This window comes from Pseudomonas sp. FG-3G, assembly GCF_901007645.1.
In the GTDB taxonomy this organism is placed as follows: Bacteria; Pseudomonadota; Gammaproteobacteria; order Pseudomonadales; family Pseudomonadaceae; genus Aquipseudomonas; species Aquipseudomonas rhizophila.
In genome coordinates this window covers 334,284-391,954 of record NZ_CAAKGZ010000045.1, presented here as the reverse complement: position 1 = coordinate 391,954, position 57,671 = coordinate 334,284, and the positions used below count along the sequence as shown (strand labels likewise).

General features: G+C 60.5%; 50 protein-coding genes and 1 tRNA gene (2 of these 51 cut by a window edge). 30 read left to right on the top strand and 21 right to left on the bottom strand.

Annotation, left to right across the window (positions count from 1 at the left end):
• From PSEUDOMOFG3G_RS27675 to PSEUDOMOFG3G_RS27650, 6 genes are all read left to right on the top strand, one after another.
• Window positions 1-3,147: the 3' portion of a bifunctional diguanylate cyclase/phosphodiesterase gene (locus PSEUDOMOFG3G_RS27675; RefSeq protein ID WP_047228084.1), read on the top strand. The gene continues 597 nt to the left of window position 1, outside the view; only the last 3,147 of its 3,744 coding nucleotides appear in the window; its start codon lies off the left edge, out of view; the stop codon is at window positions 3,145-3,147.
• A gap of 15 nt (window positions 3,148-3,162) precedes the next feature.
• Window positions 3,163-3,239: transfer RNA gene (locus PSEUDOMOFG3G_RS27670), tRNA-Ile, on the top strand.
• Between the two features lie 477 nt (window positions 3,240-3,716).
• Entirely contained in the window at window positions 3,717-4,217 is a 501-nt protein-coding gene (locus PSEUDOMOFG3G_RS27665) for a hypothetical protein (RefSeq protein WP_171061306.1), read from the top strand.
• 10 nt (window positions 4,218-4,227) lie between these two features.
• On the top strand, window positions 4,228-4,470 hold the full coding sequence (locus PSEUDOMOFG3G_RS27660; RefSeq protein WP_139049023.1) for a hypothetical protein: 243 nt from the start codon (window positions 4,228-4,230) through the stop codon (window positions 4,468-4,470).
• Between the two features lie 1,149 nt (window positions 4,471-5,619).
• Window positions 5,620-7,050 carry a sodium:alanine symporter family protein gene (locus PSEUDOMOFG3G_RS27655; protein ID WP_139049022.1) on the top strand — a complete coding sequence of 477 codons (1,431 nt, stop codon included), beginning with the start codon at window positions 5,620-5,622 and terminating at the stop codon, window positions 7,048-7,050.
• Window positions 7,051-7,249: 199 nt separating this feature from the next.
• Window positions 7,250-7,711 carry an Lrp/AsnC family transcriptional regulator gene (locus PSEUDOMOFG3G_RS27650; protein ID WP_024779396.1) on the top strand — a complete coding sequence of 154 codons (462 nt, stop codon included), beginning with the start codon at window positions 7,250-7,252 and terminating at the stop codon, window positions 7,709-7,711.
• 101 nt (window positions 7,712-7,812) lie between these two features.
• On the opposite strand, the gene PSEUDOMOFG3G_RS27645 is transcribed toward PSEUDOMOFG3G_RS27650, so the two are convergent.
• From PSEUDOMOFG3G_RS27645 to PSEUDOMOFG3G_RS27635, 3 genes are read right to left on the bottom strand one after another with little or no spacing between them, the layout of a single operon-like run.
• Window positions 7,813-8,127, bottom strand: a complete 315-nt coding sequence (locus PSEUDOMOFG3G_RS27645; protein ID WP_139049021.1) for an XRE family transcriptional regulator — start codon at window positions 8,125-8,127, stop codon at window positions 7,813-7,815.
• Entirely contained in the window at window positions 8,120-8,485 is a 366-nt protein-coding gene (locus PSEUDOMOFG3G_RS27640) for a type II toxin-antitoxin system RelE/ParE family toxin (RefSeq protein ID WP_139049020.1), read from the bottom strand. Before PSEUDOMOFG3G_RS27640 ends, PSEUDOMOFG3G_RS27645 begins: the two co-directional genes overlap by 8 nt.
• Before the next feature lie 28 nt (window positions 8,486-8,513).
• Complete coding sequence (locus tag PSEUDOMOFG3G_RS27635) at window positions 8,514-8,801, bottom strand: hypothetical protein (RefSeq protein ID WP_139049019.1); 288 nt, start codon at window positions 8,799-8,801, stop codon at window positions 8,514-8,516.
• A 100-nt stretch (window positions 8,802-8,901) separates the two neighbouring features.
• On the opposite strand from PSEUDOMOFG3G_RS27635, the gene PSEUDOMOFG3G_RS27630 reads away from it, so the two are divergent.
• From PSEUDOMOFG3G_RS27630 to PSEUDOMOFG3G_RS27590, 9 genes are all read left to right on the top strand, one after another.
• Entirely contained in the window at window positions 8,902-10,584 is a 1,683-nt protein-coding gene (locus PSEUDOMOFG3G_RS27630) for an NAD(P)/FAD-dependent oxidoreductase (protein ID WP_139049018.1), read from the top strand.
• Window positions 10,585-10,596: 12 nt separating this feature from the next.
• Window positions 10,597-11,391 (top strand): carbon-nitrogen hydrolase family protein, encoded by a 795-nt coding sequence (locus tag PSEUDOMOFG3G_RS27625; RefSeq protein ID WP_139049017.1) that lies wholly within the window; start codon window positions 10,597-10,599, stop codon window positions 11,389-11,391.
• A 55-nt stretch (window positions 11,392-11,446) separates the two neighbouring features.
• Complete coding sequence (gene pqqF / locus PSEUDOMOFG3G_RS27620) at window positions 11,447-13,885, top strand: pyrroloquinoline quinone biosynthesis protein PqqF (protein WP_139049016.1); 2,439 nt, start codon at window positions 11,447-11,449, stop codon at window positions 13,883-13,885.
• Between the two features lie 171 nt (window positions 13,886-14,056).
• Entirely contained in the window at window positions 14,057-14,131 is a 75-nt protein-coding gene (pqqA, locus tag PSEUDOMOFG3G_RS27615) for a pyrroloquinoline quinone precursor peptide PqqA (RefSeq protein WP_003177660.1), read from the top strand.
• Window positions 14,132-14,212: 81 nt separating this feature from the next.
• Window positions 14,213-15,124 carry a pyrroloquinoline quinone biosynthesis protein PqqB gene (gene pqqB / locus PSEUDOMOFG3G_RS27610; RefSeq protein WP_047228104.1) on the top strand — a complete coding sequence of 304 codons (912 nt, stop codon included), beginning with the start codon at window positions 14,213-14,215 and terminating at the stop codon, window positions 15,122-15,124.
• Window positions 15,125-15,335: 211 nt separating this feature from the next.
• Window positions 15,336-16,088 (top strand): pyrroloquinoline-quinone synthase PqqC, encoded by a 753-nt coding sequence (pqqC, locus tag PSEUDOMOFG3G_RS27605; protein WP_047228105.1) that lies wholly within the window; start codon window positions 15,336-15,338, stop codon window positions 16,086-16,088.
• Window positions 16,085-16,360, top strand: coding sequence for a pyrroloquinoline quinone biosynthesis peptide chaperone PqqD (gene pqqD / locus PSEUDOMOFG3G_RS27600; RefSeq protein ID WP_107323006.1), 276 nt, complete (start codon window positions 16,085-16,087; stop codon window positions 16,358-16,360). Before pqqC ends, pqqD begins: the two co-directional genes overlap by 4 nt.
• Window positions 16,332-17,501, top strand: a complete 1,170-nt coding sequence (pqqE, locus tag PSEUDOMOFG3G_RS27595) for a pyrroloquinoline quinone biosynthesis protein PqqE (protein WP_076383424.1) — start codon at window positions 16,332-16,334, stop codon at window positions 17,499-17,501. The genes pqqD and pqqE overlap by 29 nt, the downstream gene beginning before the upstream one ends.
• The gene (locus PSEUDOMOFG3G_RS27590) at window positions 17,467-19,296 is read left to right on the top strand and encodes a S9 family peptidase (RefSeq protein ID WP_139049015.1); all 1,830 of its coding nucleotides are present in this window, start codon (window positions 17,467-17,469) and stop codon (window positions 19,294-19,296) included. Before pqqE ends, PSEUDOMOFG3G_RS27590 begins: the two co-directional genes overlap by 35 nt.
• 70 nt (window positions 19,297-19,366) lie before the next feature.
• Here the strand turns inward: PSEUDOMOFG3G_RS27590 and PSEUDOMOFG3G_RS27585 are convergent, their stop codons facing one another.
• The 11 genes from PSEUDOMOFG3G_RS27585 to bioB all read right to left on the bottom strand — a co-directional run bounded on the left by PSEUDOMOFG3G_RS27585 (window position 19,367) and on the right by bioB (window position 32,449).
• On the bottom strand, window positions 19,367-19,525 hold the full coding sequence (locus tag PSEUDOMOFG3G_RS27585) for a YqaE/Pmp3 family membrane protein (RefSeq protein ID WP_038436734.1): 159 nt from the start codon (window positions 19,523-19,525) through the stop codon (window positions 19,367-19,369).
• Between the two features lie 332 nt (window positions 19,526-19,857).
• Window positions 19,858-21,636, bottom strand: a complete 1,779-nt coding sequence (locus tag PSEUDOMOFG3G_RS27580) for an acyl-CoA dehydrogenase C-terminal domain-containing protein (RefSeq protein ID WP_139049014.1) — start codon at window positions 21,634-21,636, stop codon at window positions 19,858-19,860.
• Between the two features lie 219 nt (window positions 21,637-21,855).
• Window positions 21,856-23,652: an acyl-CoA dehydrogenase C-terminal domain-containing protein gene (locus PSEUDOMOFG3G_RS27575; RefSeq protein ID WP_139049013.1), complete on the bottom strand. Its 1,797-nt coding sequence runs from the start codon at window positions 23,650-23,652 to the stop codon at window positions 21,856-21,858.
• A 91-nt stretch (window positions 23,653-23,743) separates the two neighbouring features.
• Window positions 23,744-25,033, bottom strand: a complete 1,290-nt coding sequence (locus tag PSEUDOMOFG3G_RS27570; protein ID WP_047228110.1) for a GGDEF domain-containing protein — start codon at window positions 25,031-25,033, stop codon at window positions 23,744-23,746.
• Window positions 25,034-25,366: 333 nt separating this feature from the next.
• On the bottom strand, window positions 25,367-27,172 hold the full coding sequence (locus PSEUDOMOFG3G_RS27565; protein ID WP_047228111.1) for a phenylacyl-CoA dehydrogenase: 1,806 nt from the start codon (window positions 27,170-27,172) through the stop codon (window positions 25,367-25,369).
• Window positions 27,173-27,447: 275 nt separating this feature from the next.
• Window positions 27,448-27,744, bottom strand: a complete 297-nt coding sequence (locus PSEUDOMOFG3G_RS27560; protein ID WP_107323009.1) for a pyrroloquinoline quinone biosynthesis protein PqqE — start codon at window positions 27,742-27,744, stop codon at window positions 27,448-27,450.
• A gap of 108 nt (window positions 27,745-27,852) precedes the next feature.
• Window positions 27,853-28,536 (bottom strand): dethiobiotin synthase, encoded by a 684-nt coding sequence (bioD, locus tag PSEUDOMOFG3G_RS27555; RefSeq protein ID WP_139049011.1) that lies wholly within the window; start codon window positions 28,534-28,536, stop codon window positions 27,853-27,855.
• Window positions 28,533-29,345: a malonyl-ACP O-methyltransferase BioC gene (gene bioC / locus PSEUDOMOFG3G_RS27550; protein WP_047228114.1), complete on the bottom strand. Its 813-nt coding sequence runs from the start codon at window positions 29,343-29,345 to the stop codon at window positions 28,533-28,535. Before bioC ends, bioD begins: the two co-directional genes overlap by 4 nt.
• The gene (locus PSEUDOMOFG3G_RS27545; RefSeq protein ID WP_139049010.1) at window positions 29,338-30,069 is read right to left on the bottom strand and encodes an alpha/beta fold hydrolase; all 732 of its coding nucleotides are present in this window, start codon (window positions 30,067-30,069) and stop codon (window positions 29,338-29,340) included. The genes bioC and PSEUDOMOFG3G_RS27545 overlap by 8 nt, the downstream gene beginning before the upstream one ends.
• The gene (gene bioF, locus PSEUDOMOFG3G_RS27540; RefSeq protein WP_139049009.1) at window positions 30,062-31,240 is read right to left on the bottom strand and encodes an 8-amino-7-oxononanoate synthase; all 1,179 of its coding nucleotides are present in this window, start codon (window positions 31,238-31,240) and stop codon (window positions 30,062-30,064) included. Before bioF ends, PSEUDOMOFG3G_RS27545 begins: the two co-directional genes overlap by 8 nt.
• Before the next feature lie 153 nt (window positions 31,241-31,393).
• Window positions 31,394-32,449: a biotin synthase BioB gene (bioB, locus tag PSEUDOMOFG3G_RS27535; RefSeq protein ID WP_047228117.1), complete on the bottom strand. Its 1,056-nt coding sequence runs from the start codon at window positions 32,447-32,449 to the stop codon at window positions 31,394-31,396.
• A gap of 91 nt (window positions 32,450-32,540) precedes the next feature.
• Here bioB and PSEUDOMOFG3G_RS27530 point away from each other — a divergent pair, with 91 nt between their 5' ends.
• The 5 genes from PSEUDOMOFG3G_RS27530 to rarD all read left to right on the top strand — a co-directional run bounded on the left by PSEUDOMOFG3G_RS27530 (window position 32,541) and on the right by rarD (window position 38,321).
• The gene (locus PSEUDOMOFG3G_RS27530; protein ID WP_139049008.1) at window positions 32,541-33,281 is read left to right on the top strand and encodes a ComF family protein; all 741 of its coding nucleotides are present in this window, start codon (window positions 32,541-32,543) and stop codon (window positions 33,279-33,281) included.
• Between the two features lie 57 nt (window positions 33,282-33,338).
• On the top strand, window positions 33,339-34,103 hold the full coding sequence (locus PSEUDOMOFG3G_RS27525) for a TOBE domain-containing protein (RefSeq protein ID WP_047228119.1): 765 nt from the start codon (window positions 33,339-33,341) through the stop codon (window positions 34,101-34,103).
• Window positions 34,104-34,170: 67 nt separating this feature from the next.
• Window positions 34,171-36,066 carry a PhoX family phosphatase gene (locus PSEUDOMOFG3G_RS27520; protein ID WP_047228120.1) on the top strand — a complete coding sequence of 632 codons (1,896 nt, stop codon included), beginning with the start codon at window positions 34,171-34,173 and terminating at the stop codon, window positions 36,064-36,066.
• Window positions 36,067-36,255: 189 nt separating this feature from the next.
• Window positions 36,256-37,230, top strand: coding sequence for a serine/threonine protein kinase (locus tag PSEUDOMOFG3G_RS27515; RefSeq protein ID WP_047228121.1), 975 nt, complete (start codon window positions 36,256-36,258; stop codon window positions 37,228-37,230).
• A 203-nt stretch (window positions 37,231-37,433) separates the two neighbouring features.
• A complete protein-coding gene (gene rarD / locus PSEUDOMOFG3G_RS27510) occupies window positions 37,434-38,321 on the top strand; it encodes an EamA family transporter RarD (protein ID WP_047228122.1) in 888 nt (295 codons plus the stop codon).
• A 217-nt stretch (window positions 38,322-38,538) separates the two neighbouring features.
• Here the strand turns inward: rarD and PSEUDOMOFG3G_RS27505 are convergent, their stop codons facing one another.
• A complete protein-coding gene (locus tag PSEUDOMOFG3G_RS27505; RefSeq protein WP_047228123.1) occupies window positions 38,539-39,057 on the bottom strand; it encodes a glycine cleavage system protein R in 519 nt (172 codons plus the stop codon).
• Between the two features lie 553 nt (window positions 39,058-39,610).
• Between PSEUDOMOFG3G_RS27505 and PSEUDOMOFG3G_RS27500 the strand changes: the two genes are divergently transcribed.
• A complete protein-coding gene (locus PSEUDOMOFG3G_RS27500) occupies window positions 39,611-41,788 on the top strand; it encodes a malate synthase G (protein WP_047228124.1) in 2,178 nt (725 codons plus the stop codon).
• Between the two features lie 126 nt (window positions 41,789-41,914).
• Here the strand turns inward: PSEUDOMOFG3G_RS27500 and PSEUDOMOFG3G_RS27495 are convergent, their stop codons facing one another.
• Window positions 41,915-42,361 (bottom strand): response regulator, encoded by a 447-nt coding sequence (locus tag PSEUDOMOFG3G_RS27495; RefSeq protein ID WP_047228125.1) that lies wholly within the window; start codon window positions 42,359-42,361, stop codon window positions 41,915-41,917.
• Window positions 42,362-42,617: 256 nt separating this feature from the next.
• Here PSEUDOMOFG3G_RS27495 and PSEUDOMOFG3G_RS27490 point away from each other — a divergent pair, with 256 nt between their 5' ends.
• The 8 genes from PSEUDOMOFG3G_RS27490 to PSEUDOMOFG3G_RS27455 all read left to right on the top strand — a co-directional run bounded on the left by PSEUDOMOFG3G_RS27490 (window position 42,618) and on the right by PSEUDOMOFG3G_RS27455 (window position 51,805).
• The gene (locus PSEUDOMOFG3G_RS27490; protein ID WP_305468590.1) at window positions 42,618-44,552 is read left to right on the top strand and encodes a putative nucleotidyltransferase substrate binding domain-containing protein; all 1,935 of its coding nucleotides are present in this window, start codon (window positions 42,618-42,620) and stop codon (window positions 44,550-44,552) included.
• On the top strand, window positions 44,549-45,256 hold the full coding sequence (locus PSEUDOMOFG3G_RS27485) for a PolC-type DNA polymerase III (RefSeq protein ID WP_047228127.1): 708 nt from the start codon (window positions 44,549-44,551) through the stop codon (window positions 45,254-45,256). Before PSEUDOMOFG3G_RS27490 ends, PSEUDOMOFG3G_RS27485 begins: the two co-directional genes overlap by 4 nt.
• A gap of 212 nt (window positions 45,257-45,468) precedes the next feature.
• Window positions 45,469-45,987, top strand: coding sequence for an RNA polymerase sigma factor (locus PSEUDOMOFG3G_RS27480; protein WP_092400806.1), 519 nt, complete (start codon window positions 45,469-45,471; stop codon window positions 45,985-45,987).
• Window positions 45,984-46,964: a FecR domain-containing protein gene (locus PSEUDOMOFG3G_RS27475; protein WP_139049007.1), complete on the top strand. Its 981-nt coding sequence runs from the start codon at window positions 45,984-45,986 to the stop codon at window positions 46,962-46,964. The genes PSEUDOMOFG3G_RS27480 and PSEUDOMOFG3G_RS27475 overlap by 4 nt, the downstream gene beginning before the upstream one ends.
• 212 nt (window positions 46,965-47,176) lie before the next feature.
• Complete coding sequence (locus PSEUDOMOFG3G_RS27470; protein WP_139049006.1) at window positions 47,177-49,615, top strand: TonB-dependent siderophore receptor; 2,439 nt, start codon at window positions 47,177-47,179, stop codon at window positions 49,613-49,615.
• 65 nt (window positions 49,616-49,680) lie between these two features.
• Window positions 49,681-50,811, top strand: coding sequence for a PepSY domain-containing protein (locus PSEUDOMOFG3G_RS27465; RefSeq protein ID WP_139049005.1), 1,131 nt, complete (start codon window positions 49,681-49,683; stop codon window positions 50,809-50,811).
• On the top strand, window positions 50,808-50,987 hold the full coding sequence (locus PSEUDOMOFG3G_RS27460) for a hypothetical protein (protein ID WP_076383409.1): 180 nt from the start codon (window positions 50,808-50,810) through the stop codon (window positions 50,985-50,987). The genes PSEUDOMOFG3G_RS27465 and PSEUDOMOFG3G_RS27460 overlap by 4 nt, the downstream gene beginning before the upstream one ends.
• Before the next feature lie 188 nt (window positions 50,988-51,175).
• Window positions 51,176-51,805, top strand: coding sequence for a glutathione S-transferase (locus PSEUDOMOFG3G_RS27455; RefSeq protein WP_139049004.1), 630 nt, complete (start codon window positions 51,176-51,178; stop codon window positions 51,803-51,805).
• Between the two features lie 183 nt (window positions 51,806-51,988).
• Here PSEUDOMOFG3G_RS27455 and creD read toward each other — a convergent pair whose 3' ends face one another.
• From creD to PSEUDOMOFG3G_RS27435, 4 genes are all read right to left on the bottom strand, one after another.
• Window positions 51,989-53,362 carry a cell envelope integrity protein CreD gene (gene creD / locus PSEUDOMOFG3G_RS27450; protein ID WP_139049003.1) on the bottom strand — a complete coding sequence of 458 codons (1,374 nt, stop codon included), beginning with the start codon at window positions 53,360-53,362 and terminating at the stop codon, window positions 51,989-51,991.
• A 226-nt stretch (window positions 53,363-53,588) separates the two neighbouring features.
• Window positions 53,589-55,007, bottom strand: coding sequence for a two-component system sensor histidine kinase CreC (creC, locus tag PSEUDOMOFG3G_RS27445; RefSeq protein WP_139049001.1), 1,419 nt, complete (start codon window positions 55,005-55,007; stop codon window positions 53,589-53,591).
• Window positions 55,007-55,687 (bottom strand): two-component system response regulator CreB, encoded by a 681-nt coding sequence (gene creB / locus PSEUDOMOFG3G_RS27440; protein WP_076383405.1) that lies wholly within the window; start codon window positions 55,685-55,687, stop codon window positions 55,007-55,009. Before creB ends, creC begins: the two co-directional genes overlap by 1 nt.
• 69 nt (window positions 55,688-55,756) lie before the next feature.
• Window positions 55,757-56,260, bottom strand: a complete 504-nt coding sequence (locus tag PSEUDOMOFG3G_RS27435) for an ATP-dependent zinc protease (protein WP_047228137.1) — start codon at window positions 56,258-56,260, stop codon at window positions 55,757-55,759.
• Window positions 56,261-56,536: 276 nt separating this feature from the next.
• On the opposite strand from PSEUDOMOFG3G_RS27435, the gene PSEUDOMOFG3G_RS27430 reads away from it, so the two are divergent.
• Window positions 56,537-57,424 carry an acyltransferase gene (locus PSEUDOMOFG3G_RS27430; protein WP_139049000.1) on the top strand — a complete coding sequence of 296 codons (888 nt, stop codon included), beginning with the start codon at window positions 56,537-56,539 and terminating at the stop codon, window positions 57,422-57,424.
• Here PSEUDOMOFG3G_RS27430 and PSEUDOMOFG3G_RS27425 read toward each other — a convergent pair whose 3' ends face one another.
• Window positions 57,425-57,671: the end of a DUF2780 domain-containing protein gene (locus PSEUDOMOFG3G_RS27425; RefSeq protein ID WP_139048999.1), read on the bottom strand. Its footprint extends 335 nt past the window's final position; only the last 247 of its 582 coding nucleotides appear in the window; its start codon lies beyond the right edge, outside the window; the stop codon is at window positions 57,425-57,427.

The window sequence follows — 57,671 nt, the reverse complement described above, 5'->3', positions numbered from 1 at the left end:
CGCCAACTCAAGCTTGACGGGCTCTATGTCAGCGGAGAAACACCCTATCGCTATCAACTGGCCATGGGCGTCCCCCGGGAGAACAGGATACTGGTGGGTATCCTGGACAAGGTGATAGCGGACATGAGCCCGGCCCAGATCAGCGAAATCCAGGAGAAATGGGTCGGCAATGTCCGAGATTACCGAAGGTTCTGGTCAGACCTGCTGGTTTACGGCTTACCTGCGCTGCTCCTCTTGAGCGGTGTCCTTGCGGCGGTGATTCGCATCAATCGCCGCCTCAGCTCAGAGATCGCGCGACGAGTCGATCTGGAACAAGAACTGCGCAGCAGCGAATACCACTACCGCGGGCTGGTGGAGAGCCTTTCAGCAATTGCCTGGGAGGCAAGGGTCAGTGACTTCACCTACAGCTACGTGTCGCCTCACGCCGAAGATCTGCTCGGTTATCCCCTCTCCCACTGGCTGATTCCAGGGTTCTGGCGCAACATCATTCATCCTGCCGACCTGATCCGCGCCCAGAGCTATTGTGAGCATGAAGTGCTGGCGGGCCGGGACCATTGCATTGATTACCGCGTGATCACTGCTGACGGCCGCTGCCTGTGGGTGCGCGACATTGTCAGCCTGATCGAACACGGCCACGAACCGGTGATGCGCGGGTTGATGATCGACATCAGCGAAGCCAAACGCACCGAGGAAGCGCTGCGCCTCTCCGAGCAAAAATTCGCCTCGGTATTCCGTCAATGCCCGGACATCCTGGTGATAGCGCGCCTGATGGACGGTTGCCTGCTGGAGGTCAACAAAGCCTTCGAGGAGCAGATTGGCCTGAGCGCCGCAGAGGTGGTGGGCCAAACCGCGACTGAACTGAACATCTGGGGCATCCAGGACGTCGGCCCGGGCCTGCTGCAACGATTACAGGCCGGCAGTATCCGCAATCTGGAGATGCCTTTCCGTCGCAGCAATGGCCAGGTGTTCACCGGGCTGATATCGGCCGAACCCTTCGACCTCGACACCACCCCAGCCCTGGTCGTGGTAGTCCGTGATATCAGCCAGCTCAAGGAAACACAGCAGCAGTTGCAGACTTCCGAAGAGAAGTTCGCCAAGGCTTTTCATGCCTCGCCCGACGGCCTGCTACTGTCCCGGCAAAGCGACGGCCTGCTGATTGAGGTCAACGAAGGCTTCAGCCGTATTACCGGTTTCAATAGCGCCTTGTCGGTGGACCGTTCCACCCTGGACCTGGGTATCTGGGTCAACCTCAATGAGCGCAAACAGATGCTCGACCAATTACAACGAGACGGTTATGTCAGGGACTTCAGATGTCATATCCGCCGTAACGATGGGCAGATAAGGCTCTGCGAAGTGTCCAGCCGCCCTCTGCCCATCGGCAACGAAGACTGCATGCTGACCATCGCCCGGGACATCACCGAACGCCACCTGATGCAGGAAAAACTGCAACAGGCAGCCACCGTATTCGAAAGCACTGCCGAAGGCGTGCTGATCACCGATACACAACAGCACATCAGCGCGGTGAACCGCGCCTTCAGCGAGATCACCGGCTATAGCGAAACCGAAGCCTTGGGTCACACGCCGCGGCTGTTGGCTTCCGGCCTGCATGACAGTGCGTTCTATGCCGCGATGTGGCACCAGTTGACCGCCGAGGGACACTGGCAGGGGGAGATTTCCAACCGGCGTAAAAACGGCGAGTTGTATCCCAGTTGGCTGACCATCAGCGCGGTGCGTAACCGGGATCGGGAAATCACCCATTTCGTTGCGGTCTTTGCCGATATTTCCAGCCTCAAGCACGCCCAGGCCCGACTCGATTATCAGGCGCACCACGACCCGCTCACCGGCCTGCCAAATCGCACATTGTTCGAAAGCCGATTACTGACGGCGCTCAACAGCCAGCAGGAAGATGGCGGCCAGGGTGCGGTACTGTTCCTGGACCTGGACCGCTTCAAGCACATCAATGACAGCTTGGGACACCCGGTGGGAGATCTGCTGCTCAAGGGTATCGCCGTGCGCCTGCGCGAGCAGTTGCGCGATATCGATACCGTGGCGCGCCTGGGGGGTGACGAATTCATCATCCTGCTGCCAGGCCTGCAACAACCCAGCGACGCCGAACACATTGCCCAAAAACTGTTGAATTGCTTTGCCGCACCGTTCCAGGCCGGTGAACATGAATTTTTCATCAGTGCCAGCATCGGCACCAGCCTGTACCCGCAGGATGGCTGCGACGTCGCCACGCTGGTCAAGAATGCCGACGCGGCGATGTACCGCTCCAAGGCCAAGGGGCGCAACCGGGTTGAAAGCTACACCCGCGACCTCACCGCCCAGGCCAGTGAGCGGGTGGCACTGGAACACGAGTTGCGACGCGCCATCGAGCGCAACGAATTATCGTTGTCCTTCCAACCCAAATTCAGCCTTGCCGACAATCGCCTGGTGGGCGCCGAGGCGCTGATTCGCTGGACCCACCCCACATTTGGCGACGTACCGCCGGAGCATTTCATCCCCCTGGCCGAAGAAAACGGCATGATCCTGCAGATTGGCGACTGGGTACTGGAACATGCCTGTCGACAACTGTCCGAATGGAACGACGCCTACGAAAGCCTCGGCCCGCTGTCGGTCAACCTTGCCGGAGCCCAATTGCGCCAACCCAACCTGCTGGGGCGTATCGAACAGTTGCTGCGTGAGCACCACCTCAAGCCCGGCTTGTTGCAACTGGAAATTACCGAAAACTTCATCATGAGCCAGGCCGAAGAAGCCCTCGCGGTGCTGCACCAGCTGAAAAAACTCGGTGTGCAACTGGCGATAGACGACTTCGGCACCGGTTACTCCTCCCTGAGCTATCTCAAGCGTTTGCCACTGGACTTCCTCAAGATCGACCAGTCCTTCGTCCGTGGCCTGCCCGATGACCCGCACGACGTGGCCATCGTGCGGGCAATCATCGCGCTGGGCCGCAGTATGCAATTCACCATCATCGCCGAAGGCGTCGAGACCCTGGCCCAACAACAATTCCTGGCTGAAGAAGGGTGCGAACAGATCCAGGGCTACATCGTCAGCCTGCCCCTGTGCGCCGAAGAGTTCGCCGCAACGTTTCTTCGTATGACCGTATCGGATTTTTCGGATAGCACAGCCGAGAAACCGTCGCTATAATCCGCGGCCTACTGAGGGCCTATAGCTCAGTTGGTTAGAGCAGAGGACTCATAATCCTTTGGTCCACGGTTCGAGTCCGTGTGGGCCCACCAACTCCAAAGCCGCGCATTGCGCGGCTTTCGTTTTCTCCCAGAGAAAAAAGTGGTACTTCGACCCGCTGCCGTGTCCACAAAGTGCCCCCCCCCCAAGCGCTCATCGATTCAGACGATGCGTATATCTACGGGAGATCCATCCCGTTATCCTGAATCGCCCCGGATTCTCTAGACACCTTGCGGCGGGATTCCGCGATTGCAGTTTGATTGCACGCCCTTAACCCTCAGCGCAACGCAGAAGTTGTCGACGGAGCTTTACACGGTCACAGCATACCCCGGCCAGTGCCTCGTGCGGAGGCGCCTCGGCCTAACGTCTCCAAAACCGACGCGCTCGATGTGTTGTTACCGGGGAGTTGGCTCGCTGGCGATGAGACCCGTGCAGACGTCAAATTCCCCGGGGCCTCACATCAAAGACCGTTTGCATCTTAGTCACCGCTTGTAGAAAATCATCGTCTTTTTGCACGAATGGATACGCGCATGAAGTTCGAGAAGACCACGCAGTACAGGTCCGCAGAAGGGATCGTCTTCAATCTGTCTCGAATCACCCTCATGGAAAGCGACCGAGGTCGCCTGCGCGAGCTGCACTTTGGCGAAGCGAAACGCGCCCATTACCAAGTCAACAGCATGGTCGTCGATATGTACGACCGAGTGCAGGCTCGAAACCTGCCATGCCTGCTGACAGTCTGCATTTCCAATCCCCTCACCCGGCAGCAGGCCGATGCTATCAGTACTATGCGCGGCAACGTCGCCAAGGGAATTGCTGCGGCCTCAGGTGGCGTTGCCGGGAGGGTAGGTGCGTTGGGCGGGCCGCTCATTGGCTGGGCTTCAGGCGCAGTCGTGACGACAGGTGTCAACTGGTACCTCAAAGGGGCCTTGCCGAACCTGCATGCAGGTGACGTGCTGGTCAGCATCGAGGGAGAGGTCCATGGCGGGATTGGCCCACAGCGCTCTGTCGTGACGCTGGTCATCAAGGACTGAGGAACTGCACATGCCCTACATCATGCAAACTGTAGTCCTTCTGGTACTGGGCACGATCCTCGTTCAGTTTCTGAAACCATACCCGCTGCGCAAGTGGCTGGGTTTGGCGCTGCTGGCAACGGGCTTGGTCAGCATCTTCAAGGTTGGTGAGCAGCAGGTGCTGGGCTTTGACCTGGAGCTGCTAGCACTGCTGGCCGTGCCGCTGGGCGTGGTGCTTTTCCTGACGCGGCGCCGGTTCACGGAGCGGGACTGAAGCCCTGGCACGATTTCTCGGTGCCGTCTCTGACCCAAAATCATATGGGACAACAGTCGATCAACAGCGCGTTGATAGATGATCTTAGCGTTGGACCTTGCCGGCGGATTGGGGGTTACTTTGAACATACTGATAACTCCTAACGTAGGTTAGATGCCGCCAAAAATCACTGCTAAATGATGGGTGGCGGCTGTAACGCAGGCCAGGTGCAGTCGGAAATGTGTAATGCCACATTGACGAGCCTCGCCAACTCTGCGGGCGCGGCCTAATTCTGATCCTAGACAGCACGGATCTAACGCACATGAAAGGTCACCGCAATCGCCAACCTTTAAAGTCAGACGATACGCATGCCTTAGACCAAGCCGCGTTTTGCTTCTTGATCTGTGAATGGAACGTGGTTCTGGAGCTGCGAGAGAATTAGCCCGGGGGCACTACAGAAGATCGTGGGAGAAGATTTCACTGCGGGGCGAATTGCGAAACTCAAAGTCCGCAAAATCAGTACAACCACGGTACAGTACTCAGCTTGAGCAACCTTCTCAAAATTACGCTCAAAACCAGTAACTACGGGCCCTCCAGCTATGCCAACCTACGTTCACCTTCGAACGATTTCTCTAGGCATAGCACCTCGCCCAGCAACTCATAATCCTTTCGTCCACGGTTCGAGTCCGTGTGGGCCCACCATACAAAAAGCCGCGCATTGCGCGGCTTTTGCGTTTTTGAGTGGCGAGACTGGGTGATCTGGCCCAAGGTCTTCATAAACCGCGCAACAAGAGCGTCATCCATGCGGTATGTACCCGCCCAGCTATAGTGAATTTCGCCTATACCGGACATTCAGTGAATCAAACTGGTAGTCCCCGCTGAACAGGCGTCGGACAGCTCCTGAGACGGATTAAACACAACTCTCAGGGCGCCGAAACTACCGCTCTGTAGTACAGTTGCGCCCGCCAGGGCCCGGCCACTGCCAGCGATAAAGGCCGGTTTAGCCCTCGAACGACTCGACGGTGCCATATAGCGAGTTTTCAGATCGGGAACGATCGGCGGCACCGAAACGTCCGAAGACGCGAAATCGGATGTAAAACCAGGCATAAACTGATCGCGGGACGCTCAAGAGAGCGATTCCGCCGATAATAAGAAATATAGGAGAAACAGATGGAATTCCTGCAAACGCTGTTTGGGTATGTCGACAGCCTCACGTGGGGGTGGTCGCTCATACCCATTCTCGTGGTCTTCGGAGTGTTCATCACGATCATGTCGGGTTTCGTCCAGTTCGAATTCTTCGGCCGGATGTTCCGCGTGCTGTCAGGGAAGAACCAGAACAGTGACCCCAACAACCTCAGCGCGCGACAAGCGCTACTCGTATCCGTGGGCGGCCGCGTGGGCGGCGGAAACATTGCCGGTGTAGCCGTCGCGATCACGCTCGGTGGGCCCGGCGCGGTTTTCTGGATGTGGTGCATCGCGCTCGTCGGCATGGCGACAAGTCTCGTCGAATGTACGCTTGCCCAGATCTACAAGCGCACCGACGGTGAACACTCCTTCCGTGGCGGCCCAGCCGACTATATCCGGCACGGCCTCGGCTCGAACTACAACTGGCTGGCGATAGTTTATGCAGTCTGCCTGCTGGCAGCCTTCGGCCTTGGCTTCAATGCCTTTCAAGGCAACACTGTGGCCGGCGCGATGCAGGATTCGTTCGGGATCAGCCGCTTTGTGACCGGAGCGCTACTGGTGCTTGTCACCGGGTTTGTGATCTTTGGTGGAATCAAGCGCATCGCCAAGGCGGCCGATGTCGTGGTGCCCGTCATGGCGCTGGGTTACCTGGCGCTTGCCCTGATCGTCATCGTGATGAACATCGGTGAAATTCCGGCGCTCTTCGTACGCATCGTCTCCAGTGCCTTCGGCTATGAAGAAGCCATCGCCGGTGGCATGGGGGCTGCGATTGCACAAGGCTTGCGCCGCGGGCTGTTCTCAAACGAGGCCGGGCTTGGTTCCGCACCGAACGTCGCGGCAACTGCGCTGGTACATCACCCGGTCAGCCAGGGCATCACCCAATCGTTCTCGGTCTTCATCGACACGATCGTGATTTGCTCGTGCACGGCTTTCATCATCCTGCTGGGTGATGTCTATGTTGCCGGTGCTACAGGTATCGACGGTGTCGTACTGACACAACAGTCACTGGCCAGCCATTTTGGTGAGTGGTCGCGCTACGCGTTGACTCTGGCGATCCTGCTCTTCGCCTTCTCGTCCATCATCTACAACGTCTATCTGGGTGAGAACGCACTGGCGGCCATCACCAAATCCAAACCGGCCCTGCTGGTGCTGCGCGTGTTTATCCTGGGCTTGATTTTCCTCGGCGCCGCGGCCCCGAACGCCACCTCGGTGTTCTTCTTCTCAGATCCGATGATGGGCATTCTGGCACTGGTGAACCTGATTGCGATTTTGATGCTGTTCCCTACTGCGATACGGGTGATCAACGACTTCCGCGCGCAGTTGAAAGCCGGTGTGGCAAGGCCGGTCTTCGATCCGGCAAATTTCCCCGACCTCGATCTCGACCGCAAGGCATGGGATACCAATCGCTGGAAATGATCCCGGCCCGGTCGCAGCCTGGATTGGGCTGCGGCCGCATCTGAAACGGGCTGATGCCAGCATCGTCAAATCTGCGGATACTGCCACCATGACCAACGTCATGGTGGCAGGCATTCCCGAGCGCATCCCAATGGAGTAGGTGGCAAAGGCATGCGAGCCTGTAACATGCCAGCCACCGATATCCACGCCGGAGCCCATCTTGTCTGACACCCGCCCTCCCGTCCTCGACGAAATCGACCGCCAGCTGATTGCCGCCCTGCAAATCAATGCCCGGGAAAGCGTCGCCATGCTCGCCCGACAATTGGGCATCGCCCGCACCACCGTGACTTCGCGGCTGGCGCGGCTGGAAAAAACCAAGGTCATCACCGGGTACGGCGTGCGTCTGGGGCAGCGGGTGATAGACGGCGGGTTACAGGCTTACGTCGGCATCAAGGTTCAACCGCGCTCCGGCAAGGACGTGCTGCGGCGCTTGAGTGCGATGGCCCAGGTCCAGCAACTGTGTGCGGTCAGCGGCGAATTCGACTATGTGGCCTGGCTGCGCACGGATTCACCGGAGCAGCTGGATCAGTTACTGGATCAGATTGGCAGTGTGGATGGGGTGGAGAAAACCACCACTTCGATCATCCTCAGCAGCAAGATCGATCGGGGGCAGCCGGTCTAGAGGGTGCGACTTAACGTGCTCGCGATGGCGTCGGACCAGCTACCTTTCCATGACCGACATGCCGCTTTCGCGAGCCGGTTTGCTCCCACAGAAAATGCGGATTACCGTGTTTGATGGGAGAAATTTTCGATTCTGACCTGCCCCTCAGGGAACGTTGCAATAATTTCCAACTCTCCACCCATAGCACGAATGTAGTTACGCAATGTACTGATGTACATGTCGGTGCGACGCTCCATCTTCGACACCGCTGCCTGATTGATATGCAGCGTCCTGGCCAGAGCGTCCTGGCTCAACTCCTGCGCCTGACGCAACTCGTGAAGCGGCATTTCTGCCCTCAGTTTCTGATACAGAGCCTGCGTACGAGCCTGGGCGTCAGGCGAACGACGCGCTACTAAATCTGCAAACTTCTTAGCCATTGTCACAACCCTCATTCTTCAAGACTTCCAAATGCTCGTCATAAAGACGCTCAGCCAACGGTACGTGCTCCTGATACCAACGATCCTGACCGGTTTTGTCCCCGCCGATCAGCAGGATGGCGCAGCGACGTGGATCAAATGCATACAGCACACGATAAGGTCTGCCTGCATGTTGCACCCGTAACTCCCGAAGGTTGCCGTGGCGCGAACCTTTGATATCGCTGGTGTGAGGAAAGCCCAAATATGGCCCGGCATCACCAAGCAACATCACCGATACCTGCACATCATCCTGCTCAGATTCACTGAGACGGTCCCACCACATCTCAAATTCGTCGGTGTACTCAACATCCCATCTCATTCCAATATGCCACCCAAGTTATATAACCTCAAGGGAATAACCTTAGCTGTCTGACCAGCTCGATCCTGCAGGCAATTGTTAAATGGGGTTTCTGTGAGCGTTCGATCTGGATCGACAGCGTGAACGGTGTGAAAAAGACCATCACTTCGAAATTTGTACATGTGAGAGCGGGCTTGTTCGCGAAGGCGTCAGCACAGCCAGCCTCCCAGTAACCGCCCACCGCCTTCACCAGAAGGCCCATGTCCACAAGACTCATCTCGTCAATATGACCAATCAATGCATAAAAATGACTGATAACAATCCACAACGACGACACATTGCGTCTTATTAACGTGTTTCACCCTCTCTAGAATGGCTGGCATCTTTCCTATACTCAGACGCGAAAGCCGCGTCGAGTCGCCCAATCAAGGTCAGCCATGAACAAGAACAATCGCCACCCAGCAGACGGCAAGAAGCCCATCACCATTTTCGGGCCGGACTTTCCTTTCGCTTTTGACGACTGGATCGAGCATCCCGCCGGCCTGGGCAGTATTCCCGCCCACAACCACGGGGCAGAAGTCGCGATTGTCGGTGCCGGGATCGCCGGTCTGGTGGCGGCCTACGAGTTGATGAAGCTGGGCCTCAAGCCGGTGGTCTACGAAGCGTCGAAGATGGGTGGGCGCCTGCGCTCACAAGCGTTCAACGGCGCCGAGGGTGTCATAGCCGAGCTGGGGGGCATGCGGTTTCCGGTGTCGTCCACGGCGTTCTATCACTACGTCGACAAACTGGGCCTGGAGACCAAACCGTTTCCCAACCCTTTGACCCCGGCCTCGGGCAGCACGGTCATCGATCTGGAAGGCCAGACCTACTACGCACAAAAGTTGGCCGACCTGCCGGCATTGTTCCAGGAAGTGGCCGACGCCTGGGCGGATGCGCTGGAGGACGGTTCGCGCTTCGGCGATATCCAGCAGGCGATTCGCGACCGCGACGTGCCACGCCTCAAGGCACTGTGGAACACCCTGGTCCCCCTGTGGGACGACCGCACTTTCTACGACTTCGTCGCCACGTCCAAGGCGTTTGCCAAACTCTCGTTCCAGCACCGTGAAGTGTTCGGCCAGGTGGGTTTCGGCACCGGCGGCTGGGACTCGGACTTTCCCAATTCGATGCTGGAAATCTTCCGCGTGGTGATGACCAATTGCGACGATCATCAGCATCTTGTGGTAGGTGGCGTCGAGCAGGTGCCCCATGGCATCTGGAAGCATGTGCCGGAGCGCTGCGCGCACTGGCCAGAAGGTACCAGCCTCAACTCGTTGCACCTGGGCGCCCCGCGCAGCGGTGTGAAGCGCATCGCGCGTGCCGACGATGGCCGGTTCAGCGTGACCGACGTGTGGGACAACACCCGCGAATATGCCGCGGTGCTGGTCACCTGCCAAAGCTGGCTGCTGACCACTCAGATCGAATGCGAAGAGGCGCTGTTCTCGCAAAAAATGTGGATGGCCCTGGATCGCACCCGCTACATGCAATCGTCGAAGACTTTCGTGATGGTCGACCGGCCGTTCTGGAAGGACAAGGATCCGGAAACCGGCCGCGACCTGATGAGCATGACCCTCACCGACCGCCTCACCCGTGGCACCTATCTGTTCGACAATGGCGATGACAAGCCGGGGGTCATTTGCCTGTCTTACTCGTGGATGAGCGATGCGCTGAAAATGCTCCCCCATCCGGTGGAAAAACGCGTGAAGCTGGCGCTCGACGCCTTGAAGAAGATTTACCCCAAGGTGGACATCGCCGCACGGATCATCGGCGATCCGATCACCGTCTCCTGGGAAGCCGACCCGCATTTCCTCGGCGCATTCAAAGGTGCTCTGCCCGGCCACTATCGCTACAACCAGCGCATGTACGCCCATTTCATGCAGGACGACATGCCGGCCGAACAGCGAGGGATCTTTATCGCCGGCGATGACGTCTCATGGACACCGGCCTGGGTTGAGGGCGCGGTACAAACCTCACTCAATGCCGTGTGGGGAATCATGAAGCACTTCGGCGGTGAAACTCACCCCGAGAACCCGGGGCCAGGTGACGTGTTCGACGAAATCGGTCCGATCGCCCTGCCCGAATAAAAGGAGTTTTTGATGCGTGTAGCCCTTTACCAATGTTCACCGCTGCCGCTGGACCCGGCCGCCAACCTGCAACGCCTGCATCAGGTGGCGCTGGAGGCCAGGGGCGCCGATGTGTTGGTGTTGCCGGAAATGTTCCTGACCGGCTACAACATTGGCGTCGACGCGGTGAATGTATTGGCCGAGGTCTACAACGGCGAATGGGCGCAGCAGATCGCTCGCATCGCCAAGGCGGCCAGTCTGGCGATCGCCTATGGCTACCCGGAACGCAGCGAAGATGGGCAGATTTACAACGCGGTGCAACTGATCGACGCCCACGGCGAACGCCTGGCAAATTATCGAAAGAGTCACCTGTTTGGCGATTTGGACCACGCGATGTTCAGCGCTGGCGATAGCGAGCTGCCCATCGTCGAGCTTAACGGCTGGAAGCTTGGCTTTCTGATCTGCTATGACCTGGAGTTTCCGGAAAACGCCCGGCGCCTGGCCCTGGCCGGCGCCGAACTGATCCTGGTGCCCACCGCCAACATGCAGCCCTATGAGTTCATCGCCGATGTCACCGTGCGCGCCCGGGCCATCGAGAACCAGTGTTTTGTGGCTTACGCCAACTATTGCGGTCATGAAGGTGAATTGCAGTACTGCGGGCAAAGCAGCATCGCCGCCCCGGATGGCAGCCGCCCTGCCCTGGCCGGGCTGGACGAGGCCTTGATCGTCGGGGACCTGGATCGGCAACTGATGGAGGATTGCCGTGCGGCCTACAACTACCTGCATGACCGCCGCCCTAAGCTTTACGACGACTTGAACAAACACTGATTGAGAACGCTCCCTTATCCGCTAGCATGAGCGCTTCTCTGTTCTGGAAACGCTCATGTCGGCCGTCGATTCCTTCTGCCCCCACACTGAAACCCTGGCCAACGGCTTGCGAGTGACATTGCGCCATGTCCCCGGCCTCAAGCGCAGCGCTGCGGTGCTGCGGGTGGCGGTCGGCAGCCATGATGCGCCGCTCGCCTGGCCGGGACTGGCGCACTTGCTCGAACATCTTTTCTTCCTCGGCACTGAGCGGTTTCCCACAGAGCAGAACCTGATGACCTACGTGCAACGGCATGGCGGCCAAGTCAATGCCCGCACCAGCGATCGCACCACCGATTTCTTCTTCGAATTATCACCGGCTGCCTTTGCCGGCGGTCTGGAGCGACTCGGGGACATGCTCTCCCATCCGCGCCTGGATGAAACCGTCCAATTGCGCGAGCGAGAAGTGCTGCACGCGGAATTCATCGCCTGGTCTCAGGACCCCACGGCCCAGCGACAAGTGGCCCTGCACGAAGGACTGTCCGCAGCTCATCCACTGCGAGGTTTCCATGCGGGTAATCGCGACAGCCTCGCGGTGCAGCGGGCCGAGTTCCAAATGGCACTACAAGACTTTTATCGAAGGTTCTACCAGAGCGGCCAAATGACGCTGAGTCTGGCGGGCCCGCAAAGCATCGAAGCCTTGAAGGCACTGGCCGAGCAGTTCAGCGGCGATGTACCTGCGGGTGAAGCGGTCACCCGGCAGCCAGCGCCGGAGCTGATGGCATCGCACCAGGCCGGTTATCAACAGGTCAGCCCAGGACGTCTCGATCTGCTGTGCGCCTTCGAAGGTTTACCGGTCGCCTCGCCGCAAGCCATGGATTTTCTCTGCACATGGCTGAACAACAGTAAACCGGGCGGCCTGCTCGCCACCTTGCGTCAACGCGGTCTGGCTGACAGCCTCAAGGCTTCGGCGCTGTACGAGTTTGCCGAGCAGGCGCTGTTGCACATCGAGTTCAAACTCGATAACGATCACGCACTGAACGACATTCAGCCATTGCTGCACGATTGGTTGGGATTTTTCGCCGCCCAAGACGACTGGGCGCCCTTGCGCGATGAGTTCAGCGCCCGCCTGCAACGTCGGCAGGAAACGGCAACGGCGTTGCAACTGGCCCGTTGGGACAATGAAGAACGCGCTGTTCAACTGTCGGAAAACGATCTGTCGCGGCTCAGGCAAATTCTCAAGCAATTGCACCCGGCGGAGCACGTCACCGGGCAATGGCAACTGCCCGCGCCCAACCCGTTCCTGCAAACGGCAAGCGAACCACCCCGTACCGGGTTGATACGCGGCCAGACCAGCGCCCATCGCGGTCTGCGCACCTTCGCCCAGGACCGCTCCCGGGGCCGGCGGGAACGTTCCCCCATGCAGTTCAGCCAAGGGCTGGCGGACAACACCCCACAAGGCGCGGTGTATCTGCGCTGGCGCCTGGCGACGCTGCCCCCGCTCGACCTCTCGGCCAGGCTTGATCGGCATCTGCAGGATCTGCGTGAAGACGCGCAGCAGGCCGGCGTGGAAGTCACCTTTGAGCCCTGCGCCGACCAATGGCTGCTGAAGCTGGTTGGCCTGCAGGCACCGATGCCCTTGGTGCTAGAGCACATTCTGACGAAGCTGGGACAACCACTGCCGCCGGCGTCAGCGAAGAGCGAACCTGCGCTGATACCGATTCGACACCTGTTGAAGGAGTTGCCGATTCATTGCCAGCAAAACTCCTCATCGTCAGCCTTGGCGCTGCCCGATCGCGACAACAGCGTGTGGACGACGGCGCATTGGGACGCACTGGCCATCGGTCTGTCGGCCGCCACCCAGGGAGCAATGGGCCCGGTGCTGGCCCGGGTGCCCGGCATTGCCGGCCAGCAAGCCCAACCGGCCTCCCCTTGCGGGCAGCCGATCTGGCACACCCTTCAGACCCACGGCGACGAACAGGCCGTGTTGTTGTTTTGTCCCACGCCTACCCGAGCCCTGCGCGACGAAGCCGCATGGCGGTTGCTGGCACAGCTGTGTCAAACAGCGTTTTACCAGCGCCTGCGGGTCGAGTTGCAGTTGGGTTACGCAGTGTTCAGCGGTGTGAAGCAGATCGATGGGCAGACCGGTTTGTTGTTCGGTGTCCAATCACCCAGCGCCTCGGCGGCCCAGTTGATCGCCCATATCGACCAGTTCCTGAGCGGCCTGCCGGACCGTCTCCAGCAGCTCGACGATTCGACGCTGGCCAGTCAGCAGCAGGCCCTCGCCGCCCAGTTCCAGAGCGCCGCCCTACCCTGCGCCCAAGCGGCCGAACTGCTCTGGCAGGGCAAACTCGCTGGCCATCCGTCGGATTATCTAGAGCAATTGTCCGACGCCATCATGCGTGTGAATCGAGAACAGCTGATGGACGCCGTGGGGCATCTGACTAGCGCCGAAAGTGCACGCTATTGCCTGACCAATGGAGCCTGCCCTGGAGAGCCCTGGCACGCGGTGCCGTGATCATTACAGTCTGTGCAATGAGCTTTCTTGGAGAATTGCGGCCAACGAATATGTCAGATTTAGTAACATAGCCGCCTAAGCATCTGAACATCTCCCTTCGGAGGTGGACTATATGTATAGGTCTCAACCGACCCATCCTGATTACAGCATCCCACCTAAAGGAGTATTTCCATGTCTTGGTCCAAACCCGCATATATCGACCTGCGTATCGGTTTCGAAGTCACCATGTACTTCGCCAGCCGTTGATTGCTGCAGGCGGTTGAACGCGCAGCACAACGCCTCGGTCAGCCGGGGCGTTTTTTATTTAGGTTTGCAGATGGAGCGGCCATGTTTGTCCAGATTCTAGGTTCCGCCGCCGGCGGCGGTTTCCCCCAGTGGAATTGCAACTGCGCCAATTGCGCAGGTTTTCGCAACGGCAGCCTGCGAGCCCAGGCACGCACTCAGTCGTCCATCGCGATTTCCGATGATGGCGTGAACTGGGTGCTGTGCAATGCCTCCCCGGACATTCGCGCCCAGCTCCAAGGGTTCGCCCCGATGCAACCGGGTCGGGCACTGCGGGACACCGGTATCGGCGCCATCATTCTGATGGACAGCCAGATCGACCACACCACCGGCCTGCTCAGCCTGCGCGAAGGCTGCCCGCATCAAGTCTGGTGCACCGACATGGTCCATGAAGACCTGAGCACGGGTTTTCCGCTGTTCAACATGCTGACCCACTGGAACGGCGGGCTGAGCTGGAACCGCATCGAACTCGACCAGCCGTTCACCATCCCGGCCTGCCCGAACCTGCGCTTCACTCCCCTGCCGCTGCGCAGCGCCGCGCCGCCCTATTCACCGCACCGTTTCGATCCGCACCCAGGCGACAACATCGGCCTAATCGTCGAAGACCTGCGCACCGGCGGCAAGCTGTTTTACGCCCCTGGCCTGGGCAAAGTCGACGAGCCTTTGCTGGAGATCATGGCCGGCAGCGATTGCCTGTTGGTGGACGGCACGATGTGGGACGACGATGAAATGCAGCGTCGTGGCGTCGGCACCCGCACCGGTCGCGAGATGGGCCATCTGGCACAGAACGGGCCTGGCGGGATGATCGAAGTGCTGGAGCAACTGCCCGAGCCGCGCAAGGTCCTTATTCATATCAACAATACCAACCCGATCCTCGACGAAGACTCGCCCGAGCGGGCCGAGCTTGTACGTCGAAAGATTGAGGTGGCTTACGACGGAATGAGTATTGAGTTGTAGGACGGGCGCGACGATTGTGGGCGTGGGTGTGCGCTGTTTCAGCCAATCGCTGCTGGCTGATGAGACGCCATCGCGAGCAGGCTCGCCCCCACAGTAGTTTGAGTCGTACCGGATATTTCATGCGTTACAGATCGAGTGTGGCAGCGAGCCTGCTCGCGATGGGGCCAACCCTGACGCCACAGAATCCACGGGAATTGCCCGGAGAACCGCAATGACTGATACCCCCCTGTCCCCCGCCGAGTTCGAAGCGGCCCTGCGTGCCAAGGGTGCGTATTACCACATTCATCACCCGTATCACGTGGCGATGTATGAGGGCCGCGCCACTCGCGAGCAGATCCAGGGCTGGGTCGCGAACCGTTTTTACTATCAGGTGAACATCCCGCTCAAGGATGCCGCGATCCTGGCCAACTGCCCGGACCGGGAAATCCGCCGCGAGTGGATCCAGCGCCTGCTCGACCATGACGGCGCGCCCGGCGAAGACGGCGGCATCGAAGCCTGGTTGCGGCTGGGTCAGGCGGTTGGCCTGGATCCCGATCAACTGCGCTCCCAGGAACTGGTGCTGCCGGGCGTGCGCTTCGCGGTGGATGCCTACGTCAACTTCGCCCGCCGCGCCTCTTGGCAGGAAGCCGCCAGCAGCTCCCTGACCGAAATGTTCGCACCACAGATCCATCAGTCGCGCCTGGACAGCTGGCCGCAGCATTACCCCTGGATCGACCCCGCCGGCTACGAATATTTCCGCACCCGCCTGGGCCAGGCCCGGCGAGACGTGGAGCACGGCCTGGCGATTACCTTGCAGCATTACACCACCCGCGAAGGCCAGGAGCGCATGCTGGAGATTCTCCAGTTCAAACTGGACATCCTCTGGAGCATGCTCGATGCCATGAGCATGGCCTACGAATTGAACCGCCCGCCCTATCACAGCGTGACCGGGCAACGGGTGTGGCACAAAGGAATTACCTTATGAGTTTCGATCGCAGCAAGACCCCACGCTGGCGCCCCGGCTACCGTTTCCAGTACGAGCCGGCACAGAAGGGCCACGTGCTGCTCTATCCTGAAGGCATGATCAAGCTCAACGACAGCGCTTCGCTGATTGGCGGCCTGATCGACGGTGAACGGGATGTGGCCGCCATCATTGGCGAGTTGGCCAGACAGTTCCCCGACGTGCCGGAACTCGGTGACGACATCGAGCAATTCATGGAGGTCGCCCGTGCAGAGCATTGGATCGAACTTGTCTGACGCCACAAGCCTGCCGCCCAAGCCTGAAGTCGGCCTGCCGCTGTGGCTGCTGGCCGAGCTGACCTACCGTTGCCCGTTGCAATGCCCGTACTGCTCCAATCCGCTGGACTTCGCCGAACAGGGCAAGGAGCTGAGTACCGAGCAGTGGTTCAAGGTGTTTCGCGAGGCGCGTGAGATGGGCGCCGCGCAATTGGGCTTTTCCGGCGGCGAGCCGCTGGTGCGCCAGGACCTGGCCGAACTGATCGCCGAGGCGCGCAGGCTGGGTTTCTACACCAACCTGATCACCTCTGGCATCGGCTTGACCGAGCAGAAAATCAGCGATTTCAAAAAGGCCGGCCTCGACCACATCCAGATCAGTTTCCAGGCCAGCGACGAACAGGTGAACAACCTGCTGGCCGGTTCAAAGAAAGCCTTCGCGCAAAAACTGGAAATGGCCCGGGCGGTCAAGGCCCACGGCTATCCGATGGTGCTGAACTTCGTCACCCATCGGCACAACATCGACAAGATCGACCGCATTATCGAGCTGTGCATCGCCCTTGAAGCCGACTTCGTCGAACTCGCCACCTGCCAGTTCTACGGCTGGGCGCAGCTCAACCGCGTCGGCCTGCTGCCCACCCGGGAACAACTGGTGCGTGCCGAACGTATCACCAACGAATACCGCGCCAGACTGGAGGCCCAAGGGCATCCGTGCAAGTTGATCTTCGTCACCCCGGACTATTATGAAGAACGCCCCAAGGCCTGCATGAACGGCTGGGGCAGCATTTTCCTGACCGTCACGCCGGACGGCACCGCATTGCCCTGTCACGGCGCCCGTCAGATGCCCGTGCAATTTCCCAACGTGCGTGACCACAGCATGCAGCACATCTGGTACGACTCGTTCGGCTTCAATCGTTTCCGCGGCTATGACTGGATGCCCGAGCCGTGCCGCTCGTGTGATGAAAAAGAAAAGGACTTCGGCGGCTGTCGCTGCCAGGCGTTCATGCTCACGGGCGATGCGAGCAATGCCGACCCGGTGTGCAGCAAATCCGAGCATCACGGGATGATTCTTCAGGCTCGGGAAGACGCCGAGCATGCCACTCAGACGATTGAACAACTGGCCTTTCGCAATGAACGAAACTCACGCCTCATCGCCAAAGGCTGATTCTTTCAGCGCAGCCCAGGCCGTTGCGGCAGGCATCGACTTCGCTGAGCTGCAAGCCGGGCCCCTTGGACTGTTCTGGAATCAATACCGTCCCGAAGACGGTGCCTGCCGGATCTGGCATTGGCAGGATGCCAAGGCCCGATGCCTGACCCCGGACGGGTTCAGTGTCCGCAGCCGGGTTTATGAATACGGCGGCGGTTCGTTCTGCCTGAGCGACGACGGTGTGCTGTTCGTCAATGAGGCCGATCAGCAGGTGTATCACCAGTCGCTGGCCGGCGAACAACCCGTGGCGCTGACCTCAAGTGATTGTCGATATGGCGATCTTCACTTCGCTTGCGGCCAGGTGCTGGCGGTGGAGGAGCAGGCCAACCAGCATCGCCTGGTCTCGATCGGCCTGGCAGATCATCAGCGACATCTGCTGGCCGAAGGTGCGGACTTCTACGCCGCGCCGACCTTGAGTCCAGATGGTCGACGACTGGCCTGGATTGAGTGGAGCCGCCCCCATCAACCGTGGACGTCAACGAGACTGATGCTGGCCGAGCGCAACGCTGGCGCCTGGAATGAACCGCGTTGCGTCGCGGGCAGCGCTAACGAGGAGTCCATTCAGCAACCGCGTTTTGATGATTGCGGTCGCCTTTACTGCCTGAGCGATCGTGGCGGTTATTGGCAGCCCTGGATTGAATCCGCCGACGACCTGGAGCCGCTGCCCGCCGCCGAAGCCGATCACGCCCCTGCACCCTGGCAACTGGGCGGCTGTACGTGGCTGCCGCTGGGCGAACGCGATTACCTGGCGAGTTGGACCGAGGCGGGGTTCGGGCGACTGGGCCTCTGCCGCAGCGACGGCGTATACGAGGATTTCACCGGCTCCTATTCGCGTTTTCGCAGCTTGGCACTCGATGAGCGGTTCATTTATGCCATCGCCGCTGCGCCAATCAGCCCGTCGGCGGTGATAGCCATTGAGCGGCAAAACCATGCAGTGGTGGTGCTCGCCGGTGGCGTTGCGCCGTTGCCCATCGAACACATCAGTCGCCCCCGGACCCTGCGCTATCCCTCGGCTTCCAGCCAAGCCCATGGGTTCTTTTACCCGGCCATGAACGCCGAAGAGAAGCCGCCATTGGTGGTGTTCATCCATGGCGGACCGACCTCGGCGTGTTATCCCATTTTTGATCCGCGCATCCAGTACTGGACCCAGCGCGGCTTTGCCGTAGCCGATCTCAATTACCGCGGCAGCAGCGGTTATGGCCGGGCCTATCGACAGGCGCTGTATTTGAATTGGGGGGTGGTTGACGTCGAGGATGCCTGCGCGGTGGTCACGTACCTTGAGGAACAAGGCTTGATCAATGGCCGTCGCGCGTTCATTCGTGGCGGCAGTGCCGGCGGCTACACGACTCTTTGCGCCCTGGCGTTCCATGACGTGTTCCGCGCCGGCGCCAGTCTCTATGGTGTCAGCGACCCCGTCGCCCTGGGCCAGGCCACGCACAAATTCGAAGGCGATTATCTGGATTGGTTGATCGGCGACCCGCAACAGGACGCCGAACGCTATCGGGACCGCACGCCACTGCTGCACGCTGATCAGATCCGCACCCCGGTGATATTTTTCCAGGGTGAACTGGATGCCGTGGTCGTGCCGCAGCAGACACGCGATATGGTCGAGGCATTGCAGAACAACGGCATCGCGGTAGAAGCGCATTACTACGCCGATGAGCGCCATGGCTTTCGCAAGGCGATCAACCAGGCTCATGCGCTGGAGCATGAATGGTTGTTCTATCGCAGGGTGATGGATGGCCCCCTATAGGGCAAATGCAAAACCAAATGTGGGAGCGAGCCTGCTCGCTCCCACAGGGGATTTGTGCAAACCAACAAATTCAGCGCTTGGCGATGATGTACACCGCATGCACGATGCCCGGGATGTAACCCAACAGAGTCAGCAGGATGTTGAGCCAGAATGCCCCGCCGAAGCCCACTTGCAGAAACACACCCAATGGCGGCAGCAGAATGGCGATGATGATTCGAATGATATCCATGGATGACTCCTGATTGGCGATGGCCACATTGCCATATAGCACATGGACACCCGACCGCTCGTCAGGGTTCAGTGCGAAGCCATCCAGAAGGGATAAAGCGCGGGAAGATAAAAACGCGGACAAAAGAAAACCCCGCCGAAGCGGGGCTTTGCAGACTGTTTCCCTGACATCCATTTCGCTCCGCCATCCTGGCAGAATCCTACGTGTCCGTGTTTTTGCTTTGCGCATCCTGCGCGACGTCCATGTGAAGTAGATTAGCTCTGGATCCAATCAGCCGATAGAGGGAAAACGCCAGCACGGCGTGTAAGCATTTGCTTACACGCCGTCAGATTTCAAAACTGCCCGGCGTCCAGCAGGAACAGTGACTCACTACCCGCCTTCACCGAGGCACTCAGGGAGTGGATGCGCGGCAGCAGACGGGCGAAGTAGAACCGCGCCGTGCCCAGTTTGCTCGCATAGAAATCATCCTGCGCTTCTTTGCCCAAGGCCGCCTTGGCCATCAATGCCCACATATAGGCATAGGCGGTGTAGCCAAACGCCTGGAGGTATTCCACCGAAGCCGCGCCGATTTCGTTCGGGTTGCTTTTCGCCCGGTCCAACAGCCACTCGGTCAGTTCATCCAGCGTACCGACAGCGTCGTTCAACGGCTTGGTGAACTCGGCCAGATCACTGCTCGCGGTAGCGGTGAAGTGGCGGATTTCGTCAGCGAACAGCTTGTAGAACACCCCGCCACTGCCGACGATCTTGCGCCCTACCAGGTCCAGCGCCTGGATACCGTTGGTGCCTTCGTAGATCTGGGTGATGCGCACGTCACGCACCAGTTGCTCCTGACCCCATTCGCGAATGTAGCCGTGGCCGCCGAAAATCTGCTGGCCATGGACAGTGGTTTCCAGTCCCAGATCCGTCAGGAACGCCTTCGCTACCGGGGTCAGCAAGGCCACCAGATCTTCGGCACGCTTGCGGGTGGCCGGGTCTTCGCTGAACTTGGCGGTGTCCAGTTGCATCGCCACGTAGGTGGAAAATGCCCGGCCACCTTCGTTCGAGGCTTTCATGGTCAGCAACATCCGACGCACGTCCGGGTGGACGATGATCGGGTCAGCGACTTTGTCTTTGTTCTGCGCACCGGTTGGCGAACGACTTTGCAGGCGGTCACGGGCATATTCGATGGCGTTCTGGTAGGAGCGCTCACCGGTGGCCAGGCCCTGGATACCCACACCCAAACGCTCGTAGTTCATCATGGTGAACATCGCCGCCAGGCCTTTGTTCGGCTCGCCGACCAGATAACCCACGGCGTCGTCGAAGTTCATCACACAGGTGGCGGACGCCTGGATGCCCATCTTGTGTTCGATCGACCCGCAATTGGCCGCGTTACGCGCCCCCAGGCTGCCGTCGGCGTTAACCATGAACTTGGGCACCAGGAACAGCGAGATGCCTTTAGGGCCTGCCGGTGCGTCCGGCAACTTTGCCAGCACCAGGTGGATGATGTTTTCGGTGAGGTCGTGTTCGCCGCCAGTAATGAAGATCTTGGTGCCGCTGACCTTGTAGGAACCATCGGCCTGAGATTCGGCCTTGGTGCGAATGATGCCCAGGTCCGTACCGGCATGCGGCTCGGTCAGGCACATGGAACCGGCCCAGACGCCGGCGTACATGTTCGGCAGGTAGGCTGCTTTCAGCTCTTCACTGGCGTGGGCATTGATCGACAGGCAAGCCCCGGCGGTCAGCATGGGGTACAGGCCGAAGGACAGGCTGGCGGAGTTGACCATTTCTTCGACCTGAGCCGAAACAGCCTTGGGCATGCCCATGCCGCCGTAGGTCGGATCACCACCGACACCGACCCAGCCGCCTTCAGCGTAAGTCTTGTAGGCCTGTGGGAAACCGGCTGGCGTGGTGACGGCACCATCAGCCCAGTGGCAACCTTCTTCGTCAGCTGCACGGCTGAGGGGGGCAACGCTTTTGCTGGTGACTTTGCCGGCTTCCTCAAGGATCGCCTCGACGGTTTCAGCGTCTACGGTCTCGGCCAGCGCCGGCAGTTGAGCCCAGAGCTTCGCGACCTCGAACACTTCATTGAGGACGAAGCGCATATCGCGCAGGGGCGCTTTGTAGTCAGCCATGGCAAACCTCGCAAGATCTAAACAATTGGTTCGTAAGAAAACGGTTTTTGCAGTGGCCTGAGTGTACCCCAACAACTTTTGCGACACATAGGGTCAGCCAGTGACTGTTTTGTTATTTTTAGTCACCACAGAAAAGATCGCAGGCTTCGCCAGTTCCTACAGGGAATATGCGCACGTCTGTAGGCGCTGGCGAAGCCTGCGATCTTTGTCCTCCTCACATCAGAGGGCAAACAACTCCGCCGGCAGCTTCATCAAGCAATCGCTCCCCGCCTCCACCGCGGCCCGATGGGCAGCGGTCCTTGGCAGCAGGCGCTTGAAGTAAAACTCACAGGTCGCCAGTTTGCCCCGGCAGAAATCCGCATCACCTTCGCCTGCATCCAGTTGCGCCTGGGCCACCAACGCCATGCGCAGCCACAGATAGGCCAGGATGATGTAACCGCTGTACATCAGATAGTCCACCGAAGCGGCGCCGACTTCATCGGGGTTCTTCATGGCCGCCATGCCAACCCGGGTGGTCAGTTCGCCCCATTGCTGGTTGAGCCCGTTGAGTTGCGCGACGTAATCCTTGAGCTGCGCATGTTCAGCGTTGGCGGCGCAGAACTTATGGACGATTTTGGTGAACCCTCGCAGCAACTTGCCCTGGCTGCCCAACACCTTGCGCCCCAATAGATCCAAGGCCTGGATGCCGTTGGTGCCTTCATAGATCGGCGCAATACGGCAGTCGCGCACCAGCTGTTCCATGCCCCACTCACGAATGAAACCATGGCCGCCAAACACCTGCATGCCGTGGTTGGTTACTTCCAGGCCAGTATCGGTCATGAAAGCCTTGCAGATCGGGGTGAGGAACGCCAGCAGGTCTTCGGCCTCCTGGCGGGCGGTTTCGTCGCTGCTCAGGTGTGCGATATCCAGCAGTTGCGCGGTGAAGTAAGTCAGCGCCCGGTTGCCCTCGTTGAAGGCTTTCATGGTCAGCAACATCCGGCGCACATCGGGGTGGACGATGATCGGATCGGCGGCTTTTTCCGGCGCCTTGGGGCCGGTCAGCGAGCGCATCTGCAAACGGTCGTTGGCATATTTGATCGCGCCCTGGAAGCTCGCTTCCCCGAGGCACAGGCCCTGCATGCCGGTGCCCAGCCGGGCATGGTTCATCATGGTGAACATGCAGTTCAGACCCTTGTTCGGCTCGCCGATCAAGAATCCCTTGGCCCCGTCGAAATTAAGCACGCAGGTGGCGGACGCCTTGATGCCCATCTTGTGCTCGATCGAGCCGCAGGAGACGCCATTGCGCGGTCCCGCTTCGCTACTGGCGTCTGGCAGGAACTTGGGCACGATGAACAGCGAGATACCTTTGGTCCCGGCAGGCGCATCCGGCAGTTTGGCGAGCACCAAGTGAATGATGTTGTCGCTCATGTCGTGTTCGCCGGCGGAAATGAAAATCTTGCTGCCGGTAATCGCGTAGCTGCCATCGGCCTGAGGCAAGGCTCGGGTCTTGATGATGCCCAGGTCCGTGCCGCAATGGGCTTCGGTGAGGCACATCGTGCCGGTCCATTGACCGGCCGTGAGCTTGGTGAGGTAGGCCTGTTTCTGCTCTTCGGTGCCGTGGGCATGAATGGCCGACATCGCACCATGGGTCAGGCCCGGGTACATGCCCCAGGAGGTGTTGCTGGAGCCGACCATTTCGCTGATGACCAGGCCCAGGGAACTGGGCAATCCTTGGCCGCCGTAAGTCGGGTCCGCCGCCAGCCCGTGCCAGCCGCCCTCTACGTACTGTGCGAAAGCCTGCTTGAATCCTGTAGGCGTGGTGACCACGCCGTTGTCGAAATGGCAGCCTTCTTCGTCACCGGAGCGATTGAGCGGCGCCAGCACATTCTCACAGAACCTGGCGCCTTCCTCGAGGATCGCGCTGACCATGTCCGGGCTGGCATCGCTGGCGCCCAGTTCGGCATAGCGGCCAGGGAAATCGAAGACGTGATCGATCAGAAAGCGCATGTCGCGCAGCGGGGCTTTGTACTCGGGCATGGTGGTCTTCTCCGGTAACAGGTCGTTCAAACCTACTGCCGGCCACCGAGGCTCACAATCACAGTCCAGACGCTGAATGCGCCATCATCACTCAACCCGCGGCCGCTTCCATGCGCACCGCACCGCGACGGTTCTGCCCATAGGCAATCACACAGTTACGCCCGGCTCCCTTGGCGTTGTAGAGAGCCTGGTCAGCGGATTTGAGCACTTCTTCGGGGGTGCGCTGTTCGATGCGCTCGGCCACACCGATGCTGACCGTCACCGATACACTGGATGCCCCGGCACCGGCACGACGCTGGCGACCTTGTTGATCATCCTGGGGACGACTGTCGGGATTGCGTAGCTGGATGCTGTAGTTCGCGATGGATTCGCGAATGACTTCCAGATGAGGCATGCACTCTTCGATGGTTTTTCCTGCGAATACCAGCGCAAATTCCTCTCCGCCGTAGCGATAAGCCCTACCGCCACCGCTGATTTTCGACAGTTTGCTGGCGACCAGACGCAACACCTGGTCGCCCACGTCGTGGCCGTGGGTGTCATTGAATTTCTTGAAATGGTCCACGTCGCTCATCGCCAAGACATAATTGCGACCCAGGCGCTGCATGCGCTCATTCAGTGCCCGACGCCCCGGCAGGCCGGTCAGTTCGTCACGGAACGCCATCTGATAAGCCTCGTGGGCGACCGCCGCCGCGATCATCAGCATCACCTGGCTGCACATGATGTTCAGGGTGAATGGCAGGATGAAGGTCTTGGGCAACATCCAGAACACCCCGAGCAAACCCACCAATTGCGCGGCATGCAACGGTCGCGGATGGCGCCAGTATTGCCAGGCCAGCAACACAAAGGCGGCGATGAACACCGGGTAGGACAACTGGATCAGGCTCATCCAGGCACCGTGCAACGCTGGCCAGCGGATCTCCGAAAGCCACAACAGCAGGGCCTGGGGAAAACTTTGCTCCAGGGCCAGCGCCACGCTTCCAAAGATCAGCAGCACCGCGAACCGCGCCACCATGTCCTGGAACAAATGAGTCCGCTCCTGCCACGCGGCGAACAGGCCAAACAACAGCGGCAACAACAGGCAGACGAGGTGAAACACCACCGCTGCGTCATCGCGCACCTTGCCGTTGTCGCGATAGAAGTCGGTCTGGGTGTCCAGCAGGAAATAGGCGATGTACACCGTGATCATCAGAAACAGCTCACGCTGACGTCGGTAAACGGCGCAATACGCCCCTCCGAGCAACAACACCAATGTAGGAAGAACGTTGAACAGGGAGGTGAAAAAGACATTGAGATCCTTGACGTAGGCAGCCGCAAGCCCCGCCAGCAATAGCACCAATGACGGTAGGAAATGACTGAGACGTACAGCGGAAGAACGCGGCAAGGGTAAAGCTCCGACCCGGCTGATCAAAGATGGCATTGTGCCTGCTACTGGAGCATTAAGGCACGCAAGATGTGACAGATGTCACACTGCCATCCTTGTAACGGCAGGGGGGGATGTTTTCTTAGGGCTTTGTTGGATGAATGTTGTTCCACGATTGCCAACAACTCCTGTGGGAGCGAGCCTGCTCGCGATAGCGGTGGGTCAGCCCACAATGATGTTGGATATGCCGCCGTCATCGCGAGCAGGCTCGCTCCCACAGGGGTTGTGGTCAGGCGCAAAAAAGCCGCTGCTCCCGAAGGAAGCAGCGGCTTTTTTAGAAGAACCGCGTAAGGCTTAGTAACCCAGTGCGAAGTCTTCTTCTTTCATGTCCATCAGGTTGTTGGCGCCCGACAACATGGTTGCCACGTGAGTGCGGGTGCGTGGCAGGATGCGCTGGAAGTAGAAGCGCGCGGTCTGCAGCTTGGCGGTGTAGAAAGCTTCTTCGGTGGTGCCGGCTGCGAGTTTTTCCGCCGCCAGGCGCGCCATGTCAGCCCAGAAGTAGGCCAGACAGGCGTAACCGGAGTACATCAGGTAATCCACCGAGGCCGCGCCAACTTCTTCGCGGTCTTTCATGGCCGCCATACCGACCTTCATGGTCAGCTCGCCCCATTCCTTGTTCAGCGCAGCCAGAGGTTCTACGAACTCTTTGACCGCGTCGTTGCCTTCGTTGCTTTGGCAGAACTTGTGAACGATCTTGGTGAAGCCCTTGAGCGCTTCGCCCTGGGTCATCAGCACTTTGCGGCCCAGCAGGTCGAGGGCCTGGATGCCGGTGGTGCCTTCGTACAGCATCGAAATGCGGCTGTCGCGAACGTTCTGCTCCATGCCCCACTCGGCGATGAAACCGTGACCGCCATAAATCTGCACGCCGTGGTTGGCCGATTCGAAGCCGACTTCAGTCATGAACGCCTTGGCGATCGGCGTCATGAACGCCAGCAGCGCATCGGCTTTTTTCTTCTCTTCTTCATCGACGCCGTATTTGACGATGTCCACTTGCTTGGCGGTGAAGTAAACCATCGCCCGGTTACCTTCGGCGAAGGCCTTCATGGTCAGCAGCATGCGACGCACGTCGGGGTGCACGATGATCGGGTCGGCAGCCTTGTCCGGCGCTTTCGGGCCAGTCAGAGAACGCATTTGCAGACGGTCACGGGCGTACTTCAGGCCACCCTGGAAGCCGATTTCGGCGTGAGCCAGGCCTTGCAGCGCGGTGCCCAGGCGTGCGGTGTTCATGAAGGTGAACATGCAGTTCAAGCCTTTGTTCGCCGGGCCAATCAGGAAACCGGTGGCCGCGTCAAAGTTCATCACGCAAGTGGCGTTGCCGTGGATGCCCATCTTGTGTTCCAGCGAACCACAGCTCACCGCATTGCGCTGACCGATGGAGCCGTCGGCGTTAGGCAGGAACTTGGGAACGATGAACAGCGAAATACCTTTGGTACCGGCCGGAGCGTCCGGCAGGCGTGCCAGAACGATATGGACGATGTTGTCGGCCATGTCGTGTTCGCCGGCCGAAATGAAGATCTTGGTGCCGCTGACCTTGTACGAACCGTCGGCCTGAGGCTCGGCCTTGGTGCGCAGCATGCCCAGGTCAGTGCCGCAGTGCGGCTCGGTCAGGCACATGGTCCCGGTCCATTCGCCGGAAACCAGCTTGGTCAGGTAGGCCTCTTGCTGCTCGGGCGTACCGTGCTCGGAAATCGTGTTCATCGCGCCATGGGACAGGCCTGGGTACATGCCCCACGACCAGTTGGCTTCGCCGACCATCTCGCTGACCGCCAGGCCCAGGGACTCCGGCAGGCCTTGACCACCATGCTCAACGTCGTGGGCCAGGCTTGGCCAGCCGCCTTCGACGAATTGCTTGTAGGCTTCCTTGAAGCCGCTCGGGGTCTTCACACCGGATTCGCTCCAGGTGCAGCCCTCGATGTCGCCCACACGGTTCAGCGGCGCCAGCACCTGCTCACAAAACTTGGCGCCTTCTTCAAGAATGGCGTCAACCATGTCTGGCGTTGCGTCCTGGCAAGCCGGAAGGCTCTGATAGTGCGCTTCATAGCCAAGCAGTTCGTCACGAACGAAGCGAATATCACGCAAGGGGGCCTTGTAGTCAGGCATAGCGATAAACCTCTGCTGATGTAACCGGGAATGAACGACCGCATGGATTTGTTGTGACGGTCAAACAGTTGTTTGAAACATACGTTTACGCCTAAATCTTGTCAAGCGTCGATCTTTTGCCGTTCGTCATCGTCCCGGAAAAAATCCCAGGCACAGCAATTCACCGCAGCGAAACACTCACAGCGTCCGTAGGAAAAGATTAGTTGAGCCAGAAGGAGTTAGAGACGAAAACGCCGCGAATAATCGCGGCGTTTTGACAAACCTGAAGTAGAGGATCAGACGAAAGTGTCGATCAACGTACCGAGCATTTCATCGGAAGCCTTGGCCACGTTCACGCCCAGTTCGACCTGAAATTTGCCCTGGGACATTTCAACCATGTTGCTGGCCAAGTCCGATTGCTGGCTGCGATCCACCGACCGCAAGCGATCGGCTTGCAGTTCGGACGACTGGCTGGTGACCGAACGCTCGATCGTATTGTTGGCAATCTGGCTAGAGGCCTGATCGACACGGTTCTGCCCTGTCTGAATAGTGCTCAGACCGGCATAGAACGCGGTATTTCCTGAGATTTCCATGGCAGAACTCGTCTTCTTGAAGGGTAGACAGCGATCATTGAAACAGAAGCCTGGGGAAAAGGCCCGACAAAAACACTAATGGCACAGTGCCTTGTCATAGTGAAAACCTTAGTAGTCCAGCAAATCCAGGTGCAGATGCGCAGCCACGGCTTCGGCGGTGATGCCCTTGATTTTCGGCACACGCCCCAAGCACGGCGCCGGCAGGCGTTCGGCCAGGGTCGCCAGATTTTCTTCCAGCCGCGATGTCTTGGGGTCGATGATATTGGCCACCCAACCCGCCAGTTGCAGGCCGTCCCGGGCGATGGCCTCGGCGGTCAGCAGGGCGTGGCTGATGCAGCCCAGGCGCACGCCCACCACCAGGATCACCGGTAGCCCCAGTGCCATCGCCAAGTCCGAGAGGTTGTCCTGATCGGCCAACGGAACGCGCCAGCCGCCCGCGCCTTCGATCAGAGTGAAATCGGCCTCCAAGGCCAACACTTCACGCATCGGCCCCAGCAACGATTGCACAGTCAAGGCCACGCCGGCTTCCCGAGCGGCCAGGTGAGGCGCGATGGCCGGCTCGAACGCCACCGGGTTGACCTGGGCATACACAAGCGGCACCGAGCATTCGGCCAACAGCGCCAAGGCATCGGCGTTGCGCAGGCCCTTGGGCGTTACTTCGCAACCGGAGGCCACAGGCTTACCGGCGGCGGTGCTCATGCCAGCCTGTCGCGCAGCATGCAGCAGGCCTGCCGCGACGGTGGTTTTGCCCACGTCGGTGTCGGTACCGGTGATGAAATAAGCCTGGCTCATAGCGGTTTCTCCAGCACGGCGTAAACCACCCGGTAGGTCGCGGGCAAACCCTGTACCTGACGAAACTGTTCGTAAGCGTCAACCAGCGCGAGGATCCGCGCCCTGCCCGTCAACCCGCCGGGCCGGCCGGGGTTCAGATTGTGGGCGCCGAGGGCTTTCAATTCATGGGTCAGACCGCGCACGTCCGGGTAATACATCACATGGGGACGGTTTTCCAGGCTGATAACGTTCAGCCCGCTGGCCTCACATAGCTGTTGATACGTTTCGAACCCGCGAAAACGGTTGACGTGCACCAGGCCATCCACCTGACGCCAGCTGTCGCGCAGTTCGTACAACGTGCCGACGCAAAGGCTTGTAAAGGCAAACACGCCACCGGGTTTCAAAACCCGATGGACTTCGTTCAACACCGAGGCAAAATCCGCGCACCACTGCACCGCCAGGCTAGAGAACACCAGATCGCAGCTGGATGCCTGCAAGGGCAACCGCTCGGCATCACCGGCTATAAAGTGCGCAGCACCACCCTGAGGGCGAGCATGGTTGAGCATACCTTCGGCGATATCCAGCGCCAACCCGGTCACCTCGCCGAAGCGCGTACCCAGCGCCCGCGTGAAATAGCCGGTGCCACAACCCAGGTCCATCCAGCGCTCAGGCATGATCGAAGCAGGCAGCCGGTCCAGCAACTGCTGGCCTACGTCGCGCTGCAGCTCGGCGACGCTGTCGTAACTGGTCGCCGCCCGGGAAAACGAGGCCGCCACCTGGCGCTTGTCCGGCAAGGCACCGGGCAATTTGGCAACAGACAAATCAGTCATCATCGGACTCATGCAAAAAAGCCTGAATCGCCCCCGCCACACCGTGGGGGTCTTCCAGAGGGAATCCGTGGCCGGTCTGTTCGATCAGACCGATTTCAACATCGGGCAGCAACACCAGCAATTCACCCGCTGCCTCAGCCGGTACCAGGGCATCGAGCCCGGCAAACACGTGGAGCTGCGGGCCGCCGAAGCCCTGCAAGGCGGCGCGGGTATCCAGTTGCGCCAGCAGCTCGAGCCCGGCCATCAACACATCCGGCGAAGTGACTGGCGCACCCGCCAGCAACAATCGCGACAAGCCGCGCGGATCGCTGCAACCCTGGGCACATAACAAACTGAAGCGTTTGAGGGTCTGGCGCGGGTCGGCGGCGCACCCGGCGAGAAACCCATCAAAGGTTTCACCGGCCATCGCGCTCGGCCATTGATCGTGGGCCACGAAAGAAGGGTTGCTCGCCAGGGTCAACAAGCCGCAACAGCGCTCGCCCCGACGCGACGCCAGCTCGCCGGCCAGCATGCCGCCCAGCGACCAGCCACCCAACCAGGCATCCTGGGGCAATGTGGCATCCAGCTCATCGAGCCATTCATTGAGGTCGCTTGAGGTCAGTGTCGGCAACGGCTCGATCTCGACCCGCAGATGTTCATCGAGCCCTTGCAGCGCAGCCGCCAGAGGCTCCAGCGGGGAAACGCCCAAGCCCCAACCAGGCAGCAATATCAGTCGATCACGCATGGCTTGGCTCCGGTCCCAGTTGTGCAAAACACTCGGCCAATGCCTCCAGCAGTAGCTGCACCTGAGCCTCACTGTGAGCGGCGGTCAAGGTCACGCGCAGACGAGCGCTGCCGGCCGGTACGGTGGGTGGGCGGATCGCAGTGACCATCAGTCCCCGCTCACGCAGCATCTGCGACAAGCGCATCGCCCGCCCCGCATCGCCGATCAGGATCGGCTGGATCGGCGTGAAACTGTCCATCAATTGCAGGCCGATCTGCTCGGCACCGTGGCGAAACTGGCGGATCAGCACCTGCAAATGTTCGCGCCGCCAATGCTCGCTGCGCAGCAGCTCAAGGCTCTTGAGCGTAGCGCAGGCCAGAGCCGGCGGTTGACTGGTGGTGTAGATGTAGGGACGAGCGAACTGGATCAGGCTTTCGATCAGGTCTTCACTGCCGGCGACAAAAGCACCGGCAGTACCGAAGGCTTTGCCCAGGGTGCCGACCAATACCGGCACGTCATCCTGGCTCAAGCCAAAATTTTCGACGATCCCGCCGCCATTGGCCCCCAACGGGCCGAAACCGTGGGCATCATCGACCATCAGCCAGGCGCCCTTGGCCCTGGCTGCACGGGCCAGGGCCGGCAGATCGGCGATGTCGCCGTCCATGCTGAACACACCATCGGTAACCACCAGCGTATTGCCGGTGGCTTTCTCCAGACGGTTGGCCAGGCTCTGGGCATCGTTGTGCAGGTAACGGTTGAAGCGCGCGCCGGACAGCAACCCGGCGTCGAGCAACGAAGCGTGGTTGAGTCGATCCTCCAGCACCGTATCACCCTGCCCCACCAGTGCGGTGACAGCGCCAAGGTTGGCCATGTAGCCAGTGGTGAACAGCAGTGCCCGCGGGCGGCCAGTCAAGTCAGCCAGGGCTTCTTCCAGGGCATGATGAGGCCCGCTGTGGCCGATCACCAGATGGGAAGCACCGCCACCCACGCCCCATCGCGCCGCACCGGCGCGCCAGGCTTCGATCACTTGCGGATGATTGGCCAGGCCCAGGTAATCATTGTTGCAGAACGCCAGCAGCGGCTGGCCGTCCACCACCACCTCTGGCCCCTGCGGACTTTCGAGCAGCGGGCGCTGGCGATAGAGGTTTTCGGCACGACGGGCAGTCAGGCGTGCGGCGAGATCGAAGGGCATGCAGGCCTCGGGGTGAACCGCTATTTAAAGACTGGAGGAGATCCCCCTGTGGGAGCGAGCCTGCTCGCGATAGCGGCGTGCCAGTCAACATAAATGTTGAATGCTCCATCGCCATCGCGAGCAGGCTCGCTCCCACATTTTTTTTGCGTCAGCTCAGAGGGCGGCGTTGTAGAACTGCTCGCTGCTCTTCTGCTCCACCAGCGCCTGTTCAATAGCCGCCTGATGCACTTCATCAGCATGCTCTTCGCGGGCCTCCGGCTGGATGCCCAGGCGAGCGAACAGTTGCATGTCCTTGTCGGCTTGCGGGTTGGCGGTGGTCAGGAGTTTGTCGCCATAAAAAATCGAGTTGGCACCGGCGAAAAATGCCAGGGCCTGCATCTGTTCGTTCATCGCTTCGCGGCCGGCGGACAGGCGTACATGGGACTTGGGCATCAGGATCCGCGCCACGGCGAGCATGCGAATGAAATCGAACGGGTCGACGTCTTCGGCGTTTTCCAGTGGCGTGCCGGCGACTTTTACCAGCATGTTGATCGGCACCGATTCCGGATGCTCCGGCAGGTTCGCCAGCTGGATCAGCAGGTTGGCGCGATCGTCCAGGGACTCGCCCATGCCCAGGATGCCGCCGGAGCAGATCTTCATCCCCGAATCTCGCACGTAAGCCAGGGTTTGCAGACGCTCGCTGTAGGTACGAGTGGTGATGATGCTGCCGTAGAACTCCGGCGACGTGTCGAGGTTGTGGTTGTAGTAGTCCAGGCCGGCCTGGGCCAGGGCCTGGGTCTGGTCCTGATCGAGGCGGCCCAGGGTCATGCAGGTCTCCAGGCCCATGGCCTTCACGCCTTTGACCATCTCCAGCACATAAGGCATGTCCTTGGCCGACGGATGCTTCCACGCCGCGCCCATGCAGAAACGGGTCGAGCCGATGGCCTTGGCACGGGCGGCCTCTTCGAGGACTTTCTGCACTTCCAGCAACTTTTCTTTTTCCAGCCCGGTGTTGTAGTGACCGGACTGCGGACAATATTTGCAATCTTCCGGGCAGGCGCCGGTCTTGATCGACAGCAGCGTGGACACCTGGACGCGGTTGGCGTCGAAATGCGCGCGGTGCACGGTCTGCGCCTGGAACAACAGGTCATTGAAGGGCTGGACGAAGAGAGCTTTGACTTCGGCCAAAGACCAGTCATGACGCAGGTTGGCAGTGGTGCTGGCGCTCATGGGCATTTCCTTGATTATGCTTGGCTGGCACCTGGGGACATGGAATACCCACAGGCGCGACACGGATGTTCGGCATATTTAAGGAAGAGTCATGCGCTGTCAACCACGATACGATGGACCGGTTTACATCTGGTTAAAAAACAAACAATCTTGTCTGTTGTGTGGCGAAACCACCGATACGCCCCAACCCATTTGCACCCCCTGCGAGAGCGAACTGCCCTGGCTCGGTGACCAGTGCAGTATCTGCGCCTTGCCACTGCCGATGGCCGGGCTGCGTTGTGGCCAGTGCGCCACTCAACCGCCAGCCTTCGAGCGGGTCCTGGCGCCATGGGCCTACGACTTTCCTATCGACAGCCTGATCGCACGCTTCAAACATCAGGCCAAATGGCCGCTCGGTCGGTTGATGGGCGAACTGCTGGCGCAGTCCCTGCAGCATCACTTCAATGAAGGACTGGAGCCACCCGACGCACTGGTGCCAGTACCGCTTGCCAATCGGCGCTTGCGTCAACGAGGTTTCAATCAGGCCTCGATGCTTGCACGCTGGCTCAGCGCGACATTGAAGATCCCTTGCGAAGAACAACTGCTGCGGCGCGTCCAGGACACCCCCGCCCAGCAGGCACTCGATGCCAGGGCCCGGCGCCGAAACCTGCGTCAAGCCTTTGCCATCACACCCGACGCCGTGCTCGGCAACCGTCACCTGGCGTTGGTCGACGATGTGCTCACTACCGGCGCCACGGCCCAGGCGCTGGCCCGCCTACTATTGGATGCCGGCGCCGCCCGGGTCGATGTGTATTGCCTGGCCCGTACGCCGAAACCCGGTGAGCCGGCTTGACGCGCCGCCTGCGAGGCGCCAACGTCCGCTCATGATTCCTTGGCGCAGTTCTCCATCATGTCATTGCCCCCGCTCCTGACCCAGCACATCGTCCGGCGCCCACAACGCATCGCCTTGTTGCAGCACATCGCCGAACAAGGCTCGATCACCCGTGCCGCCAAGAGCGCGGGCCTGAGCTACAAGGCGGCGTGGGATGCCATCGACGAGTTGAATAACCTGGCGGACCAGCCGCTGGTGGAACGCAGCGTCGGCGGCAGGGGCGGTGGCGGCGCCAAGCTGTCAGAGGAGGGGCAACGCGTGCTGCGGCTGTATCAGCGCTTGCAAGCGCTGCAGGCGCAGTTACTGGAAGCCAGCGAGGACGCCGGGGATCTGGGCCTGCTCAGTCGCTTGATGCTGCGCACCAGCGCGCGCAATCAACTGCATGGCAAAGTCCTGGGGATCGAGGCCCAGGGCCACAATGACCGGGTACGCCTGGAACTGGCCCGGGGTCTGGTCATCGAGGCGCAAATCACCCATGACAGCACCTTACGCCTGGAGCTGGCTATCGGCACCGAAGTGGTGGCCCTGATCAAGGCCGGCTGGTTGGAGTTGCACCCCATCGAGTCAGCGGAGCAATCGGGAATCAACACGTTGCGCGGCGTGATCGAGCAGGTTGCCGCCGCCGAAGACGGCCCCAGTGAAGTGCGTATCGGCCTGCCCAACGGCCAGACATTGTGCGCCCTGGCCGATCCGCTCCAATTGCATGAGCGAAACCTGGCTACCGGTTCTGCGGTGCACGTCGCGTTTTCACCGACAAATGTGCTACTCGGCACACCGCTGTAGCGCGCTGCAACAATAGTTTCATCGACCCGCTTTAAGGTGACTGCCAAAACCAGCAGGGAGCCTGATGATGAGCCTATTAGAAGAAAACCAATCCACCGACCTGGAAAAGATCGTCGGCCTGAGCCGTCGAAGCTTCATCAGCGCCGGCGCACTGTGCGGCGCGGCGATGTTCCTGGGCGGCAACCTGCTGAGCCGCAGCGTGCTGGCCGCCGCCGTGAGCGAAGGCAACAGCAAGCTGCTGGGCTTTAAAAGCATCGCCGCCGCCACGGCCGACACCATTACCCTGCCTCCGGGCTACAAAGCCTCGGTGCTGATCAGTTGGGGCCAGCCACTGCGCAAAAATGCACCGGCGTTCGACCCCAGTGGCAATGGAACAGCCCGCGCTCAGGAAGAGCAGTTTGGCGACAACACCGACGGCATGAGCCTGTTCGAATTCCCCGGCGACAAGAACCGGGCGCTGATGGCGATCAACAACGAGTACACCAACTACCAATACCTGTTCCCTCACGGCGGCCAGCCGCAGTCGGCCGAAGACGTGCGCAAGGCCCAAGCCGCCGAAGGCGTGTCGGTGATCGAGATCCAGCGTCGTCGCGGCCAGTGGCAGTTCGTCCAGGAATCGCGCTACAACCGCCGGATCCACGGCAACACGCCGATTCGCCTGCGTGGTCCGGCAGCCGGCCACGACCTGCTGAAAACCAGCGCCGACAAGAGCGGCAAAAAAGTGCTGGGGACTTTCCAGAACTGCGCCAACGGCATGACGCCGTGGGGCACTTACCTGACCTGCGAAGAGAACTTCACCGACTGCTTCGGCAGCAGCAAGGCGGACCTGCAGTTCGACGCGGCACAAAAACGCTATGGCGCCACCGTCACCAGCAGTGAAATCAACTGGCACCTGCACGACCCGCGTTTTGACCTGGCGAAAAACCCCAACGAACTCAATCGCCATGGCTGGGTGGTGGAAATCGATCCGTTCGACCCGCAATCCACCCCGGTAAAACGCACTGCTCTGGGCCGTTTCAAACACGAAAACGCCGCCCTCGCGCAGACCAATGACGGTCGCGCCGTGGTGTACATGGGCGATGACGAGCGCGGCGAATTCATCTACAAGTTCGTCAGCCGCGAGCGCATCAACCATCGTAATGCCAAAGCCAACCGCAACCTGCTGGACCACGGCACCTTGTATGTGGCGCGCTTCGATGCCGGCGACGGCAACCCGGACCACCCCAAAGGCAAGGGCCAGTGGATCGAGCTGACCCACGGCAAGAACGGCATCGACGCCAGCAGCGGTTTCGCTGACCAGGCCGAAGTGCTGATCCATGCGCGCCTGGCCGCCAGTGCCGTTGGCGCCACGCGCATGGACCGTCCGGAGTGGATCGTGGTCAGCCCCAAGGACGGCCAGGTCTATTGCACCCTGACCAACAACTCCAAGCGCGGTGATGCCGGTCAACCGGTGGAAGGGCCAAACCCTCGGGCCAAGAACGTCTACGGGCAGATCCTGCGCTGGCGCACCGACCGCGACGATCATGCCTCCAAGACCTTCTCCTGGGATCTGTTCGTGGTCGCCGGCAACCCGGCGGTACACGCCGGCACGCCGAAAGCCGGCTCGTCCAACATCAACGCCCAGAACATGTTCAACAGCCCCGATGGCCTGGGCTTCGACAAGGCCGGGCGGCTGTGGATTCAGACCGACGGTGATTTCAGCAATACCGGGGACTTCGCCGGCATGGGTAACAACCAGATGCTCTGCGCCGACCCCGACAGCGGCGAAATCCGTCGATTCCTGGTCGGGCCGGTGGGGTGCGAAGTGACCGGCATCAGCTTCTCGCCAGACTACAAAACCCTGTTCGTCGGCATCCAGCATCCCAGCGGCGGCTCGACGTTCCCCGAGCATCTGCCCAACGGTAAGCCGCGGTCGTCGGTGATGGTGATTACCCGTGAGGATGGCGGGGTCATCGGCGCCTGATCGGGCCTTATCGCGAGCAGGCTCGCTCCCACATTGATTCCAGTGCACCTGCTATCTACGGTGCGCCACAAAATCCTGTGGGAGCGAGCCTGCTCGCGATGGCATCGGCACAGCCGTCACCTATCTCCCTCCGTCTGCGCTACCATGCTGGGCCGGACGCGGCAGCCCTGCCGCTGCGCAGGAGTCAGCATGTCCCATCCGTTTGAAACCCTCACACCCGACCTGGTGCTCGATGCCGTTGAAAGCATGGGCTTGCTCAGCGATGCCCGTGTGCTGGCCCTCAACAGCTATGAAAACCGTGTCTATCAGGTGGGTATCGAAGACGCCGAGCCGCTGATCGCCAAGTTCTATCGCCCTCAGCGCTGGACCAACGAAGCGATTCTGGAAGAGCACCGCTTCACCTTCGAACTGGCCGAATGCGACGTGCCGGTGGTAGCGCCGCTGATTCACAACGGCGTCAGTCTGCACGAACACGCCGGGTTTCGTTTCACCCTGTTTCCCCGGCGCGGCGGCCGCGCACCTGAGCCGGGCAACCTCGACCAACTCTATCGCCTGGGGCAATTGCTCGGGCGCCTGCACGCGGTCGGGTCGACCCGTCCGTTCGAGCATCGTGAAGCGTTGGGCGTGAAAAACTTCGGCCACGATTCGCTGGCCACCGTGCTGCAAAGCGGTTTCGTACCCCGCAGCCTGCTTCCGGCCTACGAGTCGGTGGCCCGGGACCTGCTCAAACGGGTTGAAGAGGTTTATGCCGCCACGCCTCACCAGAACATCCGCATGCACGGCGACTGCCACCCCGGCAACATGATGTGCCGCGACGAGGTTTTTCATATCGTCGACCTGGACGACTGCCGCATGGGCCCGGCGGTACAGGATTTGTGGATGATGCTCGCCGGTGATCGCCAGGAATGCCTGGGGCAGTTGTCGGAATTGATGGACGGCTACCGCGAGTTTCATGACTTTGACCCGCGTGAACTGGCCTTGATCGAGCCTCTGCGGGCCCTGCGCCTGATGCACTACAGCGCCTGGCTAGCGCGCCGTTGGGACGATCCGGCGTTCCCGCGCAGCTTCCCGTGGTTCGGCAGCGAACGCTACTGGGGCGACCAGGTGTTGGCGTTGCGCGAGCAATTGGCGGCGCTCAATGAGGAGCCGTTGAAGTTGTTCTGATTTGCCACTGCCGCCCCCCTGTGGGAGCGAGCCTGCTCGCGATCGCGGTAGGTCAGTCGATGTCCATGTTGAATGGGTCATCGTCATCGCGAGCGGGCTCGCTCCCACAGGGGCAGGCGATGGCGCTCATAAAGGTTCACAGCACAATCTGACAAATCTCCTTACAATCACTCTTTTGTTAGCTGCCTAAGCAAGGATTCTGCATGCAAGCCGCCAACCCGCGTCGCGGGTATATCCTGGGCCTGAGTGCCTACATCATCTGGGGTCTGTTCCCGATCTATTTCAAAGCCATCGCCAACGTGCCGTCCGTGGAAATCATCATCCACCGGGTGCTGTGGTCAGCGCTGTTCGGCGCGGCGTTGCTGATGGTCTGGAAACACCCGGGCTGGTGGCGCGAACTGCGGGACAATCCACAGCGGCTGGCAATCCTGGCCCTGAGCGGTACGTTGATCGCGGCCAACTGGCTGACCTACGTCTGGGCGGTGAACAACGAGCGCATGCTCGAAGCGAGCCTGGGGTACTACATCAACCCGCTGGTGAACGTATTGCTCGGCATGTTGATCCTGGGTGAACGGTTGCGACGCATGCAGTGGCTGGCGGTGGGGTTGGCCGCGGTCGGTGTGGCGCAGCAGGTCTGGCAAGTGGGCAGCCTGCCTTGGGTGTCGCTGGTGCTCGCGCTGACCTTCGGCTTTTATGGGCTGATCCGCAAGCAGGCGCCGGTCAAGGCTTTACCCGGACTGGTAGTGGAAACCTGGATGCTGGTGCCGATCGCCATTGCCTGGTTGTTGTTCAATCCGGCGGCTACCAGCGCCCAAGCCGTTTTCTGGACCACCTCCGAAGCCTGGTGGCTGGTGGCGGCAGGGCCCGTGACGCTGGTGCCGTTGGTGTGCTTTAACGCTGCGGCGCGGCATTTGCCCTACACCACCCTCGGGTTCCTCCAGTACATCGCACCGACGCTGGTGTTGTTGCTCGCCGTGCTGCTGTTCGGTGAGCACCTGTCGTCCAGCACATTGGTGGCGTTCCTGTTTATCTGGGCTGGGCTTGCGGTGTATAGCGTCGATGCCGTGATCAGCATGCGCCGGCGCAACTGATCAAAAAACGTACGAACCTCCACAGGCCACGCCGGGCGTGGCCTGCGCTTATCCTTCCCAAGGTTATCCACAGCGTGATCCCCGCCGTTTGTGCACAAGCCCTTGAAAACTGGTGATTTTTTAATCATATCCCGCCAGCGCCCGGCGGACGTGGGCTGGCGAGGTGTCTCTACAGGTTATCCACAGGCAGGCGCAGTTTTTCCTTGGATAACCTTTATCAGTTCTCGTCGCTGAGTTTCAGCTCCACCATCAGCTCATCGGCCAGGGTTTCCAAACGTTCCTGCAAAGTGTCCAGGGACAAGGTCACTGGCACCCCGAGGATCGCTTCGGCATGAAACAGCAACTCGCTGCTCATCGGCGCCGGCCGCACGTCCGTGACCAGTCGCTCGACGTTGACGCCCTGCTCACTCAGCAAGCGCGTGATGTCGCGCACGATCCCCGGGCGATCATTACCCACCAGCTCCATCGCGATAGGCTTCCAAGTGCAGGACTCTTCGACGATGCCCTCGGCGATCAGCACGCGGATGTTGTGGGCCGACAGGCCTTGCAAGGCTTCGATCAATTCATCATGGGATTCAGCCGGAACGCTCAGGCGCAGGATTCCGGCAAATTGTCCCGCCAGACGGGACATGCGGCTTTCCAGCCAGTTACCGCCGTGCTCGGCGATGCAAAGGGCGATCTGCTCGACCAACCCGGGCTTGTCCGGGGCGAAAACAGTGATGACGAGATGGTCCATGGCGCGAGCCCTCTTGTTGTGGAAAGAAGAGTATAGGCAGGTGGTCGCGGACAGGCTGGTGCCCTAAAGATATAAACCTCGCCTCTGTGGGAGCAAAGCTTGCTCGCGATGAAAACAACTCGGTCCTTCTGAAACCAGGGCACCTGTATCGCAGCAAGCTCTGCTCCCACAGGATGAAACCAGATACATCGTGTACAAAGATCAAGATTTATATGGAACAATCCATACGTTTTTTGAGAACATCCCGTGCCTCGTCGTGACCGTAACACTTTAGTGGGTCGCGGAACGACGCAATTAGTCTAATTTTCACAACCGCAATTGATCATGTAGTATGCCGCAGCGCGCACTACATAATGTTGGACCAATGACTGTTCAAGGCGCGGTCGCATCCCTGAAAGCCCCGTCAGCAAGGCTTAACGCCCGTGACAGGTCCCACCCAGCCGCCAGCGATGGCATGTACTGGTTCCGGGGTTTGTGGTTTAAATGTCCCGAGGCTTCATTGTCAAAATCGAAGAGCTGAAAAGCGAAATAGCTGAGCAGAGTGAGGCAAGCAATGACTGAACACGTTCAAGTCGGTGGCCTGCGGGTCGCCAAAGTCCTGTTCGACTTCGTGAATAACGAAGCTATCCCCGGAACCGGCCTCACCGCCGATGCGTTCTGGGCCGGTGCCGACAAAGTCATCCACGACCTGGCCCCGAAGAACAAAGCCCTACTCGCCAAACGCGACGATTTCCAGGCACAGATCGATGCCTGGCACCAGGCCCGTGCCGGCCAGGCCCACGACGCCGTGGCTTACAAAGCCTTCCTGCAAGACATCGGTTATCTTCTGCCAGAAGCGGCGGATTTCCAGGCCACGACGCAAAATGTCGATGACGAAATCGCCCGCATGGCCGGCCCGCAGCTGGTCGTGCCGGTGATGAATGCCCGCTTCGCCCTCAATGCCTCGAACGCCCGCTGGGGTTCTTTGTACGACGCGCTGTACGGCACCGATGCCATCAGCGAAGCCGACGGCGCGGAGAAAGGCAAAGGCTACAACAAGGTACGCGGCGACAAGGTCATTGCCTTTGCCCGCGCCTTCCTCGACGAAGCCGCGCCGTTGGCGGCCGGCTCCCATGTCGATTCCACCGCTTACAAGATCGTCGATGGCAAACTGGTGGTTGCCCTCAAGGGCGGCAGCAACAGCGGCCTGCGTGACGACGCGCAACTGATCGGTTTCCAGGGCGACGCTTCGGCACCGACCACCGTGCTGTTGAAGCACAACGGCCTGCACTTCGAAATCCAGATCGACGCCAGCACCCCCGTCGGCCAGACCGATGCCGCCGGCGTCAAAGACATCCTGATGGAAGCGGCGCTGACCACCATCATGGACTGCGAAGACTCGGTCGCCGCCGTCGATGCCGATGACAAAGTGGTGATCTACCGTAACTGGCTCGGCCTGATGAAGGGCGATCTGTCGGAACAGGTCGCCAAGGGCGGTCAGACGTTTACCCGCACCATGAACCCCGATCGTGCGTACACGACGGTCGACGGTTCGGGCCTGACCCTGCATGGCCGCTCGCTCCTGTTCGTGCGCAACGTCGGTCATCTGATGACTATCGACGCGATCCTGGACAAGGACGGTCAGGAAGTACCGGAAGGCATCCTGGATGGCCTGGTCACCAGCCTGGCGGCAATCCACAGCCTCAACGGCAATACTTCGCGCCGCAACAGCCGTACCGGCTCGGTGTACATCGTCAAGCCGAAGATGCACGGGCCGGAAGAAGCGGCGTTCACCAACGAACTGTTCGGTCGCGTCGAGGACGTGCTGAACCTGCCGCGCAACACCCTCAAGGTCGGGATCATGGACGAGGAGCGCCGGACCACGGTCAACCTCAAGGCCTGCATCAAGGCCGCCAGTGAACGCGTGGTGTTCATCAACACCGGCTTCCTGGACCGCACCGGCGACGAAATCCACACCTCCATGGAAGCCGGCCCGATGGTGCGCAAGGCTGATATGAAAGCCGAGAAGTGGATCGCCGCGTATGAGAATTGGAACGTCGATATCGGCCTGAGCACCGGCCTGCAGGGTCGCGCACAGATCGGCAAGGGCATGTGGGCCATGCCGGACCTGATGGCAGCGATGCTGGAGCAGAAAATCGCTCATCCCATGGCCGGTGCCAACACCGCGTGGGTTCCGTCGCCGACCGCTGCAGCGCTGCACGCGCTGCATTATCACAAGGTCGACGTGTTCGCCCGTCAGGCCGAACTGGCCCAACGTGCCCGCGCCTCGGTGGACGACATCCTGACCATCCCGTTGGCCGTGAACCCGAACTGGACGCCGGAGCAGATCAGGAACGAACTGGACAACAATGCCCAGGGCATCCTCGGTTACGTGGTGCGCTGGATCGACCAGGGCGTAGGTTGCTCCAAGGTGCCGGACATCAACGATATTGGCCTGATGGAAGACCGTGCGACGCTGCGTATTTCCAGCCAGCACATCGCCAACTGGCTGCGCCATGGCATCGTCACCCAGGACCAGGTGATGGAAAGCCTCAAGCGCATGGCGCCGGTGGTGGACCGCCAGAACGCCAGCGACCCGCTGTACCGTCCACTGGCGCCGGACTTCGACAGCAACATCGCCTTCCAGGCGGCAGTGGAGTTGGTGATCGAAGGCACCCGGCAGCCTAACGGCTATACCGAGCCGGTGCTGCACCGTCGTCGTCGCGAGTTCAAGGCAGCCAATGGGCTGTGATTGAAGGGTAAAACGCAGCACAAGAAAAAGCCCTGATCGAAAGATCAGGGCTTTTTCATTGCAAAATCACCAAGCCCTAGCTGATGCTCGAGTCATTGTGGGATTCATCGGCTCCCACAGACAATTTTAAAGATCCATCCCCAGCTCATGCTTGACCAGACCCAGCAATTTTTCCGTATCAATAGGCTTGAGCAAAAAATCCACTACGCTCAGGTGCATCGCTTCGATGGCGTCCTTCACGTCGGCATCGCCGGAGACGAGGATGATCGGCAGCGCTGCCCGCTCCGACTCACGGACCAGGCGAACCAGTTCAAGGCCATCGACATTGCCCATACGCAAGTCAGTGATCAATAGGCCAATCGACGGCTTGGTTTCCAGCAACTTGAGCGCCGTTTCACCGCTGGCGGCGGTCATGCAGTGAATGCCGTCCAGGGCCAGAATTTCCGATAGCAGCTCACGGGCGTCCTTGTCGTCATCGACAATCAAGACTCGTTGCGGCGGCAGGTCGGGTTCCAGCATGACGGCACTCAGCGCCTCGCGCTCGGCGTCACTCAAAATATCGTGGTCGGACATGATGCTCTCTACGTTCTTTAATCGATCCCCGGCACAGTGGTCAGACATCGTTCTGCGTCGCTTCAATGTGCACTTCGTCGGATTTTTTTCCAAGTACATTTATTGCAGGCATCGGATAGACCACACGAGGGATTTTTCTATCGTTCCCAGCCTTTTGCGTTGACCTAGACTTACGTCCAATGGGCACCCTACCCTCAGGGGTTGACCATGGGGACAGATCCGACCACAACAATTCAAAAAAGACTGCGCCATGGTTATGAAAAAAACGGACGCCTTTACCCAGGCTGGGAAAACCGCGGTGTTGCAGAACATCCAGGGAACGCTGCAATTCCTTCAGCGTTTTCCCCCGTTCAACCAAATGGAAAACGCTCACCTGGCTTATCTGGTGGAGCAATGCCTGCTGCGTTTTTACGCACCGGGGGACACCATCATCAAACCGGCCGACGGCACGGTGGAACACTTTTATATCGTCAAGCAGGGCCGGGTCGTGGGCGAGCGTCCGCATTCGGCAAAAGGTGGCACCGAGACCACCTTCGAAATCACCACCGGCGAATGCTTCCCCCTTGCCGCGCTGCTGGGCGAGCGGGCCACGCGCACCGAACACCGTGCCGGCGAGGACACCTTCTGCCTGCAGTTGAACAAGCAGGCATTCATCAAGCTATTCGCCCTGTCGAGCCCGTTTCGTGATTTCGCGCTGCGTGGAGTTAGCAGCCTGCTCGACCAGTTCAATCAGCAAGTCCAGCAGAAGTCCGCGCAAACCCTCGGCACCCAATATTCGCTCAACACCCGGCTGGGCGAGCTGGCGATGCGTCATCCGGTGAGTTGCAACCCCGACATGCCCCTGCGCGAAGCCGTGAAACTGATGCACGAACAGCAGGTCGGAAGCATTGTGGTGGTGAACGAGCAAAAAGCGCCGGTAGGGATTTTTACCCTGCGCGACCTGCGGCATGTGGTCGCCGACGGCTCCGGGGATTTTTCCGAAGCCATCGCCGCGCACATGACCCCGACACCCTTCTATCTCTCGCCGGACCACAGCGCCTTCGACGCGGCCATCGCCATGACTGAGCGCCACATCGCCCATGTTTGTCTGGTCAAGGACCATCGCTTGTGCGGCGTGGTGTCCGAGCGCGATCTGTTTTCCCTGCAGCGGGTCGACCTGGTGCATCTGGCACGGACCATCAGCAGCGCCCCGAAAGTCGAGACCCTGGTGGCCCTGCGCGGCGAGATCGGTCAATTGGTCGAGCGCATGCTGGCCCATGGTGCGTCGTCGACGCAGATCACCCAGATCATCACGCTGCTCAACGACCACACCGTGTGCCGGGTCATCGAACTGACCCTGGCCGACAAGGGTGACCCGGGCGTGCCGTTCAGTTGGTTGTGTTTCGGCAGTGAAGGCCGGCGCGAGCAGACCCTGCACACCGACCAGGACAACGGCATCCTGTTCGAAGCCCGGGACGCCGCCCATGCGGCGCAGATCCGCGGGCTGCTGCTGCCCATCGCCCAACAGATCAACCAGAGCCTGGCCCTCTGTGGTTTCACCTTGTGCAAGGGCAACATCATGGCCGGCAATCCGGAGCTGTGCCTGTCCCGCGCCGAATGGGCCCGACGCTTTGCCGCATTCATTCGTGAAGCGACGCCGGAAAACCTATTGAGCTCGAGTATCTATTTCGACCTGCGGGTGGTCTGGGGCGATGAGCAAGGCTGTGAGCAGTTGCGCCAGCAAGTACTCGAACAGGTGGCCGATAACCGTTTGTTCCAGCGCATGATGGCCGAGAACGCGCTGCGTCATCGTCCACCGGTGGGACGCTTCAGGGATTTCGTGCTCAGCCGCAAGAACGGCGAAAAAGCCACCCTGGACCTGAAAGTGCAAGGCCTGACGCCTTTTGTCGACGGCGCTCGCCTGCTGGCCCTGGCCAATGGCATCGAAGCCAACAATACCCTGGAGCGCTTGCGGCAACTGGTCATCAAGGACGTGATCCAACCGCTCGATGGCGCGGCCTATGAAGAGGCCTACCACTTCATCCAGCAAACCCGCATGCAACAACATCAACTGCAGACCCGCGAAAACCTGCCCTACTCCAACCGGGTCGACCCCGACAGCCTTAATCATCTGGACCGGCGCATTCTGCGCGAATCCCTGCGCCAGGCCCAACGGCTGCAAAGCAGCCTGACGCTGAGGTACCAGTTGTGAGCATTTTTTCCTGGTTACGCCCGGTCCAACCGATGTTGCCTGAAGACGTGCAACAGCGCCTGGAGCGCCTGCCGGCCCCCGCGCCCCTGGGTGAATGCAGCCTGAGGGAGCAACGCTGGGTGGTGCTGGATCTGGAAACCACGGGGTTGAACCTGAACAAGGATCAGGTGCTGTCCATCGGTGCGGTGGTCATAGAAGACGGCGCCATCGACTTCAGCCAACAGTTCGAACGCACCTTGCAGTGCGACAAGCAGAAGCTGGGACCCAGCGTATTGATCCATGGCCTGGCGCCGAGTGAAATTGCCGCCGGCAGCGACCCCGCCGAGGCGCTGCTGGCGTTCATGGAATTCGTCGGCGACAGCCCTCTGCTGGCATTTCATGCGCCGTTCGACTCCCACATGCTGGGGCGAGCACTGAAGGATTACCTCGGTTATCGCTTGCAGCATTCGTTTCTGGATGTCGCTGACCTGGCGCCGATGCTCTGCCCTCAAGCGCACCTGCGCAAGGCCGGCCTGGACGACTGGATCGACTGGTGCAAATTGCAAGTCTTCGACCGTCATAACGCCAGCGCCGACGCCCTGGCCACCGCCGAATTGGCGCTCATTCTGTTCAGCCGTGCCCGTCAGCAGCAGATCCATAGCCCGCTTGAGCTGCAACAGCACCTGAGCCAATGGAAGCGACGGCAACGGGCGCCTTCGCTTTAGCCCAAGGTGGTTGACCTGTGGGAGCAAGGCTTGCCCGCGATGCAGGCGACTCGGCCAGGCTGCCAGTCCCGGCGATGCCATCGCGGGCAAGCCTTGCTCCAGACTCTCCTGAATCTGCGGATCGTGCTCCGACCAGCGCCAATTGCTTTCTCTCCCCCGCCTCTGCGACAATCGCGAACAATTCTCGTTACTTAAAACGTCGGTGATGCTTCGTGTCGTCAGTCCCAAGCCCCCACAGTGATCTGGTTGGTGCGTTGTACCGTGACCATCGCGGGTGGCTATTGGCATGGCTGCGCCGCAACGTGGCCTGCCCGCAGCGGGCCGAAGATCTGAGCCAGGACACCTTCGTGCGCCTGCTGGGCCGGGAGGAACTGACAGCGCCCCGAGAGCCCAGGGCGTTTCTGGTGGCGATCGCCAAGGGACTGCTGTTCGATTATTTCCGTCGGGCGGCGCTGGAGCAGGCCTACCTCACCGAGCTGATGCTGATCCCGGAAAACGAACAGCCGTCGTTGGAAGAGCAGCAACTGATCCTCGAAGACCTCAAGGCTATCGATCGGCTGCTTGGCAAATTGTCGAGCAAGGCCCGCGCCGCCTTCCTCTACAACCGCCTCGACGGCCTCAGCCATGCAGAAATCGCCGAGCGCCTGGGGGTTTCCGTGCCCCGGGTGCGGCAGTACCTGGCCCAGGGCATGCGCCAGTGCTACATCGCGCTTTATGGTGAGCCGACATGAGCACGCCTTCTTCCAAACCCGTCTCGACCGGGGTTCTGGATGCGGCCATTGCCTGGCAACTGTCCCTGGACTCAGGCGGCGGTAGTGCCCAGGAGCGGGAAGCGTTCGCCCAATGGCATGCCGCCGACGAAGAACATGCCCGGGCCTGGCGGCAACTGGGCATGCTTGACCAACGCTTCAGTGTCGCCAACGGCCCTGGGCGAGCCGCGTTGTTGCAATCCAGAGCAAACATCCGTCGCCGCGTGCGCAAGCTCGGCAGCAGCCTGGCCAGCATTGTTGCAGTGATCGGCCTGGCGCTGTTTGCCGGAGATCGTTACTTGCCGCTGGATTACTGGCTGGCCGACCAGCGCACCGCCACCGGCGAGCAGCGCGTCCTGCGCCTGGCCGACGGCACGCTGATCAACCTCAACACCCACAGTGCGCTGGACGTGCGTTTCGATGACAAGCAGCGCCGCATTGTCCTGCAAGAAGGCGAGATCCTGGTGGAAACCGGCCACAACGATCCGCGTCCGTTTATCGTTGAAACCCGCGAAGGCAACATGCGCGCCCTGGGCACCCGGTTTTTGGTCAAGCGAGAAACAGAAGGCACGCGCCTGAGCGTGTTGAAGTCGGCAGTGGCGGCGCATCCGCAGGCCACCGACGAAGAGCAGATCCTGCGCGAAGGCCAGCAGGTGTTGATGCGTCGCGACGGTCTCGGGCCGACGATGGCCCTGAGTCCGGGCGCCGATGCCTGGACCCGCGGCATGCTGGTGTTGGACAACGCCCGCCTCGAAGACCTGATCCATGAGCTGGGACGCTATCGTCGCGGCTACCTGGGTGTCGAGCCACAGGTGGCAGACCTGCGCATCACGGGCAGCTTCCCGCTGCACGACACCGATCTGGCACTCAGCGCCCTGCTGCCGACCTTGCCGGTACAGGTCGAGCATCACACGCGCTGGTGGGTGATGGTGGGGCCGAGGGCCGAGACCAAGCCTTGAGGCCCCATCGCGAGCAGGCTCGCTCCCACATTTGATCTTCAGTGGTCCCCTGTGGGAGCGAGCCTGCTCGCGATGAAGCCGTCCCGATCCGAAGACCCGTTGGACACCTCACCCCAATCTGAATCTAAATTATTTTCATCCAGCCCTATCACTTTTGAATTTTCATCCGGCACCAAGGCAATTGAGAAATATTTCCATTCAGGAGCCGCCGTATGTCCCGCCCGCTAGACACCCTGTTGCGCCCCAGTCTGTTGGCCGTTGCCATCGCTTTTGCCGCCCCGTTGGTCAGCGGCCCGTTGCTGGCCGCCGAACAAGCCTCGAGCGTGCGCACCTACAACCTGCCCGCCGCACCATTGGCCAGCACCCTGAACCAGATCGCCAGTCAGGCCGGGCTCGCCCTGAGTCTGACCCCGTCCCTGGCCTCGGGCAAAACCTCGGCACCAGTCCAGGGCCAGTTCGATGCCATTGGCGCATTACGTGAGGCGTTGCGCGGCACCGGCCTTCAACTGCAACAAAGCAGCGCCGGCACCTACAGCCTGGTGGCCGTGCCCGAAGGCGTCATGGCTTTACCGGAAACCAGCGTGATCGGCGCCGGCCTCAGCGAGACCGCATGGGGTCCGACCGACGGCTATGTCGCCACCCGCACGGCGGCCGGCACCAAGACCGATACGCCGATTGTCGAACTGCCGCGCTCGGTTTCCGTGGTCACACGCCAGCAGATGGAAGATCGCTCGGTCCTCAACCTCAATGACGCCCTGCGCTACACCGCTGGCGTGCAGAGCAGCGGCTACGGCTCGGACTCACGCAACGACTGGCTGCTGGTGCGCGGTTTTGTACCGACGCAGTTCCTTGATGGTCTGCCGCTGCCCAAGGGCAACTACGTCACGCCGAAAATCGAGCCCTGGAACCTCGAGCGCATCGCCGTGCTGCGTGGTCCGGCGTCTTCGATCTACGGCCAGACGCCACCCGGCGGCATGCTGGACATGGTCAGCCGTCGCCCGCAAGCTCAAAGCAGCCACGAGGTCGAACTGCAAGCCGGCAGCTACGAACACAAGCAGATCAACTTCGACAGCACCGGCAAGGTCGATGACGAAGGCCAGTTCCTCTATCGACTCAGCGGCACGGTGCGCGACAGCAACGCCCAGGTCGATCACATCCCGGACAAACGCTACAACATCGCCCCGAGCCTGACCTGGAACATCAACGACGACACCCGCCTGACCTTCCTGTCCCAGTACACCCGCGACGACACCGGCATCACCGGGCAATTCCTGCCGCTGCAAGGCACCAAGCTGTCGTCGCCGGCCGGCAAGATTTCCCACCACAAAAACCTGGGTGACCCGGACTGGGAATTCTACGACCGCACCTACTACGCCCTCGGCTATGCGTTTGAACATCGTCTGAACGACACTTGGCAGTTCCGCCAGAACCTGCGCTATACCAAGAGCGACCTGGAAACCCAAGGCATCTCCGCAGGTGGCCAATTCTGGCCAGACGGCCCCGACCAATCCGTGGATGCCAACGGCAACGTCAAGCGCAGCGCCAGCGTCATCAACGAAGACATCAGCCAGTTCGCCGTGGACAACAACTTCCAGGCCGACTTCCAGACCGGCGCCCTCAGCCACACCCTGTTGCTGGGCCTGGATCACCAGCGCTCCAACAGCAATTCACGCTGGGATTGGGGTTCGACTGGCGTGCCGACCAGCAACATCCACAACCCGACCTACGGACAGGATTTCTCCAACGTCCAGTACTTCACCATGTACGACTACAACCAGAAGACCCAGCAAACCGGTCTCTACATCCAGGACCAGATCGCCCTGGACAACTGGCGTCTGACCCTGGGTGGTCGTGAAGACTGGATCCACACCGGCACCGAGTTCCACAACCAGGCCGGCGCGACCAACACCCAGCGCGACAAGAAATTCAGCGGTAACGCGGCGCTGAGCTACGTCTTCGACAATGGCGTGACGCCGTACATTTCTTTCGCCCAGTCCTTCCAGGCAGCGGCCGGTGCCAACGTCAACAGCACCGATGCATTCAAGCCGACCGAAGGCGAACAGTACGAAGCGGGCATCAAGTACCAGCCACCCGGCACCAAAACCCTGCTGACGGCGGCGGTGTTCGACCTGACCCAGAAAAACAACTCTGTCACCGAAAACAACGTCACCCGCCAAGTGGGTGAAGTACAGGTACGTGGCCTGGAGTTGGAGGCCTCGGGCGACGTGACCGACAACCTGAAGCTCATCGGCTCCTACACCTACAACGACAGTGAAATCACCAAAGGCACGACGGCGGAAAAAGGCAAGCGCATGGCCCAGGTGCCGCGTAACCAAGCCACCGCCTGGGCGGACTACACCTGGCACAACGGCCCGCTGGACGGCTTTGGTGTCGGTGCGGGTGTGCGTTACGTCGGCGACACCTATGGCAACACCACCAACACCGACTGGGGCCATGTCGGTTCCTATACCGTATATGACGCCTCGGCCCATTACGACCTGGGTCGCCTGGACAACTCGCTCAAAGGGGTATCGGTGGCGGTGGATGCAAAAAACGTCTTCAACAAGGACTACCTGTCCACGTGTGACGGTTTCTACTGCTACTACGGCGATCAACGCAGCGTCGTCGCCAGCGTGAATTACAAATGGTAAACGGTTAGCATTTGCGTAAACCTTTTGAAGGGCCACCTGTGGCCCTTTTTGCATTCGGATCAATCATGAAAAGCAAAACCATCCGTCGCTGGTCCTTCGTCCACACCTGGACCAGCCTGATCTGCACGGTATTTCTGCTGATGCTGGCGATCACCGGGCTGCCGTTGATTTTTCATCACGAAATCGAGCATCTGCTGGGCGACGCCCCCGAGCTTCGCGAAATGCCGGCCGACACACCGCCATTGGACCTTGCGCAACTGGTGGAAAAAGCCAAGGCCTATCGCCCCGGTGAGGTGGTCCAGTATTTTGGCTGGGACGAGGATGATCCCAACGGTGTCATCACCATCATGGCGCCGACGCCGGGCACCGAACCCAATTCCTCCCACACGTTCATGCTCGATGCCCGCACCGGCGAGGCCCTGGAAATGCCCTCGGCCAACGGCGGTTTCATGATGGTGATGCTGCGCCTGCATGTGGACATGTTCGCCGGCTTGCCAGGCAAGTTGCTGTTGGCGTTCATGGGCCTGTTGTTCGTGATCGCCATCGTTTCCGGTGTGGTGTTGTACCTGCCGTTCATGCGCCGCCTGAAATTCGCCACGGTGCGCCAGGACAAATCCACGCGCCTGCGCTGGCTCGATTTGCACAACCTGATCGGCGTGGTCACGCTGGTCTGGGCGCTGACGGTGGGCGTGACCGGCGTCATCGCGGCGTGCGCCGACCTGATCATCGCCGCCTGGCGCAATGACAGCCTCAGCGCCATGGTCGAGCCCTATCGCGACGCCCCGCCGCTGACGCAACTGGCCCCAGCGACCCGCTTGCTGGACATCGCCAAAGAAGTTGCGCCGGGCATGGAACCCAGCTTCATCGCCTTCCCCGGTACGCTGTTTTCCAGCGAACACCACTACAGCGTGTTCATGAAAGGTGACACCCACCTGACCTCCCATTTGCTGACACCCGTATTGATCGACGCCAGCACCCTGGACGTCACCGCCGTGGCTGAACGGCCGTGGTACATGGATATGATGAGCCTGTCCCTGCCGCTGCACTTCGGCGACTACGGCGGTCGGCCGATGCAGATTTTCTGGGCGACCCTGGACGTGCTGACCATCATCGTCCTCGGCAGCGGCGTCTACCTGTGGCTCGTGCGGCGAAAAGCGGCCAAACGCGCAGCGGTCGCGGCGCAGGTGGTCTCGTGAGGCCCCGGCAGTCGAGTTTCTGGAAAGTGTTTGGTATTCCCGTGGCAATCGGCGTGCTGAGCGCGGCGGGGTTGTTTTCGGCATTGCTCGGCGATGGGGCCTGGGATGCCGTGAGTTGGGTGGGTTTGGGCGTGCCGACGGTGCTGGGAACCTGGGGGCTGATCAAACGCAGATAACTTCAGCCCGACGCGGACCCAATGTGGAAGCGAGCCTGCTCGCGATGGCGGTGAACCAGTCACATTGATATCGACTGACACTGCGCTATCGCGAGCAGGCTCGCTCCCACACTGGCTTCCAATCGGCCTCGCCAGCCGCCTTGGAACTGTCTAGGCTAAGCCCTTGCCCGTTAATCGAGGATACCTGCATGTCGGCCCCCAGCATGACGTTGTTCCACAACCCCGCTTCGCCTTTCGTGCGCAAGGTCCTGGTGCTGCTGCACGAAACCGGCCAGCAAGACCGCGTGGCGTTGCAGCTCAGCCAGCTCACGCCGGTCAGGCCGGACCAGGCACTCATTGATGACAACCCCCTGAGCAAGATCCCGGCCCTGCGCCTGGCCAATGGCAATGTGCTCCACGACAGTCGCGTCATTCTTGATTACCTCGACCACCAGCACGTCGGCAATCCGCTGATCCCCCGCGACGGCGCAGCCCGGTGGCGACGCCTGACCCTGGCGTCCCTGGCTGACGGAATCATGGACGCCGCGGTGATGATTCGCTACGAAACCGCCCTGCGACCCGTCGAAAAACACTGGGCCGAGTGGCTCGATGCGCAACGGGACAAGATCCGCCGCGCCCTGGGCATGCTCGAAGACGAGGCAATAGCCGAACTGGCCTGCCATTTCGACATTGCGTCCATCAGCGTGGCCTGCGCCCTGGGTTACCTGGACCTGCGCCATCCCGATCTGGAATGGCGCAAGGCCAATCCACAATTGGCAGCGTGGTTTGCCGAAGTGAGCTTGCGGCCTTCGATGGTCGAGACAGTGCCCAGAATCTAGCCCTGCGTTAGCCATACTGGCCTTGTCGCGGGCAAGCCTTGCTCCCACATAGACCTTGCTCCGCCTGTGGGAGCAAGGCTTGCCCGCGATGGCAGCGCAGCGGATCCAAGGGAAACAACTGCCCTATGCGCGTCACCAGCACTGCTCGCCATTGCCGGTCCTCGCGCAACCCCAGCGACCGGCTCATTTCACCTCTCCCAGATCGAACGTCATCGCAGCCGCCGGCTTCGCTCCCACCCGGTACCAGTCCAGCTTACGGGTCAATACCATGAACACACCGAGCAGACCGAACAGCAACAGCGAGCCCATCAGCAAGGCGTAGTCCTCGGCACTCAACAATCCATAGAGCAAACCGTACAAGCCCGCCAACCCCGCCGAAAACCCCAGGCCATGGCTCACGCTGCGCAACACATGGCAGACATAGAACCCGATCAGCAGCACACAGGCGCTGGCTGACAGCAAATACGCCAGGGCAAAACCGATGTGTTCCGACAGGGACAGCAGCAACAGGTAAAAGAACGCCAGAGCCACGCCTACCAAGGCGTACTGGACCGGATGCACCGCCAGGCTCTTGAGCACTTCGAAGAGAAAGAACCCGGCAAACGTCAGCGCTATGAACAGCAGTGCATATTTGATCGCCCGGTCGCTCTTGAGATATTGGTCCACCGGGTCGATGAAACTCACACCAAAGGCACGGCTGCGAAACGCTTCACAGCCATCGCTTGGCTCGCAGGCTTGCAAGGTTTCCAGCAGGTTGGTAGAGAAAAACGTGGTCTGCCAGTCGGCACTGAAGCCCTGCTCATTGATGTCGCGCTGGGTCGGCAGGTAGTTGCCGATGAAGCTGGGGTGCGGCCAGTCGGCCGACAGGTGCACTTGGGTGGACTTACCTACCGGCAGAATCTGCAATTGACCGGTGCCTTGCAGCCGCAGGTCGAAACCGAAGGTCAGCTCAGTGCTGCTCTGGGCCGTGACCATTGGCAGCGGCACATGCACGCCCTGCCCCAGCCAGCCGATCCGCGAGCCGGGCAGGAAATCGACGGTCTGCTGGTTGAGCTTCAGGGTCAGTGCATTCTCGATGCCGCGGATGTCGCTGATGCCCACGCTCAGATAGGGCTCGTCAAAGCGGTAGTCGGCAAAATCCTTGGTGGCCACGCCGAAACGCTCAGGCACCTTGAAGTGGCCGTCGATCCGGTTGTCGGCATGAAACAACCGCGCCTCGTAGATCCCGCGTGCACGGGTTTCTGTGCGGATCTGGCCGTCGACGTCCAATTGCTCCGGCAGAAAATACAACTCACCGCTTTGCTCGACGGTTTCCAGGAACCGCGCGCCGGTCTTCTCGTTGGTATTCCAGACCCGCACATCCTTGCGAAACGGCACCACGATCATCGGCCCGATGAGTTGCTGGCTGTGACTGGAACTGCGGGCGATGTCCTGCAGTACACCGTCGCGCAGTTCCTGACGCTCGTCGATGAGGCCGTTGATCATCAACAACGGGATCATCAGCAGGAGGATCAATAGGGCAATCATGCCCAGTTTTACGGCGAGGCTGCGGTTCATGTGGGGCTCTCCCTGTTCGAATGAGGGAGAGCTTGAGCCGGCTGTGTGCTGGGGTTATGGAGAGATTGTGGAGATTGTGTGGAGACTGCCCAAGGCAAACGAACTGTGGGAGCGAGCCTGCTCGCGATAGCTGACTGTCAAGCAACACCCGTGCAAGCTGAGCCACTGCTATCGCGAGCAGGCTCGCTCCCACAGGGTTGTGTTCTGTCAGGCGGCAGAGGCGGTTTCAAGGCAACCGCAAAACCACCTCAACCCCACCCTCGACATTGCCAATACTGAACTCCCCGGCATGCAACTGCACCACTTCCTCCACAAAGTTGAGGCCCAACCCGGTGCTCTTGCGACCGCTGTCAGGGCGCGGCAGGGAGTAGAAGCGTTCACTCAGACGCGGCAGGGCGTAGGCGGGAATCGGTTCGGCCTGATTGAACAGCCGGATCTCGACGCGGTTGCCGACACGCTCGGCACTCATGCGCAACAGCCCGTTGACGGGCGTGAAGTCCAGGGCGTTTTCCAGCAGATTGCCCAGGGCCTGACGCAACAGAAACGGCTCCCCCGTCAATGTCAGGTCCACGGCAATGTGCCGCTCGATCTGCAACTGCCGGCTTTCGATCCAGCCACTGCGGGCCTCCAGCAGCTCGTCCATCAATGCCGCCAGCGGCACGGCAATCTCTTCTTCCAGTCCCTGTCGCTGCTCGACCTGGGCCAGGTTGAGCAAACGCTCGATCAACTGCTGCATGCGCACGCTTTCGTTGTCGATGTTGCTGACGAAACGCTGACGCTGGGCCGTCGGCATGTCGCTCTGCAGCAACTCGGCGGCACCACGGATTGCCGCCAGCGGGCTCTTGAGTTCGTGAGTCAGGGTGTGCACGTAGCGCTCGACGTAAGCCTTGCCTTCCAGTTGGGTGCGCATGTGTTCCACCGCACCGGCCAGTTGCTCGAACTCGCCACCGCGATAATGCGGCACTTCTACCCGTTGCCCTTGGCTGACGGCCTCGGCATAAACAGTCAAACGCCGTAGCGCCGCGCTCAGCCACCACGACAACAAGGCGCCCAACAGCAGCCCCAGGCCGATCAACCCGGCGCCGTAAGCCAACAGGCGCCGCTCGGTGCGGTCGACATAGGGTTGCAGCGAACTGTTGGGCTTGGCCACGGTGACCACGCCGATAATCCGGCCGTTGTCGCGAATCGGCGCGCCAACGTGCATCACCGAAGACGTCGGATCATCGGCAACGCTGCGGGTCGAGCGTGCGCCGTATTGCCCGCGCAGGGTCAGGTAGACGTCGTTCCAGCGCGAATAATCCTGGCCCACCGCCACACCGCTGGAGTCGAGCACCACAATCCCCTTAGCGTCCGTGACGTAGATGCGATGGTTGACCTGGTTCTTTGGCAACCCCCAGATCGATGCTGCAGGCTGGCGCTCACCGTAAGCCTTGAGCAGTTGCGGCCAGCGGTTCTGGTTGAGGGTGCCGGCCTTGAAATCGTCCCGCAGGATCTCGGCCATCAGGTTAGCGGTGTCCACCAGGGTTTCTTCGGTGGACTGGCGCACGCCGGGGCGTATTTCTTCCATCACTGTGTTGAGGACGAAATACCCGGTCAAACCGATGAACAGCACATACACCAGGAAAATCCGGATGCCCAGCGACATCAGCTATGTCCCGGGCTGTAGCTGTAGCCGAGGCCACGGTGAGTCTGGATCGGTTCAGCCTCGGCCCTGACCAGGCGCAATTTGGCGCGCACGCTCTTGATGTGACTGTCGATGCTGCGCTCGTAGCCGGCATCACTGGCCACTCCCAGGGCGTCGAGCAGTTGTTCGCGGCTGAACACTCGCTCGGGTTGCTCCAGCAGACAGTTCAACAGGCGGAATTCGTGACGGGTGAGGTTCAGCGGTCTGCCACGATAGTGGATCTGCACCCGCTCGGTGTCGACCTGAAATAGCCCAGCGCCCAGATCCGTGGGCGGTCGCGGCGCGACGCGCTTGAGGATGGCGCGGACCCTCGCCGCCACTTCCCGAGGGCTGAACGGTTTGACCACATAATCGTCGGCCCCGATCTCCAGCCCCACTACCCGGTCGATCTCAGCATCACGGGCTGTAAGAAAGATGACCGGAACATCGCTGAAACGTCTGAGATTTTTGCACGTCTCGAATCCACTGATATCCGGCAGGCCCACGTCGAGGATAATCAGGTCCGCCGGGGTGCTTTTCTGATGCTCAAGCGCAGCCGCGCCAAGGCTCAGCCAGGTGGTGCCGAAACCCTCCCCTTGCAGGGCAAACACCAGCGTATCGGCAATGGCGGCTTCGTCTTCGACAATCAGAATGTGAGGCATGGCGTCCGCGCCCGACAGTAAAGTTGCCGGAACGGTGCCCCAACCCCGGGGGCACGTCAATCAGGGAAATCAGCAGTCGGGCTTGTCAGCGGTAAAACGTCGGGCCGGGTTCACCGCCGCATCAAACTCGCGCAGGGCCTTGGCGCCGATCAGCAGCGGGTAGTTGAAGCTGCTGCGGTCCGTCAGGTTGACCTCAACGGTCCGCTTGACATCACCTAGGCACATTTCAAGCTCCACCACCGGACGTTTGCTGGGGGCAGCCGATTCGTCGTCTTCATCTTCTTCCGAACGGGTCTTGATCTTGCTGATGCGTGCGACCTTGTGCTCAAAGAGCTTGTTGCTCGCGCCTTTGGTCGCCAGGCGGAACCGTACCCAGTCCTCGCCGTCGCGGGTAAAGGTTTCGATGTCCTTGGCCGACAGCGAGGCCGTCAGGGCGCCGGTGTCCATCTTGGCCTTGAGCACCTCACCGCCGATTTCCGGCAGTGCGATGTATTCGTAGCGCCCGTACAGGGTCGGTTCGGCGGCCAGCACTGGAAGGGCCACCAGGGAAAGCAGAGCGAGAAGGGATTTCACGTAATGGACTTCCTTTGTATGGGTGGGCAGCGGGATTTTAGACCGTGGGCTGTGAATTCGTTCGGTTGGCGTCAAGAACATCTCTGCCGGGGAAAGAGGGTCTGTGGGAGCAAAGCCTGCTTGCGATACGGGCATCACGGTTTTCCAGAGAAATGGCGTTACGTTCATCGCGAGCAAGCTTTGCTCCCACAGATCACTTCGCTCGTTTCACCTCGATTTGGCCTGCCGCCCGAAGCTGCTTATCATGGCCCGCCCACCTGTTTGCAAGAGTCATGTATGCGCCGCCTGCTCACCGGCTGTTTTGTCACCCTGCTGCTGTTACTCAACACCCTGGTGCTGTTCGGGCCGTTGATGGTGTTCGCGCTGCTCAAACTGGTCCTGCCCGGGCGTCTTCGCGACTGCGCCTCGTGGGCAGTGATGTGGATCGCCGAAACCTGGGCCGAAATCGACAAACTGATCTTTGCCCTGTGCATCCCCACCCGCTGGGAAATACGCGGCGGTGGCGACTTGCGCCGCGACACCTCTTATCTGGTCATCAGCAATCACCAGTCCTGGGTCGACATCCCCGCGCTGATCCAGGCCCTCAACCGGCGTACGCCGTTCTTCAAGTTTTTCCTCAAGAAAGAGCTGATCTGGGTACCGTTCCTGGGCCTGGCCTGGTGGGCGCTGGATTACCCGTTCATGAAACGCTACACCAAGGCCTTCCTGGCAAAAAATCCGGAGCTGGCAGGCAAAGACCTGGAAATCACCCGTCAGGCCTGCGAGCTGTTCAAGCGCCAACGAGTCACCGTGGTGAACTACCTCGAAGGCACACGCTTCACCGCCGCCAAGAGCCAACAGCAACAGTCTCCCTTCACCCACCTGCTCAAACCCAAGGCCGGTGGCGTGGCATTCGTGCTGGCAGCGCTGGGCGAGCAACTGGACGCGGTGCTGGACGTGACGGTGGTGTACCCCCAGGAACGGACGCCGGGGTTCTGGGATTTAATCAGCGGTGCGGTGCCGAAGGTCATTATCGACATCCAGACCCGCGAGCTGGACCCGGCGCTGTGGCAGGGCGATTACGAAAACGATCCGGTGTTTCGCCAGCATGTCCAGAACTGGGTGAACCAGCTCTGGATCGAAAAAGATCAGCGCATCGCCGCCTTGCGCAGCGAGCGCGGCTGATCAGATACCCGCGCCGGCTCCCCAGATGCCACCCAGGTTCTGCAGCAGCGAACTGGCCACGCCCTGCTGGCCGAGGTATTCAAGGATCACCGGGGCAAACTGGCCGATCATGCCGCTGTCCATGCCCAGCGCGCTGAAGGCGTTGTTCAGGTCGTGGGTGTCCTTGACGTTACCCAGCAGGCCGTCGAGCAAGGCGTTCTTGTCCGACCCGCCACCGAGCAAACCGCCCAGGCCACCCAAGCCATTC

Coding starts and splice junctions, on each gene's coding strand:
- pqqC (WP_047228105.1), top strand. CDS start 15,336: ATGACTGATACCCCCCTGTCCCCCGCCGAGTTCGAAGCGGCCCTGCGT.
- PSEUDOMOFG3G_RS27525 (WP_047228119.1), top strand. CDS start 33,339: ATGTCATTGCCCCCGCTCCTGACCCAGCACATCGTCCGGCGCCCACAA.
- PSEUDOMOFG3G_RS27470 (WP_139049006.1), top strand. CDS start 47,177: ATGTCCCGCCCGCTAGACACCCTGTTGCGCCCCAGTCTGTTGGCCGTT.
- pqqF (WP_139049016.1), top strand. CDS start 11,447: ATGTCGGCCGTCGATTCCTTCTGCCCCCACACTGAAACCCTGGCCAAC.
- PSEUDOMOFG3G_RS27465 (WP_139049005.1), top strand. CDS start 49,681: ATGAAAAGCAAAACCATCCGTCGCTGGTCCTTCGTCCACACCTGGACC.
- PSEUDOMOFG3G_RS27495 (WP_047228125.1), bottom strand. CDS start 42,361: ATGTCCGACCACGATATTTTGAGTGACGCCGAGCGCGAGGCGCTGAGT.
- PSEUDOMOFG3G_RS27505 (WP_047228123.1), bottom strand. CDS start 39,057: ATGGACCATCTCGTCATCACTGTTTTCGCCCCGGACAAGCCCGGGTTG.
- creD (WP_139049003.1), bottom strand. CDS start 53,362: ATGAACCGCAGCCTCGCCGTAAAACTGGGCATGATTGCCCTATTGATC.
- PSEUDOMOFG3G_RS27475 (WP_139049007.1), top strand. CDS start 45,984: ATGAGCACGCCTTCTTCCAAACCCGTCTCGACCGGGGTTCTGGATGCG.
- PSEUDOMOFG3G_RS27625 (WP_139049017.1), top strand. CDS start 10,597: ATGCGTGTAGCCCTTTACCAATGTTCACCGCTGCCGCTGGACCCGGCC.
- PSEUDOMOFG3G_RS27545 (WP_139049010.1), bottom strand. CDS start 30,069: ATGCGTGATCGACTGATATTGCTGCCTGGTTGGGGCTTGGGCGTTTCC.
- PSEUDOMOFG3G_RS27500 (WP_047228124.1), top strand. CDS start 39,611: ATGACTGAACACGTTCAAGTCGGTGGCCTGCGGGTCGCCAAAGTCCTG.
- PSEUDOMOFG3G_RS27585 (WP_038436734.1), bottom strand. CDS start 19,525: ATGGATATCATTCGAATCATCATCGCCATTCTGCTGCCGCCATTGGGT.
- PSEUDOMOFG3G_RS27560 (WP_107323009.1), bottom strand. CDS start 27,744: ATGGAAATCTCAGGAAATACCGCGTTCTATGCCGGTCTGAGCACTATT.
- bioD (WP_139049011.1), bottom strand. CDS start 28,536: ATGAGCCAGGCTTATTTCATCACCGGTACCGACACCGACGTGGGCAAA.
- PSEUDOMOFG3G_RS27655 (WP_139049022.1), top strand. CDS start 5,620: ATGGAATTCCTGCAAACGCTGTTTGGGTATGTCGACAGCCTCACGTGG.
- PSEUDOMOFG3G_RS27455 (WP_139049004.1), top strand. CDS start 51,176: ATGTCGGCCCCCAGCATGACGTTGTTCCACAACCCCGCTTCGCCTTTC.
- rarD (WP_047228122.1), top strand. CDS start 37,434: ATGCAAGCCGCCAACCCGCGTCGCGGGTATATCCTGGGCCTGAGTGCC.
- PSEUDOMOFG3G_RS27630 (WP_139049018.1), top strand. CDS start 8,902: ATGAACAAGAACAATCGCCACCCAGCAGACGGCAAGAAGCCCATCACC.
- bioF (WP_139049009.1), bottom strand. CDS start 31,240: ATGCCCTTCGATCTCGCCGCACGCCTGACTGCCCGTCGTGCCGAAAAC.
- PSEUDOMOFG3G_RS27430 (WP_139049000.1), top strand. CDS start 56,537: ATGCGCCGCCTGCTCACCGGCTGTTTTGTCACCCTGCTGCTGTTACTC.
- PSEUDOMOFG3G_RS27660 (WP_139049023.1), top strand. CDS start 4,228: ATGCCCTACATCATGCAAACTGTAGTCCTTCTGGTACTGGGCACGATC.
- PSEUDOMOFG3G_RS27640 (WP_139049020.1), bottom strand. CDS start 8,485: ATGAGATGGGATGTTGAGTACACCGACGAATTTGAGATGTGGTGGGAC.
- PSEUDOMOFG3G_RS27645 (WP_139049021.1), bottom strand. CDS start 8,127: ATGGCTAAGAAGTTTGCAGATTTAGTAGCGCGTCGTTCGCCTGACGCC.
- PSEUDOMOFG3G_RS27520 (WP_047228120.1), top strand. CDS start 34,171: ATGAGCCTATTAGAAGAAAACCAATCCACCGACCTGGAAAAGATCGTC.
- PSEUDOMOFG3G_RS27580 (WP_139049014.1), bottom strand. CDS start 21,636: ATGGCTGACTACAAAGCGCCCCTGCGCGATATGCGCTTCGTCCTCAAT.
- pqqD (WP_107323006.1), top strand. CDS start 16,085: ATGAGTTTCGATCGCAGCAAGACCCCACGCTGGCGCCCCGGCTACCGT.
- bioB (WP_047228117.1), bottom strand. CDS start 32,449: ATGAGCGCCAGCACCACTGCCAACCTGCGTCATGACTGGTCTTTGGCC.
- PSEUDOMOFG3G_RS27530 (WP_139049008.1), top strand. CDS start 32,541: ATGCGCTGTCAACCACGATACGATGGACCGGTTTACATCTGGTTAAAA.
- pqqB (WP_047228104.1), top strand. CDS start 14,213: ATGTTTGTCCAGATTCTAGGTTCCGCCGCCGGCGGCGGTTTCCCCCAG.
- creC (WP_139049001.1), bottom strand. CDS start 55,007: ATGTCGCTGGGCATCCGGATTTTCCTGGTGTATGTGCTGTTCATCGGT.
- PSEUDOMOFG3G_RS27590 (WP_139049015.1), top strand. CDS start 17,467: ATGAACGAAACTCACGCCTCATCGCCAAAGGCTGATTCTTTCAGCGCA.
- PSEUDOMOFG3G_RS27665 (WP_171061306.1), top strand. CDS start 3,717: ATGAAGTTCGAGAAGACCACGCAGTACAGGTCCGCAGAAGGGATCGTC.
- PSEUDOMOFG3G_RS27490 (WP_305468590.1), top strand. CDS start 42,618: ATGAAAAAAACGGACGCCTTTACCCAGGCTGGGAAAACCGCGGTGTTG.
- creB (WP_076383405.1), bottom strand. CDS start 55,687: ATGCCTCACATTCTGATTGTCGAAGACGAAGCCGCCATTGCCGATACG.
- PSEUDOMOFG3G_RS27515 (WP_047228121.1), top strand. CDS start 36,256: ATGTCCCATCCGTTTGAAACCCTCACACCCGACCTGGTGCTCGATGCC.
- bioC (WP_047228114.1), bottom strand. CDS start 29,345: ATGACTGATTTGTCTGTTGCCAAATTGCCCGGTGCCTTGCCGGACAAG.
- PSEUDOMOFG3G_RS27575 (WP_139049013.1), bottom strand. CDS start 23,652: ATGCCCGAGTACAAAGCCCCGCTGCGCGACATGCGCTTTCTGATCGAT.
- PSEUDOMOFG3G_RS27565 (WP_047228111.1), bottom strand. CDS start 27,172: ATGCCTGACTACAAGGCCCCCTTGCGTGATATTCGCTTCGTTCGTGAC.